The organism is Fortiea sp. LEGE XX443, from assembly GCF_015206815.1.
In the GTDB taxonomy this organism is placed as follows: domain Bacteria; phylum Cyanobacteriota; class Cyanobacteriia; order Cyanobacteriales; family Nostocaceae; genus Nostoc_B.
Genome location: NZ_JADEXZ010000031.1, coordinates 1 through 57,671, shown reverse-complemented (window position 1 = coordinate 57,671; position 57,671 = coordinate 1). Strand labels below are relative to the sequence as shown.

Genomic DNA, 57,671 nt, shown 5'->3' with positions numbered 1-57,671 from the left:
CACAGCAATCAGTACCTACAGGAATTGCGATCGCTCCTGATGGCAGTTTAACAGTTAGCGAATACACATACTTCCCTTATCCAGAAGGCGAAGCCCGAATTTTTTCAGTTAATCCCGACGATTTGGGTATCCAAATTATTGCTGATGGTTTTACCCAGTTAACTGGCGTAACCTACGATCCCGAAGGGAACTTATATGCCCTGCAACACATCAACACTTCCGAATGGAAAGAAATTCAACAGGGCGGGATGATCACTGGTGATATTAGTGGCTCTGTAATCAAAATAGGTACTGATGGCACTCGCTCAACCATCTGGAGTGGTGACGGACTAGAAGCTGCTTCTGGGATAACCTACGGCCCTGACGGTAATTTATATATTTCCAACCGTGCTAGACTTGCAGGCGCAGGACAAGTCATCAAGATTAATCCTACAGCAGAACAAGTTCCCGAACCCGCAACGATCGCTGGGACACTCATAGCTGCTGCCTTTGGTAAAGTTGCAATGGCGAAGAAGCGTAAACGCGAAGCTTTAGCTAAAGCAGAGATGGTCTAATTCTTTCACTTACAGAATGAACTGCTGCCTCACTACAAAAGTTGTCGGGAGGCAGCAACCGGAATTTTAAGTTTCCCAAACGTGGACTGGGAACGAGCATAAATCATCAACCAGAACTTTAAAACTTATGGGATTAGTAAAACATGTAGCGATCGGCGTTGTCAGTGCCGGATTTATGGTATTGGCAACATCCGCTCAAGCTTTGTCTTTAAGTTTAAAATACGAACGTAGCATTGGTAGCCCTGGCTTTGCTCCTGGGGAATTGTTTGTTCCCCAAGGCATCACAGTGGATAGCGCCGGAAATACTCTGATTAGTAACGGTCGCGGTCTTAACCCAGATGGCAGCTTTAATCCAGATATCGGTAATCGGGTCGAAGTCTACAACCCTCAAGGTGATTATATTGGAGCCATTGGCAGAGGCGGTACAGGCCCAGGAGAATTTGACGAGCCATCAGCCCTGGAAATCGATCCAGATACCGGAAATTTGTATGTGGGTGATGTTTTTAACAACCGTGTTAATGTCTACAACCCTCAAGGCAAGTTTATTAACTCCTTTGGTTCTTTTGGTGGTCTCATTCCAGGTAGAGCTTTCTTTGGCCCATCAGGTATAACATTTGATAATTCTGGTAATGTATACGTAGGTGATTTTAGCGGCGACAAAATCAACAAATACACCAAAGACGGTCAGCTAATTGGTACTATTGGCAGTTCTGGTACTGAACCTGGACAATTCCAAGGGCCAGCCGGGATCAGAATTTCCCCTGTCAGCGGCAATTTCTTTGTAAGTGACCAGTTTAACAACCGAGTTCAGGTACTCACTCCAGAAGGCGATCCGATTCTGACATTTGGCCAACAAGGCACAGGTAATGGAGAGTTTAATCAACCAATTGGCATCGAAGTAGACGAGTTTGAGAATATCTATGTGGCTGATTCTATCAACAGCCGCGTCCAAGTATTTGATAGAAGTGGTAATTTTCTCACGGCATTTGGGAAAGCGGCTGATGCACCACCACCTGCATTGGGTGAGCCACCTTTTGGCGACCCTCTCGACTTAACACCAGGCACATTTAACTGGACAGCTGGCACAAGCTATAAAGATGGCAAACTCTATGTCGGCGATTTCTTCCAAGGTCGTGTGCAAGTATTGAGCGTTGAAGGTAGAAACGAAGTACCTGAGCCTGCTTCAATGTTAGGTATGGGATTATTTGGGCTAGGGGCTGCTGTGGCTAAATGGCGAAAAAATAAACAGCAGAAATTAGCCATCGATTTAGAACCGGAAAAAATTTCTATTTGAAAATAGAGTATATGAAGGATGAAATTGATACTTCATCCTTCGTATTTTTCCCGTTATCTAGGTGTATATATGTCTGCTGTAATTGACTGCAAAATAACTAATATTAGTGAGTTATTACATCACTGGGTAGCGCGACAAGTTACTCAGGATGCTGTTATTTGGCTGAATGAAACAAGAGAGCAAATAAATAGCGGTGCTAATGCAAGAGTATTTTTTAGTACTTTTAGTAGAGTGCCTCGTCATACAGGAAAAAATCAACTGGAGTTAACTACTCAAGACCTGAAAGCTGCTTCAGAAATGCGGCTTGGTTGGTGTTTTAAACATTGGAGTGTAGATCAAGCTGCGCGTACATTGCTAGTATTAACTCTGGCACAAGCAAATTCAGAGAAATATTTATCCGCTTTAGAAAAAGTATTTACAGCCGCTGATGTTGGGGAATTAGTTGCACTTTATCAAGCCTTACCTTTATTACCCTATCCTAAAAAATTTCTAAAGCTGGCGACGCAAGGAGTTCGCAGCAATATGACAGCAGTATTTAATGCTGTAGCTTTACTTAATCCCTATCCAGCAGAGTATTTTGATACTTTGGCATGGAACCAGATGGTTTTGAAAGCCTTGTTTGTGGGGAGTCCTCTGCATTTAATTCAAGGTTTGGATTTACGTGCTAACCCCGAACTGGCAAGGATGTTAATTGATTATGCTCACGAACGTCGGAGTGCTAACCGCGTAATTTCTGCTGAAATTTGGCCATTAGTAGAACAATTTGCCGATGCTGCTATTTTAGATGATTTGCAAAGAGCGATCGCTCTTCCACAACCTACATAAAGTAACAAATGTATCTTATGAATGAAAGTATTATTACAAGGGGCATGATGTTTATCGACCCCCATATTCATATGAGTTCGCGCACCACTGATGATTATCAGATGATGCAGCAATCGGGGATTGTAGCAATCATTGAGCCTGCTTTTTGGTTAGGACAACCACGTACTAACGTTGGTTCCTTCCAAGATTATTTCAGTAGTCTAGTTGGTTGGGAAAGATTTCGAGCTTCACAGTTTGGTATTAAACATTACTGCACAATTGGCTTGAACTCTAAAGAAGCCAACAACGAAGCGTTAGCAGAGCAAGTCATGGAACTATTACCGCTATATGCTTGCAAAGAGGGCGTAGTTGCCATTGGTGAAATTGGCTACGACGACATGACCCCCGCCGAAGACAAATATTTCCGCCTCCAGCTAGAACTAGCAAAAGAGTTAGATATGTTGGTGATGATTCATACACCACATCGTGATAAAAAGGCTGGTACAAGCCGCAGTATGGATGTCTGCATTGAACATGGCTTAAAACCATCGCAGGTAATTGTTGATCATAACAATGAAGAGACGGTAGCCGAAGTTTTAGACAGAGGCTTTTGGGCAGCATTCACAATTTACCCCAACACCAAAATGGGCAATGCCCGCATGGTAGAAATTATCCGTCAATATGGTAGTAATCGCATCATTGTTGATAGCAGTGCTGATTGGGGAGTAAGTGACCCTCTGGCTGTACCCAAAACTGCCTTACTCATGCTGGAACGGGGAATTTCTGAAATGGATGTGCAGCAAGTTTGTTATCAAAATGCCCTTGCTGCTTACAGTCAAAGTGGTGAAATGCAAGAGTCTGACTGGTTAAACCTCCCACCCATCGACCAGCGGCAAACATTCAGCAATAATTCCGTCCTTCGGGGACAAGAACCATTGGTAGAGTCGCATCGGGAATACGCACTAATAGAATAAACTTCTTTGCGCGAGTCAAAATATGAATACCGTCATTCTAAACTCCCACCGTTTCTGGGCATATCTGCAATTGCTCCGACCTGCCAATATTATCACCGCCTGGGCAGATATCATGGCTGGCTTTGCGGCATCAGGGTACTTTGTAGAAGCAAATGTAATACCACTGCTATGGTTACTCCTAGCTACCACTGGCTTATATGGTGGCGGTATTGTATTTAATGATGTATTTGATGCCGAATTAGATGCCGAAGAACGTCCAGAAAGACCGATTCCCAGCGGTAGAGCATCTCGTACAGGTGCGAGCTTACTAGGAAGCCTACTGTTGATTATGGGTGTAGTAGCAGCGGTGCAGGTTTCATGGGTGAGTGGGATATTGGCGATCGCGATCGCTACGGCTGCTTTATTGTATGATGCGATCGGCAAGCATCACCCAATTCTCGGCCCGATCAATATGGGACTTTGCCGCGGCGGTAACTTATTACTAGGGGTAAGTGTCGTCCCAGCGGTATTAGGAAATTACTGGTTTTTGGCTTTAATTCCTATAGTGTATATTGCGGCAATCACTACCCTCAGTCGGGGTGAAGTACACGGAGCAAAACTTAGTACTGGCATAATAGCAGTATTATTAATTATGGCAGTTCTTGTCGGCTTGCTTGGACTAGGATTGCTCAAAGATTATCAAGTTATCACCACATTACCATTCTTGATATTGTTAGCTATTCAAGTATTAATTCCTTTTATCAAAGCAGCATATCAACCCACATCAGACAAAATTCGGATTGCGGTTAAAGCAGGTGTTTTGTCACTAATTATTTTAGATACTACCGTGGCGGCTGGCTTTGCAGGTTTAGCATACGGGTTGATAGTTTTGAGTCTGCTGCCGATTTCTATGCTATTAGCAAAAATATTTGCTGTGACTTAACATAAATTATCCATGACATAGCAACTTATCTCCGCGTAACTTTGCGTTAAAAGCATCTACAAACAATCAACTTAGTCTCAAAACATCAATACTAGAAAATGGGAGACTAGCAAATGGTATTACAATCCTCGCTTAATCTCAAATCAAGCTCAAAAAACCACCTTAAATCACGGCAAATTACTATCATTGGTGGGCATGGTAGAATGGGCAAATTATTTCGAGAACAACTTTTGGCAGTAGGTCATAAAGTCAATGTTCTCGAACAAGAAGATTGGGAGTATGCAGACCAACTATTGCATCATGCAGAACTAGTATTAGTATCGGTTCCGATTGAATATACAGTTGATGTTATTCAGCGTGCTGCTAAATATATTTCTTCAAATACAGCATTGTGTGACATCACAAGTATTAAAACTCAGCCAACAGAAGCTATGTTGGCACACCATTCCGGCCCTGTTATGGGATTACACCCGATGTTTGGCCCAAGTATCAAATCTTTTTGGGAACAAAAAGTTGTAGTTTGTCCTGGGCGTAATCATGAATCATTTCAATGGTTATTAGATTTCCTTCAAAGTCAAGGCGCAGAATTAATTACATGCACGCCAGAAGAACACGATCGCATGATGGTATATATTCAAGCAACACAGCATTTTTATAGATTAAACTTGGGTGCTTTTTTAGCGCAAGCCAACATTGATCTAGAGCGTATTTTATCAATTTCATCTCCTAGCTTTCGTCAAGAAATTGAAATTTTGAAACGGTTATTTTGCCAAAATCCTAATTTGTGCGTTGACATTATGTTAGCGACAGAAGAAAGATGTCAAGCGATTAATGCTTTAGCTGATACTTATAGTCGCTTGGCAAAGTTAGTACAAGAGAAAGATAGAGAGGGTTTAATTCAAGAGTTTGAAAATACTCAAGGTTTTTTCAAGGGATAAAGAATTAGGGTTGAAAGTAGAGGTATGTAAGAATCGAACTGCCAAGAAATTAAATATTTCTTACACTTATATAAGAGAAACTATGATAGTTGACATCAAGCAAAAAACTAAATTTTCTGTACAATCTATTCAGCAAAGTATTAGAGTAAATTTTAATTATGAAGTTTACTTTACTAATAATATTTTGAATTTAAAAAATCCGACATTAGCGCAAGCGATCGCAGCTGATGACGAGAAAAAACCAAAGAAAGTGGTAGCCTTAGTAGATGCCGGATTATTGGAATTCTGGCCAGATTTACTCTGGCAATTAACTAACTATACAAAGTTCTATGCAGAGGTACTAACCCTGGCTGTTGAACCAATGCTTGTTCCTGGGGGAGAGGCTGCTAAAAATGAGCCAAAATTATTAGAAAAAATTCACCAACTGATTGAAACAGCAGGGTTATGTCGCCACTCTTATGTGTTGGGAATTGGCGGCGGTGCGGTATTGGATTTGGTAGGATATGCAGCTGCAACAGCGCATCGGGGAGTACGCCTAATTCGGATTCCTACAACAGTATTAGCCCAAAATGATTCTGGTATAGGTGTAAAAAACGGTATCAACGCCTTTGGTAAAAAGAACTTTTTGGGTACATTCGCCCCACCTTATGCAGTAATCAACGATTCAGCCTTCTTGACTACATTATGCGATCGCGATTGGCGTTCTGGAATTGCAGAAGCAGTAAAAGTTGCATTAATTAAAGATACTAACTTCTTTGACTTTATCCATCATCACACCACAGACTTAGCCCAGCGTGATATGGACAGTATGCAACAGATGATTTATCATTGCGCCCAGTTACACCTAGAACATATTGCCACATCTGGTGATCCTTTTGAAATGGGTTCATCCCGCCCTCTAGATTTTGGACATTGGGCTGCTCATAAATTAGAACAATTAACAGATTATAAATTACGACATGGTGAAGCAGTAGCAATTGGTATTGCTTTAGATACTACCTACTCTTATCTTTTAAAAATGCTATCTCATTCGGAGTGGCAACTAATATTAAAAACACTTGTAGAACTAGGTTTCAAGTTGTATGTACCTGAAATAACCAAACAATCATCACCTGAAAATCTCCCTTGTCTATTCCAAGGTTTAAACGAATTCCGAGAACATTTAGGTGGTGAATTAACCCTGACACTGCTGCAAAAAATTGGTAAAGGAATTGAAATACACGAAGTAGATTTGTCTTTGTACAAACAAGCAATATCCTTATTGCGTGAATCTGAAAAACAACAGCAGATGCTGGTTACAATAAACCGAGGTGAAAGATGAAAATAGAAACCAACAAAAATTTTCACTTAACCTACTGCACTAACATTCACCCTGGCGAAGAATGGCAAAAAGTCTTTGCTAATCTCCAACAATATATTCCACCACTAAAAGTAAAATTATCGCCAGATAAGCCCTTCGGAATAGGCTTGCGTTTAGCAGCCATAGCAGCTAAAGAATTACTTCAAGGAAATGCCCTAACTCAATTTCAGGCATGGTTAAATGAACAAGATTTATATGTATTTACCTTAAATGGCTTTCCCTATGGACAATTTCATTGGCAAGTTGTAAAAGACCGAGTTTATGCACCAGATTGGTCAAAACAAGAACGTTTAGACTATACCTTACAACTCACACGAATTCTCGCAGAACTATTACCACTCGATATAGAAGGTAGCATTTCCACATTACCGTTATCTTACAAACCCTGGTTTAAAGAAAATCAATTTGCTCAGACATCAGTAAAGTATGCAGCGACTCTCAACATCGCACAAGTAATAGAACAAATGATTCGCATCAGGGCTGAACAAGGAAAATGCTTACACTTAAACTTAGAACCAGAACCAGACGGCTTAATTGAAAATGCAGCCGAAGTAATTGATTACTTCCAAACACATTTACTACCAATAGCTGGAGATTATTTAACCAAACAATTAGGAATTTCTCAAGAAATTGCCGAACAATACATATTAGAACATGTGCGAATTTGTTACGACACCTGTCATTTTGCTGTAGAGTACGAAAACCCAATCTCAGTTTTACAAAAATTTCAAACTGCGGGAATTCAAATCGGTAAAATACAGATTAGTGCTGCATTGCAAGTAAATATACCTCAAGATATACAACAACGCCGCTTAATATTAGAAAGATTACAACCCTTTGCCGAATCTACATATTTACATCAAGTAATAGCACGCACAAATAATCAGCAGCTAATTCACTATTCAGATTTAGAAAATGCCTTACCAAACTTAGAAAACACCACCGATGTAGAATGGCGAATACACTTCCATGTTCCTATATTTATCCGTGACTATCAACTATTACAATCCACCCAAGACGACATTATAAATGTTTTAAATCTTTTACAAAATCATCACTTCTGTAACCATCTAGAAATTGAAACCTACACCTGGGAAGTCCTACCCGACAAAATGAAACTAGACTTACCAGCCTCCATTCAACGTGAATACGAATGGATTCTGACAAACTTATTAACAAAACAATTAGTTGCTAGTTAAGGTCGTCTGTTTCGTAACTCAACTCTTCCCCCTTCCTCCGCGCCCTCTGTGTCTCTGTGGTTCGTATGCAAAAAACAACCATTCTCAACGTAGTCGGATTAACACCAAACCTCATAGGTCAACAGACACCCTTCCTTTGCCATTGGAAATCAACAGGAAAAACCGTCACTATCGAACCAGTTTTACCTGCTGTAACTTGTACAGCACAAGCAACCTATCTCACAGGTAAATTACCCGATGAGCATGGAATTGTTGCTAACGGCTGGTACTTTCGAGATGAGTGTGAAATCAAATTTTGGCGACAGTCTAACAAACTAATTCAAACTCCCAAAATCTGGGATATAGCCAAACAAATAGACCCCAACTTTACCTGCGCCAACTTATTTTGGTGGTACAACATGTACTCCTCAGTAGAATATGCAGTTACCCCCCGACCGATGTATCCTGCTGATGGGAGAAAAATACCAGATATTTATACTCAACCAAAAAACTTGCGATCGCAACTTCAGTCTACACTAGGTCAGTTCCCTTTATTTAACTTCTGGGGGCCTAACACATCAATTCGTTCCACCCAATGGATTGCAGACTCAGCAAAATTTGTCGAAGAACACCACAACCCAACACTAACACTCGTTTACTTACCCCATCTAGACTACTGTTTACAAAAATATGGCGCTGATACCAACAAAGTAGCCAAAGATTTACAAGAAATTGACGCAGTTTGCAGCGACTTGATTCAATACTATGAAAATCGTGGCGCTCAAGTCATCGTCTTATCAGAATACGGAATTACATCGGTATCAAAACCTATACATCTCAATCGCATATTGCGAGAAAATGGCTTGTTAACAGTACGGGAAGAAACCGGACGAGAACTACTAGATGCTGGTGCTAGTAAAGCATTTGCGGTTGCAGACCATCAACTTGCCCATATATATGTTAATAATCCATTGTATATACCAAAAGTGCGATCGCTCCTCGAAGAAATTGATGGAGTTGCTTATATTTTAGACGATAGCGAAAAGCCAGCTTATCATCTAAACCATTCTCGCTCAGGTGAATTAATCGCAGTATCTCAACCAGATGCTTGGTTTACTTATTATTACTGGCTTGATGAGCATCGCGCCCCTGATTTTGCCAAAACTGTTGATATTCATCGTAAACCTGGTTACGACCCCGTAGAACTTTTTATTGACCCAGAAATTAAATTACCTCAAGTCAAAATTGCTCTAAAGCTTTTACAAAAAAAACTGGGCTTTCGCTACTTAATGGATGTTATTCCTTTAGATACTTCTTTAGTTAAAGGTTCACACGGTTGTTTTCCACCTTCGACCACTGAAGGGCCTTTATTGATTAGCCAACAAACTCATTTACTTGATTCCTCATCCATACAAGCCAGTAGTGTGTGTCAGATAATTCTTGAGCATTTAACTAAAAAATAAAAACTGATCTTTTGGTATCAACAACCAACAAAAATAAGTAGGTCGGTGTTAAAAATTGTCGTTATGACAAGGCAGGAGGCAGAAGGCAGAAGGGAAGAGGTTTTCAAGCTACTTTACTTTCCGTTACATAGTTCGGTTTATTTGCACCTTTCTACTTATATTCCTAAAGGTTATTGGCTAAAATCAAAAAAACATCTTTTTATATTTTTAAAAAAATAATATTAATTTCAAATAAAAAGTTAACTTCTGCAAAATAATATTCATTCATTAGCGGCTATATGTTGAGTAGGCTAAATAAAGAATATTAGTTTTTTCTAATTGCATACACTCCGACAAACACATCAAAAAATATTCAAATTTTTTCATTTTCCAAGCTTGCCACTCAAATTCTCAACAATTTATTTATGATTACTGACTCCCATTCCTACACAACGCTGAGTAATTTACGTGTTTCTCGCTCAATTACAGAAATTAAGATGGAGACTGCCATTGAAGAAGTTCTCTTTTACCTCAATTCTCAGCGTGGAGGCTTGTTAACTAGCAGTTACGAATATCCAGGAAGATATAAAAGATGGGCAATAGGATTTATTAATCCGCCTTTGGAATTAACTACAAAAGCAAATACTTTCACTCTGACAGCACTAAACGATCGCGGTAAAATACTTTTAGCATTGCTGTTTGAGCATCTATTCGATTTAAAGCAACTTCAAAACCTAACTAAAACTCAAAACTGTGTCACTGGATTAGTTAAATCTACAGAACAATGTTTTACTGAAGAAGAACGCAGTAAACAACCTTCAACGTTTACAGTTATTCGAGAAATTCTTGATACATTTTCTAGCCAAGAAGATGAACATTTAGGATTGTATGGAGCATTTGGTTACGACTTAGTATTTCAGTTTGAACCAATTTCTCAATCTTTAAAACGTCCTACAGACCAGCGCGATTTAGTTTTATATTTACCTGACGAATTGATAGTTGTAGACTACTATCAGCAACAAGCTTTTCGGCTAGAGTATGACTTTATCACAGCCTATGGCAGTACTTATAATTTGCCGCGTACAGGTGAATCTATTGATTATCGAGGTCAACGCCTGACTCCGACACAAAATGTTGACCACAACATAGGCGAATATTCCAAACTAGTAGAATTTACTCTCGATTACTTCCGTCGAGGCGATTTATTTGAAGTTGTTCCCAGTCAAAACTTTTTCACAGCTTGCGAAGAACAACCAAGCAATCTATTTGAAACTCTTAAACAAATTAACCCTAGCCCTTACGGATTTATTTTTAATTTAGGTGGTGAATACATTATTGGTGCATCGCCAGAAATGTTTGTCCGGGTTGAAGGTCGGCGTGTAGAAACTTGTCCAATCAGTGGCACAATTAGCCGCGGACAAGATGCTTTAGATGATGCTGTGCAGATTCGTTCCTTACTAAACTCTTCCAAAGATGAAGCAGAGTTGACAATGTGTACTGATGTAGACCGCAATGATAAGTCTCGCATCTGTGAACCTGGTTCAGTACAAGTTATTGGTCGTCGTCAAATTGAATTGTACAGTCACTTAATCCATACCGTAGATCATGTAGAAGGTATATTGCGCCCAGAATTTGACGCGTTAGATGCTTTTTTGAGTCATACTTGGGCTGTCACAGTCACAGGCGCACCCAAACGAGCCGCAATTCAATTTATCGAACAGCACGAACGCAGCGCCCGACGTTGGTATGGTGGTGCAGTTGGGTATTTAAATTTCAACGGTAATTTAAACACAGGCTTAATTCTGCGAACTATCCGCTTACAAGATTCAATAGCAGAAGTGCGAGTTGGGGCAACTCTCTTATATGATTCTGTACCGCAAGCAGAAGAACAAGAAACCATCACCAAAGGTGCAGCGTTATTTGAAACGATTCGTTGTGCTAAACAAAAAGGCGAAGAATTTGATGAATGCAGTACTACAAACTTGAGTAAATGCGTTGCTGATGTTGAACCGGGTAAACGCATTCTACTCATTGACTACGAAGATTCATTTGTTCACACCCTCGCTAACTACATTCGTTCCACAGGCGCGAGTGTCACCACCCTCCGTCATGGTTTCCCTGAATCTCTGTTCGATACAGAACGCCCAGATTTAGTTGTATTATCTCCGGGCCCTGGTAGACCGCATGATTTCAAAGTTACAGAGACTGTTGCGGCTTGTATTCGTCGTCAAATACCTCTTTTTGGCGTGTGTCTGGGATTGCAAGGAATTGTCGAAGCTTTTGGCGGTGAATTGGGAGTGCTTAACTATCCTCAGCATGGTAAATCTTCACGAGTTTTCGTCACTGCGCCCGATTCTGTGATGTTTCAAGGTTTGCCAGAATCTTTCAGTGTCGGTAGATACCATTCATTGTTTGCCATACCGCAACGTTTACCAAAAGAATTCAGTGTAACGGCGATTTCTGAGGACGATGTAATCATGGGTATTGAACATCAAACACTTCCCATTGCGGCTGTACAGTTTCATCCAGAGTCAATTATGACATTAGCCTCAGAGGTTGGTCTGGCGATTATTAAAAATGTCGTCCGGACATACACGCGAACAAAAGAGTCAATAGTCAATAGTTAATAGTTATTCTGCTCCCCATTTTCACATCCCTCCTCCACTTTCGCTTATGATTAATCAAGTTGTCTCGCCTCAACACATCCTGAAAGAAATTATTTGGCATAAACGGCAAGAAGTTGCACAAATGCAGCAAGAATTACCTTTAACTGTTTTGGAAAATCAGTTGAGTGCTGCGCCGTTTGTGCGAAATTTTTTGAAAGCTTTGCAGGAAAATTCTTATCAGCCTAGTTTAATTGCTGAGGTAAAAAAGGCATCGCCCAGCCGTGGAATTATTAGAGCAGATTTTGACCCAGTTGCGATCGCTCAGTCATATCAACATGGTGGTGCTGCTTGTCTTTCGGTTCTCACTGATGAAAGGTTTTTTCAAGGTAGCTTTAATAACTTGCGTTTAGTGCGATCGCATGTTTCTTTGCCTCTATTATGTAAAGAGTTCATTATTGATGCTTATCAAATTTATCTAGCACGAACAACAGGTGCAGATGCAGTTTTATTAATTGCAGCAATTTTATCAGACCAAGAACTGCAAAACTTTTTACAAATAATTCATAATTTGGGCATGAATGCTTTAGTAGAAGTTCATACATTGGCTGAACTGGATAGAGTTTTAAAGTTAAATAATCTACGTTTAGTTGGAATTAATAACCGTAACCTCGAAGATTTTACTGTTGATTTAAACATCACAAAGCACCTTTTATCACAGCGACAACAACAATTACAAAGTTTAGGCATTACTGTTGTCAGCGAGTCGGGAATTTATACACCTGCTGATTTAGCTTTTGTGGCTGAATTTGGTGCGAGGGCTGTTTTAGTGGGAGAGTCTTTAGTTAAGCAAGATGATGTAGAGGAAGCTGTGCGTAATTTATTAGAAAACAAATCCCAATTTTAAAGCAACTCTTTGCAGAAGCAAGGTAAAGGGGAAAGATAAAAGAAATAATTATTTACTTTCTCCCTTCACCTTTCCTTATGAAAATTACGAATTACGAACTACGAATTACGAATTACTATGACCACCATTTCTAATTACTTTCAATTGCTACGTCAGCGCCAACAGTGTGCGTTAATTCCTTTTATTACAGCAGGTGATCCAGATTTAGAAACTACCGCCGATGCTTTACGGATTTTAGATTGCAATGGTGCTGATTTTATCGAAGTGGGTGTTCCTTATTCTGACCCCTTAGCCGATGGGCCTGTAATTCAAGCTGCTGCAACTCGCGCTTTACAAAGAGGGACTAAATTAGAACAAGTATTAGAAGTATTAGCAGATGTAATTCCTAATATTAAAGCACCAATCATCTTATTTACTTACTACAATCCCATTTTGCATCGTGGAATTAAATCGTTTTTAGCCATTATTGCCGATGTTGGTGTAAAAGGTTTAGTAGTACCAGATTTACCCTTAGAAGAAGCAGCAGAATTAATTCAAACTGCCGCATCTTTTGGCATTGAGGTGATTTTACTTGTAGCTCCTACTAGTTCTCAGGATAGGATTGATGCGATCGCTCGTCAATCTCAAGGCTTTATTTATCTCGTCAGTGTAACAGGTGTGACGGGGATGCGTTCTCAAATCCAAAACCGTGTACAACACTTAATCACAGATTTACGCAGCGTCACCGACAAACCTATTGGCGTTGGTTTCGGCATCTCTGCACCAGAACAAGCACATCAAGTGAAAGAATGGGGCGCAGATGCAGTGATTGTTGGTAGCGCCTTTGTCAAACGCCTCGCCGAAGGTAGCCCAACTCAAGGACTACAAGCAATAGAACAATTATGTCGAGAACTCAAAGCAGCAATTTCATTACAACCAGTTGGTTTAGCTAAGTAAATCTCTGCGTCACGCCAGTTGCTACAAGTCGGCAAAGCCGCCCAACGCAATGGCTCCTCTGTGTCTCTGCGGTTCGATAAAGAAAAACGAACCACAGAGGCGCAGAGAACACAGAGGAGGAAAACTTTAAGGTAAGAGGTTTAGACTGTGGTAAGCATTCCAGATATTAAGAATACATTTACGCAACCTGACTCGTTGGGCAGATTTGGACAGTTTGGCGGTAAGTATGTACCGGAAACTTTGATGCCGGCTTTAAGTGAGTTGGAAAGGGCTATTGAACAGTATCGTGATGATGCTGGCTTTCAAAGTGAGTTGCAAAGTTTACTGCGCGATTATGTGGGCAGACCTAGCCCGTTATATTTTGCTGAACGCTTGACGGCTCACTACGCCAGACCTGATGGCACAGGGGCGCAAATTTATTTAAAGCGGGAAGATTTAAATCATACAGGCGCTCACAAAATTAATAATGCTTTGGCTCAGGTGTTGTTAGCCAAGCGGATGGGGAAACAGCGAATTATTGCGGAAACTGGTGCAGGTCAGCATGGAGTAGCGACGGCTACTGTATGTGCGCGGTTTGGTTTGGAATGTGTGATTTACATGGGCATCCATGATATGGAACGGCAAGCCCTGAATGTGTTCCGCATGAAGTTGATGGGGGCGGAAGTCCGGCCTGTGGAGGCGGGAACTGGCACTCTCAAAGATGCTACTTCGGAGGCGATTCGAGATTGGGTAACGAATGTCGAAACAACACACTACATTTTAGGTTCTGTGGCTGGCCCTCATCCTTATCCAATGTTAGTGCGTGATTTCCACACTGTTATCGGTAAAGAAACTCGCGTCCAGGCTCAAGAGAAATGGGGCGGTTTACCAGATATTCTTTTGGCTTGTGTGGGTGGCGGTTCCAATGCGATCGGATTGTTTCATGAATTTGTGAATGAACCTGCGGTGCGTTTGATTGGTGTGGAAGCAGCCGGAGAAGGTGTGAATACAGATAAACACGCCGCAACTCTGACATTAGGTAGAGTTGGAGTGCTACATGGTGCAATGAGCTACATCTTACAAGATGATGATGGTCAAGTTATCGAAGCCCACTCAATTAGCGCTGGTTTAGATTATCCAGGTGTCGGCCCTGAACATAGTTATTTAAAAGATATCCGTCGTGCTGAATATTACAGCGTGACAGACGAGCAAGCACTACAAGCATTTCAAAAACTCTCGCAACTAGAAGGCATTATCCCAGCATTAGAAACATCTCATGCGATCGCCTATTTAGAAATTCTCTGTCCACAGTTAGATGGTAGCCCGCGCATTGTCATCAACTGCTCTGGTAGAGGTGATAAGGATGTCCAAACTGTTGCTAAAGTCCTGAATCATTAATGCAATATGGTAGCCTTAACTCAAAATCCACTTGACAAAATCTCTGTTACTGCTTCATCCGACTGGTCAGCTATATTACAACAACTGCTCAAACGGCAATCACTCACAGTTGACCAAGCCACAAATTTAATGCACGGTTGGCTTACAGATACCATTCCTCCAGTCCTCTCAGGAGCCATCTTAGTCGCAATTCAAGCCAAAGGTGTTTCCGCCGAAGAACTAGTAGGTATGGCCACTGTCCTGCAATCCCAATCATCTTATGGAGACGCGACATATCACGTCTCTACAAATCCTCTCATCGATACTTGCGGTACTGGTGGCGATGGTGCTTCCACCTTTAACATTTCCACGGCTGTCGCCTTTGTCTCCGCCGCCGCTGGGGTAAAAGTGGCCAAGCACGGCAATCGTTCAGCCTCTAGTAAAGCTGGTTCTGCTGATGTATTGGAAGCTTTAGGGATAAATCTCAATGCCAGCCCAGACAAAGTACAAGCCGCAGTTAACGAAATTGGCATTACCTTTTTATTTGCCCCTGGCTGGCATCCAGCACTCAAAGCAGTCGCAGATTTACGCAAAACTCTGAAAGTGCGGACTATTTTTAACCTGCTTGGCCCTTTGGTAAATCCCATGCGACCAACAGGACAAATTATTGGTGTTAACGACCCGTTACTCATTGAAGAAATCGCCCAAGCCTTATCCCAACTAGGATGTAAACAAGCGATCGCCCTCCACGGCAGAGAAAGATTAGATGAAGCCGGTTTAGCAGATGTCACAGACTTAGCTGTACTGCAAGCAGGAAAAGTGCGCTGTCTCACCATCAACCCCCAAGAACTCGGTTTGAGTTCTGCACCAACAGGCGCATTACGCGGCGGCGATGTTCAAGAAAACGCCGAAATCTTAAAAGCCGTACTCCAAGGAAAAGGCACTCAAGCCCAACAAGATGTAGTCGCCCTAAACACAGCCCTAGCACTGCAAGTCGGAGAAGCCATCCCAGACACAACAGACATCTTACAAGGTTGCACCAAAGGCATCACTTTAGCCAAAGAAATTCTCCAAAGTGGCGCAGCTTGGACAAAACTAGAACAACTTGCCGAATTTCTCCACTAACTCTCAGAACTTACGCACTAAGGTTGCTTGTTCAGACTGGGTGTAAGGGGGCAAGGGTGTAGGGTGTAAGACTTTGAAACACATACACCCACCCTTGTTCAAACCCTTGATTTTCTCTTTAAATGCGTAAGTCCTAACTCTCTTACTTTGCGTCCTCTGCGTCCTTTGCGGTTCGTAAACAAAAAAATACTTGCAACACAAAAAAGGAAAACAAAAATGATAGTAGTCCTGAAAAACGGCACACCCATTGATGAAATCACTCGCATCAGCGAAGGATTAAGTGAAGTTTGGGGAGTCAAAATCGAAAAAAGCGTCGGCAAACATAAAGTTATTTTGGGCGTAATTGGCGACACTGCTACTATCGATCCATTGCAGATACAAGAATTCAGTCCTTGGATTCAACAAGTTATGCGAGTCCAAAAACCTTTCAAGCGCGTAAGTCGAGAATTCCGCTACGGAGAAGCCAGTGAGGTTGTTGTACCCACACCCAATGGCCGTGTATATTTTGGAGAGCATCATCCTGTAGTGGTGGTAGCTGGGCCTTGTTCTGTTGAGAATGAGGAAATGATTGTTGAGACAGCAAAACGTGTCAAGGCTGCTGGAGCAAAGTTTTTGCGTGGGGGAGCTTATAAACCTCGTACCTCGCCTTATGCTTTTCAAGGATATGGAGAAAGCGCCTTAGAATTGTTGGCAGCAGCGCGTAACGCTACAGGTTTGGGTATCATCACCGAAGTTATGGATACTGCCGACTTAACAGCAGTAACAAGAGTTGCCGACATCATCCAAGTTGGTGCTAGGAATATGCACAACTTTTCGTTATTGAAGAAAGTAGGCGCACAAGATAAGCCTGTATTACTCAAACGCGGGATGTCGGCCACAATTGACGAGTGGCTGATGGCAGCAGAATATATTCTTGCAGGTGGAAATCCGAACGTGATTCTTTGTGAGCGTGGTATTAGAACTTTTGATAGTAAATATGCTCGCAATACCTTAGATTTATCTGTAATTCCAGTATTGCGATCGCTCACTCATTTACCAATCATGATTGATCCAAGTCATGGTACAGGTAAATCTGAATATGTACCACCTATGGCTTTAGGCGCGATCGCAGCAGGTACTGATGCTTTAATGATTGAAGTTCATCCTAATCCAGCTAGAGCTTTATCTGACGGGCCGCAATCTTTAACCCCAGAAAGATTTGACTGTTTAGCACAAGAAATGTCAGTGATTGGTACAGTTGTTGGGCGTTGGACTCTACCATCTTTACTGACTACTGTTTAAGATTTTTGATTGCGTAAAACAGTAACAGTTAAATAGCTATTTTTTCTAAATTTTGCTATTATCTGCTCTATTTTATTATTTGGATCAATTTCATTTTAATCAAGAATTGGTGCATGATATCAAAGCCATAATCATGTGCCAATTTATTTTAGGACTTACGCACGAGTCACGGAATAACGTAGACGCGGCAGCGGCTTGCCGCAGGCTACCACAGAGGCGCAGAGGTAACGGAGAAATGAGAGTTTCAGAGATATTTTGCGTAAGTCCTATATTTTTTATATTTTGTAATTAAATTATTATCTTGCCAAGAATATTATATTTTTTCCAAAAATCATAAATATTTATCATTGTGCTAATTGTAATGAATACATAACATATATGTGGAATCAGACTTCATTACAGTTTGATAAATAACGGGAATATTTGTTGATTACAAAGCCACGAAACATACCAATAAATATTCTCTTCCCAACTTAATGAATGCTAACTATATTTAGCAAAAAACAAGAGGCAAAACATCATCTTTTTTAAGTGTTTTATTGTTTCTTGATTTTTTCAAAACTAACAAAATTGATATCCAAAATCTAGGAGGATATTTTCTCATGGCAGACGTAGATAATAGCGGTAACAATAACTCTTCTGGTGGTGATTTGACTGAGCTACTTCGGCAATCACCATTCGGTGTATTGCTAGACATTCCCGGTGCCGACTCAAACGACATAATCCAGGGTTTTAGTAGATCAGCTAGTGGTGCTGGTAGTTCGTTAGGTAATGGTGGCAACTCAAATAACGGTGATGCGCCTTATAGTGGTAATCCCTTTGCTAACTTTGGCAATCCAACTGCTCCTGGTAGCGCTTTAACTGGTGGTGTCAATCCCTGGGCAACTGACAATCAGGGTGGTAGCGCTCCTTCTACTGGTGGTGGTAGCAATCCTTTTGCTGGTGGCGGCGCTCCTTCTACTGGTAGTGGTAGCAATCCTTTCGCAGGCGGTGGCGCTCCTTCTAGCGGTGGCGGTAGCGATCCTTTAACTGGTGGCGGTAGTAATCCTTTCGCAGGCGGTGGCGCTCCTTCTACTGGTGGCGGCAGTAATCCTTTCGCAGGCGGTGGCGCTCCTTCTACTGGTGGCGGTAGTAATCCTTTCGCAGGCGGTGGCGCTCCTTCTACTGGTGGCGGTAGTAATCCTTTCGCAGGCGGTGGCGCTCCTTCTACTGGTGGCGGCAGTAATCCTTTTGCCGGTGGTAGCAACCCAATGGCAGGTGGCAGCAATCCTTTTGCCGGTGGTAGCGCTTCTTCTACTGGTGGCGGTAGTAATCCTTTTGCCGGTGGTAGCAACCCAATGGCAGGTGGCAGCAATCCTTTTGCCGGTGGTGACAATCCAATGGCAGGTGGCAGCAATCCTTTTGCCGGTGGTGACAATCCAATGGCAGGTGGCAGCAATCCTTTTGCCGGCGGTAGCAATCCTTTTGCTTAATAGCAACAGTTATTAGTTCTTAGAATTTTTGCAAAAAACCGCAGTGAAACAGAAATCATCAATCCTAAAATAGCTATATTTATCTATCTGCGGTTTTTGTATTTTTCTCTGTTTTAGCAAATTATTAACGCAAAAATAGGAGATTAGTGCTGATGGAAGTATCTGCTGTCAATACCTCTGTTGCTGATAATTCTTTTGATGATAGTAGTGGCAGTCTGTCTCAGCGATCGCCTTTTGAAGGACTATATTCATCTCTAGGCGAAAATACATCTGTAGAAAGCAGTAACCCTTTTACAAATAATCGTAATCTTCCTGGCGGTGATAGCAATCCTTTTGCAGGAGGTGGTGACAGTCAGCTTCAGCAATTAATTTTTAATCGCTTAAAGTTAGTTTTGGGTGAGAACTTTTTCGATGGTAGTAATAACCCATTTACAGGTAGCAGTAATCCTAACAACTTTGGTAGCTTACCTTTAAATCAAAACAACGCACCTGTCAGTAATAGTAATAATAACTTTGGCACTAACAACGCAATTGTTGGTAATTTCAATTCAAATTATGGTAGTGACAGTGCGACAATTGGTAATGGTAACTGGAACTTTAGTAATAATAACGCCACAATTGGTAATGGTAACTGGAGTTTTGGTGGTAATAATACAACAATTGGTAATGGTAATTGGCATTGGGATGAAGGAACCAATAACTCTACATTAGGTAATGGTAATTGGTACTTTGGCAGTGACAATCAAACCATTGGCAATGGTAACTGGGATTTTGGCAGTAACAACACTATTATTGGTAATGGCAACTGGGTTTTTACCAGTGGGAATACAGTTATTGGTAATGGTAACTGGCTAGTAGATAACAGCAATGAGACAATTGGACTTAGTAACGATGTTAGAAACCTAGATTCTTTTTTGCAAGAAAATAGTAGTGGTGTTGAGACCCTGATTAACTCGCTAGTCGGAAGTATAGGTCAAGATTTTATTGGTTTAACAGGTAATCTTGAAATGTCTGAGAGCCAGATATTTAACAAGCTGATTCTTTCTAGAGGTAATGGTATTAATAACGGTGATATATCTCCTCAAATTGATCAATTTTTAAGTTTATTTGGCGAAATTCCTAAAAATCAATTGCCTTACCCGCCTAGACAAGGTTTGGAGCCTGTTCCAGAACCTACATCTTCAATACCGCTGATATTAGGTGGTTTATTATATTTATGTTTATTTAAGTTCAAACAAAAGACATTTTTACGCAAAAAGAATGCTTTGGCTACTAATGCCAATTCTGTTTGAATAAAACTGATGAGATTTCGCTTTTATCCCTATAGCCTGTCTAAACATGCTTAACTCATACCCATGAGATGAAATATCTCTGACTAACAACAAGTTATCAAACTCAGGGATGATGAGTATTTAGTAAGTAGATTGACAAAATCACACTATCAAGGGTGATATTTCAGCAATAGACAGCAATTATAAGGGATAAAAGGCATGATCAAATCTTGGATGGTAATTGGGGGGGTAGCAATATTAGTTGCTTTAGCAGCTAGTTTAATTCAGTCTAGCGATCGCCAATGGTTCAGGCGTTTACAAAGACCGAGATGGTTAACTTTTGAGGCGGCAATTCCCATCATCTGGACTGTTATCTTTATTTGTGGTGCTTGGTCGGCTTATATTGTCTGGGAACGTAACCCAGGAACCATATCCACTTGGTTATTGATGAGTTTATACTTAATCTTAGAAATTGTAATCATCGCCTATACACCCGTCATGTGTCGGTTGCGGAGTCTTCAGGCAGGAACAATCATTGGTGGTACAGGTTTTATTATCGGACTTATATTAACCCTTGCTGTCTTACCGATTTCTGGTTGGGCTGCACTATTATTAGTACCATTTTTACTTTGGAGTCCCATTGGTACTTATACCACTTGGCAGATGATCAGACTCAATCCTCAAGATGCTTGAGTATCAAACCTGTGGTTGATTTCACCCATACCTTATATTGTCAAACTGGCAATGTATAACTTGACAAAAGGTATTGGTATGGTGTCATCTGGTGTAATCATTGGGGCGATAACTTTCTTGATTGCAATTGGCAGTTTTTTTATTACGCCCCGTGACGTAAAATGGTTTGCAAATTTAAGCCGTCCACAATGGCTAGTGTTTGAGCCGTTTATCCCTCTCATTTGGACTGTAATTTTTGTTTGTGGCGCAATTTCTGCTAACATTATTTGGCAACACAGCCCTGGAAGTTTGGTTACTTGGTTGCTGATGGGTTTGTACCTGTTCGTAGAAATCATTACTGTTGCCTACATACCGCTAATGCTGAGGTTGCGGAGTCTTAAAGCTGGCGAAACTATTGGGTTAATTGGGATGATTTCAGCCATAGTTTTGGCTTTGTGTGTTCTGCCAATTTCAGGATTAGCAACAATATTACTCATTCCGTATTTGCTTTGGAGTCCTATTGGCACTTTCACCACTGACGAATTAAAACATCTGAATCCAGAAGATGCTTAACTATACATCTATAAAATTCGACCATAACGGGCTGTCAAAGAATTAGCAGGATTAACTTGATTATTCAGCCACGCCCACATTTGATCGCCGAAACAAAAATGCCACCATTCTCTGGGATTGCGTTGAAATCCCGCTTTTAGCATGACATCATTTAATAGCTGACGATCGCTATGATACTGTTGTGCTTCTTTTTGGGGATGATTGATATAGTAATTGGGATGCGATCGCTCTGACAATTCATCAATGGGCGAACCCATATTTATCACTTGTCCTGTGTTATCCACTAGCGTTACATCCACCGCTGCACCCGTACTGTGGGGAGGAGGCGTTTTTTCATCCATACTCGGTACAGCCCAAATTTGGTAAACCGCCTCCCAAATTTCTTGGCGCTGATTTGGCGTTAACTCAGTCTCAGTTAATCCTCTCTCTTGTACTTCTGTAGCAAAGCTGTAATCTACCATAAACTGCTGCACTGCGATCGGGCGATAGCCGTCAAAAATTTGAATACGCCAATGAGGATGTAAAGAGTGCAAGTAATTTTGAGCTTGGATTAAATTTTCAACAACACTCCGGCGCAGATAATAAGGAGAGTATTCACCATAAGTAGCACCCAATTTTGCATAAGGATGGGGAGATTCCACTGCAAACAGTTCTAAAGGAATCTCTACCAAAGCTTCACCGCATTCAATAATGGGGATATGGTGATAAGGTCGCATACCAATTTTGGATTTTAGATTTTAGCTTATACATTTCCAGAATCTTATACCAATTTGTAATTACATCTGGAAACGCACCACTGCTGCGTCTCTACTTATTCCAATTTGCCAAGACTATTAATAGCCATAACCATTTGCGGGAACACCACCTGTAGACTGTCCAGGAATTTGGGGAGTAGTTGAGAAATTAGACTGCGGTATTTGAATGGGTAGACCTCTGAAATACCGATTATTTTGGTAACTTGCTGGAGTAGAAGGTGTGACAAGATTTGAATAGGGATTCTGGCCAGCGTTGGGTGTAGTGTTCGTTGGTGCAGTTGAAGTTATAGGTTGTGTTGTAGTTGTTGATGGTATTTGGGTAGGCAATAGCGGGACAGTATTTATACGGTTATAAGAATTTGTTGGTAAATTTGGTACAGTTGGCTGAATATAGCCTGTACCACCATTTAAACTTGTGCTAGGTGTAAAAGGTTGGTTATTAGTAGGTAAACTTTGTGGGATTTGATTATATAAATTTGTCCCTAGATTATTATTGGTGTTAGATAAATTCTGGGGAACTTCGTTGTATAAGGTTTGCCCAAAAGTATTGCTGGGAGCAGAAGTTACACCATTGATGCTAGATGGTGTTTGGTTAGTTGATGGTGGAAGTATCGTTGGTGAAGAGCTAATTGAGTTGTAGGGATTATTTGGGGTCTTGTTGACTCCGATGCCTACTGCGTAAGAGTTTTCGACTATATTTTTGGGTTGAGACGACGAAGTAAATAACTGACTGCTACTATTTTGTGTGCCGAACTGTAACAAATTTTCAGTTTGGGTGACAAAAGGATTTTTCTCTACAGATGTGCCACTACTGATGCCGAAACTAGGATTTAATTTGGTGTCTTTAGCAGATTTTTGTTTGTTAATTAAATCCTGTAAAAAATCTTTACCCTTGTTGGGCTTGGAGTTGTTTGTGGGGGAACTGACAATTATAGGGCTAGTTGCTTGTTCAACTTCATTATACAGAACTGGCAAGTTATCAATATCTGCGGCGATCGCTTTATCTTCTTGTGTTAGCGATGAGTCATTAGTTTTTTGAGTAGTAATTTCATTGTTTTGTTTTTGCGTAAAAGCATTTGGATTAGACCAATATTCTCGAATTACCAGCCCTAATACCGATAAAAAAATTGCTGTTCCCCAAAAAGCAGGTTTGCCTAAATTCCATAACCTGGCTTTGAAATAACGTAAGTAGGCGGGAGGATAATGACGATTTGACATAGGTAAATATAAATATTTATTGGCAGATGGTATACCTGGGTGGAAATTTACAGTCAGCAGAGATTGTCTAGTGCTTTGCCTTGACTGCTAAAAAGATATGTCAGCTAAATTTGGGTGGTTATTTGTTCATCCTAGCCTGATAAAGGATAAAGAATGAAGGCTAAACGATAAAATTTCATACTTCAACAGCATGATTATGCTGAGATTTTAGACTTCGGTCACTTTCGATAACATCATGAATTAAAAGCTGCACTAATTTAGTGTTGTGGCTAATTACTCAACTGTGCAGCTGCAATGCTAAGATTCGCCTTTTTTCTTCGCTTAAATAAAGATTGGAAAAACTGTATGAGGGCGTTGAACTTCAAGCGATGTCTGATGACAAGCCTCTTCTCTAAGAGACGCTCCGTGTAGCTTGAGCAGCCGCATCGCACCGCACGGTAATATTTACCAGGAGACTACAGCAATGATGAAAGCTGAAGATATCATGACCAAGGATGTTGTTACTATTCGCGGTTCGGCCACTGTTGCTGAAGCAGTGGGGCTGATGAAGGAAAAAAAATTGCGTGCCTTGGTTGTGGATCGTCGCTATGATAATGATGCCTATGGCATGGTTAGCGAAACAGATATTGTCTATAAGGTGATAGCCTACGGTAAAGACCCCAAGCAAGTACGGGTTTACGAAATTATGAGCAAACCCTGCATTGTCGTAAATCCTGAGTTGAGTGTGGAGTATGTAGCGCGATTATTTGCCAATACTGGTATTCGTAGAGCGCCAGTAATTCAAGGTAAGCTGCTAGGCATCATCTCGATTACTGACATTTTAACTAAAAGTAATTTTGTCGAAACTCCAAAAACACTAATGCTGGAGGAGAAAATTGAAAAAGCTATTGAAGTAGCTCGTGCCACTTGTACTCAGCATGGAGCTTATTCTAAATCTTGTGCTGCTGCTTGGGATGAAGTAGAAGAACTCCAAGCTGAAGCCGCTCATCAAAAAGCTGAACCCATACCTTCCGCTAAAATTTCCTTTGAAGAATACTGTCGGGAAAATCCCGCTGCGCCTGAATGCCGTAATTACCAACCTTAGAAATGAAAAGTAAAAAGTAAAAAGGCAAAATATTTTTTTCTTTTTACTTTTACCTTTTACCTTTTGACTTTGTAGTTCCTACTCTTCGCTGTTGAGAATTTTTGGTACTTTGAAAAATTCACCTTCTTGTTCAGGCGCACTATCGAGAATAGCATCTCGGTTAGGATAAGGTTGTAGCTTATCCTCTCGCGTTACATTGCTTACATCAATAGCCCGTGTGGTTGGTAGCACATCGCTAACATCTAATTCACTCAGCTGTTGAACATAATCCAAAATATTTCCTAGCTGAGTGGTAAATTGCTCTTCTTCTTCTGGTGTCAATTCTAACCGAGAGAGAAGGGCTACTTTATGAACTTGTTCACGATCAATCATGGTTTAGTTATAAGTCAAAAGTCCATAGTCAAAAGTCCATAGTTATAGTCATCAAACCAGTTAATTAACTCATAACCATTGACTATTGATCATTAACTAAAAGAATACGTCAATTTGCATCCGCCCAGTGGTTTTCAGCCAGTTTTGGGCTTCGATGTAGTTATTGGGAGCCATGCGAATAGCTCTAATCCAATAATCTGCTGCTTGATCAAACAGTGCTTCGCCACCGTCATGATCTCCAGCTTCTTTAGCTTTTTCGCCTTGGTAATGATAAATCACGGCGATATTATTCAAGGCTTGGGGTATACGTGGGTTGAGTTCAATTGCCTGGTGATACAGTTCTAAAGCTTTGCTGTGATCCCCGTTACTAGCGTAAATTAGACCCATGTTATAGAAAATATAACTGCGATCGTTGGTGTCTTCTTCTAGTGTTAAGGCTTCTTGGTAATAGTCTAATGCTTCGGCATACTCCCCTTCTGCTTGTGCCGACATTCCATCTCGGTAATAAACGAATGCTTCTTTAGCTTTTCTGTTGGTTGGCAGAATCTTCAGAATGATATCTGCCATGACTGTAAAAGATTTGTCAATAAAGTTATCGTTTTTCTGTGTTCTTGGCATAACTGCCTCTATGGTTGTACAGCTACTAGCTCAAAAGATACTCTTGGGAATTGAATAACCCCAGACAAATACTTCTGATATTAATTTTCTTCTGGATGCAATTAGCACTCAATAAAGTAGGGTCAGTTTCTTGTGAACTTTTTCTCTCTCTGCCCACTCCACAGACTCGGTTTTGAGATTGAACGTGTTTTAGTAAGCTATGTTGCTCAACATTCACTTTATCAATTTATCAGGTAAGTTATTTTTACGCGAGTCCCAATAAATAATTTTTGTGCATAGATACGCCCTATATTTACGCTATTAGTAGTCGTCGCGTTTAAATAAACCAAACAAAGGCGCAAGAATTACTCCAAAAACAAAACCACCGATGTGCGCCCAGTAAGCAACTCCCCCTGTTTGGACACTCATATTAGCAGCTGCTTGGAGGCTGGCAACACCAGATATCACATTCTGTACAAAGAAAATGCCAATGACTACTAGTGCAGGAACGCTGATTGTAGTCACAAAAAAACCTAAGAACACTAAGGTTGTAATTCTAGCTTGAGGGAAACGGATCAGATATGCACCCAAAACCCCAGAAATTGCCCCACTAGCGCCCAAGGAAGGAATCGCAGAATTCATCCCTATAAACCACTGGCACAAAGCTGCTAGAGCGCCGCATGTCAAATAAAAAATTAGATATTTGAAATGACCCAAACGGTCTTCGACATTATTGCCAAAGACCCAAAGAAACACCATATTGGATATTAAGTGCCACCAACCACCGTGGAGAAACTGTGATGTAATTAACGTTGTCCATTCTCCACTAAAGTTGTAGGTTAATTCTTGAGGTACTACAGCATACTCATTAAAAAATTGATTCAATTGGACATTAGATAGACTCACTTGATGAAGAAAAACTAAAACGTTCATGCCAATCAAACCGTAAGTGAAATATGGTGTGATTCGCGTCGGATTTTCGTCATAGAGTGGAAACACAGGTGTTTTTCCTAATTATCTATTAATTGCAATATAGCTTGTCTGGCTGGCAGTTGAAAAATTTAGGTAATTACACCTGTGAAATCAATCAGGCTAGAAAGCTCTTATCCATACCATGATTCTTCTGGAGATTTGTCGCTAAACAAACCTAACAGTGGGCCAAGAATAGCTCCAAAGATGAAACCTCCTGCGTGTGCCCAGTAGGCAATACCGCCGCTTTCCATACCAATATTGGTAGGTGTTTCTAAACTAACGAGTCCGTAGAAAGATTGCTGGAGAAACCAAAATCCTAAAAAGAAATAGGCTGGAACTCTGAAAGTAGGGAAGAAAAATCCTAAAGGTACTACACCGAGAATTTCAGCTTTGGGAAAGCGGAGAATATATGCACCCATCACACCAGCGATCGCACCACTGGCCCCCAAAGATGGAATGTTAGAATTAGGGGAGAAATACCACTGGGTCAAAGACGCTAAAACACCGCAAGCTAAATAAAATAATAAATATTTGGCATGACCCAACTTATCTTCAACGTTGTTACCAAATATCCACAGAAATAACATATTGCCAGCTAGGTGCAACAAACCGCCATGCAAAAATTGGGAGGTAATTAAAGTTGCCCACTCTGGTACTGGTTGGTGGACAGAGACACCAGCAAAACTTAAGCTGAGTTCTTTTGGAACTACAGCTGCTAGGTGCAGAAAGCCATCTAATGCTTGGGGAGGAAGGCTGGCTTCATAAATAAAAGCGAGGACGTTGGCTGCTATTAGCCCATATGTTACATAAGGCGTAATTTCTATGGGATTATTATCTCTAATGGGAACCACGGGCGTTTTTCCTGATGCTTTGAGACGTTAACATCAAGATACTTAATTTTCTATGTATTTTCTTCTACCTCGTGGATAGGTTTTGTCAAGCTATAAATTTTCTGCGTTTCCAGATTATCTCTGATGGATGAAGACAAGGTATCTAAAGATAAAATCTGCCTATCCAGTTGAACTTGTAAATTACTAAGGGGATCGCATCCCGAAGAAATCAGAAATTCTAGTTTCTGAATGTAAGACAAGGTTGCTAGATTATCCAGAATTTGGCAGACTGCTTGCAAGTAAGGATGATTGGTTTGCTGATACCAATCACAACTTGCTACTTTTGCTTGGTCAAAACCTAGGTGTACTGTCAAGGATGGCTCATCAAATAAAGCGATCGCTAAAGGACGGGCTTCTTCCTGCAACAATAAATCATTGCTTCTAGCTAAATGCCGCAATTTTTCCAACCTTTCATAACGTTTTGTGATTGATTGCGGGTCATCTTGCCAATGAATTGCGATCGTGACTAGATAGGTCTGTAGTAGCATGTGGCCTAGTTTTTTGGCCTTGGTTGCTAGGTAATAAGAATTGTAGTCGTTTGCCTCAATTAATAACGGCACGCGATCGACAACTTCCAAGCCATAGCCTTTAACACCAGCAATTTTACGGGGATTATTGGTTATTAGGCGAATATTTTTTACACCTAAATCCATGAGCATTTGCGCTCCCATCCCGTAGTCGCGCAGGTCAGCGGGAAAACCTAAGCGTTCGTTTGCTTCTACCGTATCCAATCCCATGTCCTGTAAGGAGTAGGCTTTGAGCTTATTAATCAGACCGATTCCCCGACCTTCTTGACGCAGGTAGACAACGACACCTTGACCAGCCGTTTCAATCATTTTCAAAGCAGCTTGCAACTGCATCCGACAGTCACAACGCAAAGACCCCAAAGCGTCACCAGTTAAGCATTCTGAGTGCATCCTTACCATCACTGGCTCATCTTGGAAAGTTGCTGGATCGCCTTTAACAATGGCGACGTGTTCAGAATTATCGAGGGTGTGGCGATAAGCGTATATTTTAAAATGACCGAACTGAGTAGGTAAATCGGCAATACTTTCGCGGACGACGAGGCGATCGTGTTGGAGGCGATAACTGATTAAGTCCGCAATACTGATAATTTTTAAATTATGCTGTTTGGCATACTCAATCAACTGAGGTAGCCGCGCCATTGAACCATCGGAGTTTTGAATTTCGCAAATCACCCCAGCCGGGTAAAGTCCTGCCAATCGAGATAAATCCACTGCTGCTTCTGTGTGTCCGGCGCGTTTGAGGACACCGCCAGCTTTGGCACGAATTGGGAAAATATGCCCAGGACGACGTAAATCTGAAGGTTTTGTTGCTGGGTTGAGAGCAACTTGAATAGTCCGGGCGCGGTCTTCTGCGGAAATGCCTGTGCTGACACCTAATTGAGGGCCAGCGTCGATACTAACAGTGAAAGCCGTTTGGTTAGGATCGGTAATGTTCGTCACCATCAAAGGCAAGTCTAGTTCATCCAAGCGATCGCCTGTCATCGCTAAACAAATCAGCCCTCTTGCTTCCACCGCCATAAAATTGATCATGTCGGGTGTAGCAAATTGGGCAGCACAAATCAAATCACCTTCATTTTCCCGATTTTCGTCATCTACCACGACAATGACGCGACCTGCTTTCAGGTCTGCCAAAGCAGCATTAATCGCATCAAATTTAAAAGTTTTGTTAGAAGCAGCAGTATTATTAATAGTTTCTCCTGCTTGAGGAGCTACACTCATTTGAGAGTTTTCTCTCTCAACAGGAGTGTCAGAAGACTGCCGTGTAGGTTTAGGCGTTGACACAAAGGACTTCCAGTTAGGTATAGTAAATTTTTTTTAACAATTTCTATATTTTGATTGTAACTCCTTTATGCAGTACAGAAATACACTAGCAATGATTCGATAACATGGCCTAGTCTCTAGCATTAAAATTGGGGTTTAGTACAAAATGCTGCAATTACAGTTACAGAAGGCGTGAGGACAAAAGGCAGGGGGGAAATAAATCATATTGACCCTTGACCATTGACTGATAAATTAATCAAAAGCGGATAAGGATTTCAGAATCATGGGCAATTTTAGACGCGTACCCGTTGGGATTGTTGGCGCGTCAGGCTATGGCGGAGTGCAGCTAGTCCGATTACTCATGGAGCATCCAGAGGTCGAACTAGTTTATTTAGGCGGTGAGAGCAGTGCAGGGAAATCCTTTGGGGATCTTTACCCGCATCTGGCTCATCTAGTTAATTTGCCGATAGAAGCGGTAGAGCCAGAAATAATTGCTCATCGCTGTGAAGTTGTGTTTTTGTCTCTACCAAATGGTCTAGCTTGCCAAATTGCACCACAATTATTAGAAAAAGGGTGCAAGGTACTAGATTTGAGTGCAGATTATCGGTTTAGTGATCTGGCAACTTATACCAGTTGGTATGGACAGGATAGAAGCGATCGCACTGCGGCGGCCACAGCAGTTTATGGCTTACCGGAACTGTACCGCGATCGCATTGCCGAAGCGCAATTAGTTGGTTGTCCTGGGTGCTATCCGACTGCCAGCCTACTAGCGTTGTCGCCACTTCTAAAGCAAGGCTTAATCGTCCCAGAAACAGCCATTATCGATGCCAAGTCTGGTACATCTGGTGGTGGACGGCAAGCTAAAGTCAACTTGTTACTGGCTGAGGCCGATAACTCATTAGCTGCTTATGGTGTTGTGCGTCATCGTCATACCCCAGAAATTGAGCAAATTTGCAGCGACTTAGCAGGCCATGAGGTGACTGTGCAATTTACACCCCACCTCATCCCGATGGTGCGCGGAATTCTGGCGACTGTATACGCCACACTGCGCGATCCCGGTTTGGCTAGAGATGATTTAATTACAATTTACAATGCTTTCTACCGTAACTCTCCTTGGGTGAAAGTTTGCGCGAGTGGCGTTTACCCGCAAACTAAGTGGGCAAGTGGTAGCAATATTTGCTTTATCGGTGTAGAAGTTGACCCGCGTACAGGTCGTGTAATTGTCATGTCAGTAATTGACAACCTGATTAAAGGGCAAGCGGGTCAAGCAATTCAGTGTCTGAACTTGATGATGGGCTGGGATGAAACCTTGGGGTTGCCCAAATTGGGATTTTATCCTTGAAGTATGAAGTCAGAAGTATGAAGTATAAAATTTATGACTTCATACTTCACACTTCAGACTTTATTTCAAAGTACCAGCATAAACGGCGCGATCGCCTAATTCATCCTCAATCCTTAGTAAGCGGTTGTATTTAGCAACCCGTTCGCTGCGACACAGAGAACCTGTCTTGATTTGACCGGCGCGGGTAGCTACGGCTAAGTCAGCAATTGTAGTATCTTCGGTTTCACCAGAACGATGGCTAATTACTGAGCGGAAACTGTTGCGAGTTGCCAAGTCGATTGTTTCTAGGGTTTCTGTTAGTGAACCGATTTGGTTGAGTTTAATCAAAATGGCATTGCCAGCTTTTTCCTCGATGCCTTTTTGTAAGCGGGTAGCATTTGTCACAAATAAGTCATCCCCTACCAGTTGCACCCGTGAGCCTAATTTCTGGGTGAGTAATTGCCAGTTAGACCAATCTTCTTCGTGTAAACCATCTTCAATGGACACAATCGGGTACTGGTCAACCAATTGACCTAAATAATCAATGAATTCGGCGGGAGAGTGAGGTTTACCATCGTAAACATACTGTCCATTTTTGTAAAACTCACTAGCTGCAACATCCAACGCCAAAGCTACTTGTTCCCCTGGCTTGTAACCTGCTTTTTTAATCGCCGCCACCAGCAATTCTAAAGCCACTTGATTTGATTCCAAATTAGGAGCAAAACCGCCTTCATCGCCGACACCAGTCAGCAAACCCTTTTCATCCAAGACTTGGCTGAGAGTTGCGAATACTTCCGCACCCCAACGCAATGCTTCCCGGAAGGAAGATGCACCAACGGGGACAATCATAAACTCTTGAAAATCTACATTATTGGCTGCATGTGCGCCACCGTTAATCACGTTCATCAACGGGACTGGTAACAAATTCGCCAAAGGACTACCCAAATAGCGATAAAGGGGAATCCCCAAAGATTCAGCACCAGCTTTCGCCGCTGCTAGAGAAACCGCCAAAATCGCATTTGCCCCTAAATTTGATTTGTTCGCCGAACCATCAGCAGCAATCATTGTCCGGTCAAGCAATTCTTGGTTGAGGGCATCCAAGTTTAACAATTTTGGGGTCAGAACTTCTTTGACGTTCTGCACCGCCTTCAGAACCCCTTTACCTCCGTAGCGACTTTTATCCTGATCTCGGAGTTCGTGCGCCTCAAAAGTACCTGTAGAGGCTCCACTGGGAACCTGCGCTAGTCCCACAGCACCATTTAGCAAATGCACCTCGGCTTCAACTGTCGGTCTACCTCGTGAATCGAGAATTTCTCGTGCAACGATCGCCTCTATGGCAGTATCTACAATAATGTTACTCATCTGTGCTTTGTCCTTTCTGCGAGTGCGTTCTTACCGTTGAGCGCATAAAATCCAGTGGATTAACCTAATCGTTAGCATAGGCTTATAAGCGACTTTATCGGCTGAGATTAAAGAAGATTTCCAGAAATCGTTTTAAGATACGCGGACTTTGGATTTTGGATTATTTTTCAGTCAAAAGTCAACAGTAAGCAAAATCGTGCCGAGGAGAAAGAACATATTAGAACTTACGTATTCTGACAGGAGGGAGAAAGAGTTTTGTTGTGAAAGCGATCGCTGTGGTTGCCAACAATGATAATTTTAATGATTGGGAACCCTTAAAAATCGAAATTTATGAACGCAGCCGACGATAAAACGATTGTTCGTGAGTATTTCAATTCCACAGGGTTTGACCGCTGGAAGCGGATTTACGGTGATGGCGAAGTCAATAAAGTCCAGCTAGATATTCGCTATGGACATCAGCAAACCGTGGATAAAGTTATCGGCTGGCTGAAAAATGATGGCAATTTATCTGAGCTATCAATCTGTGATGCTGGCTGTGGTGTAGGTAGTCTCAGCATTCCCTTAGCAACTGAAGGGGCTAAGGTATATGCCAGCGATATTTCCGAAAAAATGGTGGAAGAAGGCAAACAAAGAGCTTTACAAGCTTTGGGAAATTCCGCCAACCCTAGTTTTGCCGTACAGGATTTAGAATCTTTAACTGGCAGTTACCATACCGTGATTTGCTTGGATGTTCTCATTCACTACCCCCAAGACAAAGCCGATGAGATGATTTCTCACCTATGTTCTTTAGCACAGTCACGGATAATGATCAGTTTTGCACCCAAAACCTGCGCCCTCAGTCTACTTAAAAAAATTGGCAGTTTCTTTCCCGGTGCCAGCAAGACAACTCGTGCTTATCTACACCGTGAAGCTGACGTGGTGAAGATTATCGAAAAAAATGGTTTCGCCGTCCAGCGTCAAGAAATGACAAAAACTCGCTTCTATTTCTCTCGCCTACTAGAAGCGACACGCCAGTAAATTGAAACGGATAGAAAATTAGGTTGGGTGGGATGGCTTAGGGTGAAAAACCGAAGGCATTATCGGCACCGAGTTTGAGCATGGTGCTGTTGTGTTCTTTGATAAAGAAGGTAGGCTGAAGTTAACGCTCTTTCCGCGATGGCGCAAGAAGTTGCTGAGTTGCTGAAAACTTGCTTATCCGGGACAAAAGGAGGACGAACATGGCAAACGAAGTCACCACCTACAATCACCTTTACTGGAATAATCTCAAAGCAAGTACGCTAACTCCATAAGAATCTGACAAACTGCCTTAAGAATCTGAAAGAAACCGAACACTAGAACTAGCTATACTCCAGATAGTTAGGGAAAAAGGACTTAGAGACAATGAGAAAGCAACTGATCAACCCGCCACAACGCTATGATGGAAGACCACACGGACTGTCCCATGCTGTTGTCGATACCGCAACGGCTACCGTTTACATTTCTGGTCAGGTTGACTGGGACATGAACCACCAAGTTTCATCTCATACCGTTGCGGGGCAATTCTTGAAGGCGCTAACGAACCTAACCACTGTCCTAGAAGCATCGGGAAGCTCAATAGAGAATTTGCTTAACCTTCGCATCTACATTCGGGGTGAATTTGGAGAATTTCTTGAGGATATCGCACCGATTCTGACGCAATATCTGGGAGAGTCGCGCCCAGCCCTGACTGGCATCGGTGTTGCCTCACTTGCCACTCCAGAAACATTAGTTGAGATCGAGGCAACAGCAGCCCTTGTTACTAATTGATTGCCGAGATTCGTAGCCATAAGCGTCATCTGAAAGAATGACGACCTCTACCGCATTCACAGATTGTGAAAAATCCTGTAATCTGCCTGTTGAATCACGCTAAAACGCTAATCTAGGCAAGGAGTTGAGACCCATCAATCTGTTGAGGTTTAAGAACCAGGTTTATGACAAGCAACCTTCTAAACTCGCTCGAACTTAGCCAACAGTTGAATAAAACGCTGATGTTTTCCAGTCGGCAGAAGAACTGGAATGGCGTTTTGGTTGAGCAGTGTCAAAGTCCTGCTTCAGCTTTTGAATGGGAACTTCCTGCCCTCTCAGATCACTGGCTCTACTTCCACACAGGAGATCCTGCCCCTTTAATTCAAAAACGGGATGATCGCTTGCATGAATCTATCCTGCACAAAGGGGACAGCTTCTTGGTTCCGGCTGGACAACCGAGCTATTGGTGTCAAACTCCAGATATGAGTGATTTCATTTGCGCCCCACTGCACATTCACTTAAAACCGGAATTGATTCAACAAGTTGCTGAAGCCTCCGAGATTGATTTAAAACGGTTTGACTTCGTGCATTGTTTCGGTCAGCTAGATTTGCAACTTCATCAGATTGGGATGCTGATGTTTGCTGAGTTGCGATCAGGTGGCATGATGGGGCAATTGTATGCTGAATCATTGACCCAAGTGTTAGTGATTCATTTGTTGCGGCACTATTCGACTTTGACGCAAACCATTACATCTCAGAATCGAAGCTTAACTCATATTCAGTTGCAGGAGGCGATCGATTATATTCACGCTCATCTGAATCGAGACCTGTCACTGGCTGAACTGGCAAGTGTTGTTAACATCAGCCCGACTTACTTTGCGAGTTTGTTCAAACAAGCAATGGGAGTTTCACCGCATCAGTATGTGATTCAACAGCGAGTGGAACAAGCAAAATTGATGCTGTCGAAAACAGATTTAGCGATCGCACAAATCGCTCTACAAGTTGGCTTCTCTAGCCAAAGCCATTTAACCCAACAGTTCAAGCGCATTACTGGAATGACACCAAAGCAGGTTCGCTAACACCATAAGAATCTGACAAATCGTTGTAAGAATTTGGAAGAAGTCAAGCATTGGAACTCAGTACACTTCAGATCAACACAACGAGGTTAATGCTGAGGAAAGCACAATGATACTTAAAACACTTCTGAAGAATGGAGATTTAACGTCACTGGCGCAGAACAGGTGCGAAAGAACTGGACTGGCATCTTTGCTCAAGTTCCCGACCTCCAAGCAAAATTGGTTGCCCATACGATCGCTGGTGACATGGGTTGGTCGGAGTGGCATTAGCAAGGAAAACATATAAACAGCACAGAATTCAATATGCAAGGCACAAGTGATGGTGTTTACGGAGTGACGGTCAGTAATGGTTTCTATCCAGTTATGGTCAGTCAAGGTCTTATACCGTTTCACTTTAAGTTTGATACAAGTAGGTCGCAGGGGGGCAGGGGGTAGGGAGCAGAGGGAAAGAATTAAAAACCATTAATTTGTATCAAGATTTTCGTGAATTGGTATTACAATCAATTGCTTTCAATGTGTGCGTGTATGATACAGAGAATAAGCTTTATCGGAAATACTGGAACGTTGATCAAAGTAAAGTTAAAATCGCAAGCAAAGTCTAAATTTCAAATTGAGTTATGAAGACTGCTGAAAAATTGGCGGCGGGTTGGCTAGTGACACTCGGATTCATGTTTTTGACACTATCAGTCTCTGCGGTGACTGAAAAAAATACTATGCTCAAGCCAATCCCATCGGGGGATGGTGAATATTCGGGCTGGGATTTTGTGAATAAAGAAGCTCTTTATGTGCTGGATACTACTGCAAGACAAAGTTTTATTTTTGGTGTACCAACAATGGTGTTGGGGGGATGGTTAAGCTTATCTTTATATCGTCGCGGTAAGAGTGAACAAAAAGCCCTTCAGCAACAAGTGAGCGATCGCTTGCAATCGATTTTCTATCAAATGTTACAAGAAAATCATGGCAGAGTCACTGTCTTAGGGTTTGCGATGCAGTCACAGCTACCAGCATCTATTGCTCGTGAATATTTAGATGTGAAAGCTAAAGAATTCAATGCCAATTTTAAGGTGAATGAAGAAGGCGCTGTATCATACCATTTTGATGTCTAAAATTGACAAATAATTCTAATGGCGCAGATTTTTTTGAGTATAGCTGCCGTTTTAGGTGGTTTGTCAGTTGCGGCTGGGGCTTTTGCTTCTCATGCTTTGCGAGATCAGATTAGCGAGCGATCGCTTTCTATTTTTGAAACTGGCGCTCGCTACCAAATGTACCACGCCCTTGCACTTTTCTTAGTTGCTCTCCTCATCAGTCGCCTCGAATCACCTCCACCCACTTTAATTGCTAGTGGCTGGCTATTTATTATTGGTATTGCTATTTTCTCAGGTAGTTTATACGCCTTGAGCTTAACTGGTGTGAAATATTTAGGTGCAATCACACCATTAGGCGGTGTAGCCTTTATTGCTGGCTGGGGTGCTTTGGCTATTGCTGCTTGGAATTTGAAATTTTAAAGTTTTTCAATGCAGAGGGGCGCAAAGTTTAACGCAGAGAATCGCAGAGTGTTTTTAGCGGAAATTTTAGGCTACGCTCTAAAATATCGGTAATTTTGCGAGTCTCTGGGAATGAAAAAGCGCTTGTCACAAGTTTGGGGAAGGTTGCGTCAATCTTTCACTTTTGAGGAAAGTTTTAATACAACACTTGACACTAGCAAAGCATTTTTAGATGCAGCAAAAACTCTCCAAGAAGATGGTGGAAAGTTAGAAGCTTTAAAACCTTTGCTGCAAAATTCATCTTCTTTATTAGATGTGTTGTGTTCACCATTGGCGCAGGTGATAAGTGCAGGTTTGCCATTTGTACCGATAGGAATTGCCTTGCTGAAATTGTATCGCCAAAACAGCAAGGAACAACCGACGCTAGAAGACTGTGTATTTATAGTTAGTCAAGTTGCTTATTTAGAAAGCGTTAAAGAAATTTTATCTTTAGATATCAAGGTGAATTGGGATACTAATCTTCAAAGTAATGAAGCAGTCCGAAAACAACTACAAGAACTCAACGGTATTGAATTAGATTATGAAACCTCCAGTAAAACAATCAACTGTTTTCATCAATCAGAATTAGCAAGGGCATTTAATCAAGTATTATTGGCAAGGTTAGCAGATGCAAATATATCTCATGCGGCAATTTTGACAAAACGAGTCGCTTGGAATGCTCACCGCTATCTCATGAAAGCATTGATAGAATCAGGTGACATTACTATAAATTTGCCTCAACCTTCTTTGGGTGACTGGCAGAAAGCACAGCAGAAATTTCAAAGTATTGATGAGTATTTAAAAGGTCAGATTGCGACTAAACCAGAAGAGAAAGTTTTTAACGAAGACTTTTCTTTTAAAGATATTTATGTATCACTCAAAGCCAGAAATGTAGATAAAAATGGCAAATTAGATACTGATAATACAGAATTTTTTGATTTAGAAACCTGGGCTAAAACTCTTCTCTTGAATACAAACTCTAATACACAACGCCAATTGATGTTTATTCAAGGCGGTCCGGGTAGAGGTAAGAGTGTTTTTTGTCGGATGTTTGCTGATTGGGTGCGGCAGCATTTACACCCTGTATGGACACCAATTTTAATTCGTCTGCGCGATATTGAAGAATTTCAAGCAAGTCTAGAAGAAACTTTGCGCTCCAGAATTAAAGAAGATTTTGCTCAAAGTGATGATGGGTGGCTAACAGATACTAATACTAGATTTATATTTATTTTAGATGGCTTTGATGAATTACGAATTGAGCGCGGCAATAACCAAAGTGTGGAAAGATTTTTGCGGCAAGTTGGAACATTTCAAAATGACTGTCACGAAAGTAAAGCAATGGGTCATCGAGTCATAATTACAGGTAGACAGATGGCTTTGCATAGCATTGACCGCCTACCATCGAACTTAGAACGGGTGGAAATTGCGGAAATGGATGTTGAATTACAAAAACAATGGTTTGATAAATGGTACAGAAAATTCCCTAACAATAAAACATTAGATTTTATGGATTTTCTGGTGAAACCAGAAAATAAAAAATCCTGTCCTCAGCAAATTCAGGAGTTAGCAAAAGAACCATTGTTGTTGTATATGCTGACAGCAATGCACCGAGATGACACTTTAGATATTAATAAATTTGAACAAGCCACAGAGACAGAAGCAAAAATATTAGTTTACGAACAAGCATTAAATTGGGTATTAAATAGACAACGTGCTGATGATCGTCACCCGGATTTAAATTATGAACTGACTCGACAACACCCAGAAGCATTACGCCGCATTTTAGCCGAAGCAGCAGTGTGTGTAGTGCAGTCAGGGGGAGAAAGTGCTTCGATGCAGATGGTCAAAACCCGCTTGCAGCAGGATGATGAAGCTAAAGAACTAATTGCTAAAGCTGAGAAAGAACTAGGAGAAGAAGCATTAAAAACTGCATTAGGTGCTTTTTATCTCAAGTCTAATGATCATGGTGGTGTTGAGTTTTTCCATAAGAGTATTCGTGAATTTCTCTGTGCGGAACGCATCAAGCAAAGTTTGGAGGAATGGACAGAACCTGGTAAACGTGGGAAAACTTTTAATGTTGATGAGCAGACAATGGACTGGGAAATTTATGATTTACTCGGTTATGGCGGACTCACACCAGAAATTGTCGAATATCTCATAGGTTTGTTGATTACCAGTGATGAATTTCGCCCGTTAGAGTTATTCAAGCGGTTAGAAAATTTTTATGGGCGTTGGTGCGATGGCGAATTTATTGACGCGCCACCAGAAAACTTTCCCCAGAGAAAGATGCGGTTACTGAAAGAGCAAGGAATTAAGCAAGGTCAGCGTCAGGTAGATATTTATGCTGGGTTGAATGTGATGATTTTGCTTTTGGAGTTACACCGCTATGCTCAGGGGCGGGATGAGCTAAAAGAGGAGATCATTTTCTATCCATCTGGTAAACCAAAAGAAAATACTTGGACAACCCAGCTACTTCGCATCATTAATTACAGTGAAGCCATTCAGCTTGGCAATTTTACTAATATAGTAGGACAATTCCTCAGCTACGCAGACCTCAGCTACGCAAACCTCAACGGCGCAGACCTCAGCTACGCAGACCTCAGCGGCGCAAACCTCAACGGCGCAAACCTCAACGGCGCATACCTCAGCGGCGCAAACCTCAGCGGCGCATACCTCAGCGGCGCATACCTCAGCCGCGCAAACCTCAGCGGCGCAAATCTCAGCGGCGCAAACCTCAACGGTGCATACCTCAGCCGCGCAAACCTCAGCGGTGCAAACCTCAGCGGCGCAAACCTCAGCGGCGCAAACCTCAGCGGTGCAAACTTCAGCGGCGCAAACCTCAGCCGCGCATACCTTAGCGGCGCAAACCTCAGCGGCGCAAACCTCAGCCGCGCAAACCTCAGCGGCGCAAACCTCAGCGGTGCAAACCTCAGCGGTGCAAACCTCAGCCGCGCAGACCTCAGCCGCGCAAACCTCAGCGGCGCAAATCTCAGCGGTGCAAACCTCAGCGATGAGATTTGGAGAGATGTCCGCTGGGATGAAAATACAAACTGGGAGAATGTGCAAGGGTTGGATACAGCAAGGAATGTGCCAGAAGCGTTAAAGCAACAGTTGGGGCTGAGTTGAGAGACACCATTGATGGTAACGCGGGAATGCGAGATTATTAATGAAGCTCAAAGACTCGTGAGCGAGTATTCAACACTCTCGCGTGAGTATCAAAGATTCGTTCGCAAAGCTCAGAGGTTCATCGCTGAAGTTCTGATATTCGTTCACAAAGCTCAAAGGTTCATTGCTGAAGTTCTGATATTCGTTCGCAAAGCTCAAAGGTTCATCGCTAAAGTTCTGATATTCACTCGCAAAGCTCAAAGGTTCATCGCTAAAGTTCTGATATTCACTCGCAAAGCTCAAAAGTTCAGCGCTGAAGTTCCGAGCTTCATTAACGTGAATTCGATGAACCTCTCCCCAACTCCTCTCCCAATACAGTTCAGTTTTCATCTGGTAGGGTGCGTTATACCAATTCGTAATTCGTAATACTTCTCTACGAGACGCTCCGCGAACGGCTGCGCTCAGTACAAGTTCGTAATTCGTAATTAAGAAACTTTGATTTGGTCTGGGTTGTGGGGTTTGAATGTGTTGCCTAATTTTAGAGAAAAGGCATAACACACCCTACAAAAAACGATTTTGGGGTAATTATACCAATTTAAAAAAAGAATGCGACAGATGCGTAGGTTGGGTAGTAGCTTGCTTCCCGTTCGCGTAGCGTCTCCGTCAGGAGAAGGGTACGAAGTGAAACCCAACATCTACAAGGTTTTAAGGCGTTGGGTTTCGTCCCTCAACCCAACCTACATCTGTAGCGATCATTCTTCAAATTAGTATTAGATAATTTGTGTGTACACTGTTTTTTAAGGGGAGTTGGGGGGATCTGAAGAAGATGGAGATATTAACCGAAATGTATTGAATAGGGATTAAGTGAAATTTCAACTCTCTATAGCTTCAATGACCTGCCAGAGTTCCTCTTACCTAAAAAATGGTAAGTAGGTCGGTGTTAAAAATTGTCGTTATGACAAGGCAGGAGGCAGAGGGCAGAAGGCAGAAGGGAAGAGGTTTTCAAGCTACTTTACTTTCCGTTACATAGTTCGGTTTATTTGCACCTTTCTACTTAGTAGAGACTAAAAATTTAAAATATCCAGCGACTCCTCTATTTGTAAATCTAAAACTCGTTCTCGCGCATCTTTGAGCGCCTCTAATTTACCTTCTTTACGATAAATCTCTACAGCTTTCTGAAAATCTGCGATCGCCTCTTGCTGATCTCCTATTTCCGATTGAACATTTCCCCGGTTATAATAAGCATCGGCGTAATTAGGGTTAATTTGTATAGCCTGAGTATAATCTTCAAAAGCTCCGGCATTATCCCCTAAATCATAACGAGCATTGCCGCGATTATAATAAGCGTCAGCATAATGAGGATTAATTGCGATTACTTGTGTATAGTCTTCGATTGCACCTTCATAATCGCCTATATCAGCACGAGCATTGCCACGGTTTTTATATGCGATCGCATCATGAGAATTCATTTTAATCGCTTTAGTGAAGCTTTGTTGATATCCTAAAAAATAACGTGCCATACCACGGTTTTTATAAGTCATGGCATAGTTGGGATTAATTTTGAGTGCTTGAGTATAATCTTCAATTGCGCCTTGATTATCTCCTAAATGGGAACGAGCATCAGCGCGGTTTTTATAGGCAACTGCGACGTTAGGATTTAGTCTGATAGCCTGAGTATAATCATCAATTGCTGCTGCATAATTTCCTAATTGATAACAGGCTAAACCCCGTTTGATATATACTTTGGCATCATTGAGATTAATTTGAATGGCTTGAGAATAATCTGCGATCGCTTCTTCATAATCTCCTAATTGATAATAACTTAAACCTCGCTTATAATGAATATCAACATCATTAGGATGTATTTTTAAAGCTTGGCTATAATTTTTGATCGCATCTATATATCTCCCATTTTTTAAGCTCTCATTTCCGAGTTTTATATAATCAATATCTGGTTTATAGATAAATGTTTTAGATTCTTCATCAACTGATGAATTTGGTTTGAATAACTGATGATTATGAGGCGATAATAAAATTTGTGATTTGTTGTTGTCTTCTTGTTGAGATAAGTTATTACAAATAGAGGATTGATACTGTTCTAAATAGCAACGCAAACCACCACCATATAATAGTTGATCTATCCCAAAGGCAATTCTGCCAGTTTTTAGTTTAATCATCCGGGTTGGAAGAAACCCTGCGAAGAAAAGGTGATATTCAGATTGAGCTTCATGCACTTCTTCTTGAATTAAAATACAGGCTATAATTGCATTTTTTTCGACTTCTTCCGAACTTACAGACCATTTAACTCTATCAAGATTGCCATGCCGAGATTTTACCTCAATACCAACTGATGGGTCGGCGGTGAGGGTAAAATCAATCTTGCCATCCCCACCAAAGCGTTTTTCATAATCAACTTCTGTAATAAAATCAGCCAAGCGTTCTTTAACAACTTCCTCGCCCAATTTACCTTTGAGATAGCTGATAAACACGTCACGAACTGGCGAAACGCGCTTGTATTTTTCAGCCATTTGCCAACAAAATTCTCGGAGTGTCTTTAATCTCTCTCCAGAGATTATGGTTAATTCACTATATTGACCTTCTGTTTCGCAATGAAGCAGAGAACCGGATGTTAGCCTTTTAACGAAATCAGACTGTAGCGATCGCAGTAGTGTAATCCAGTCCATTGATATATCTGCGAATCTTTTAATTACATTATTTTATTAAAATATCCCAGCGGCGTAAACATTTAAATTTATTTTGAGAATTAATGTCTTGTCTGGATGCTACTGTTGACATTAACAACTAGACAGAGCGAGTTTTTACTAGTTATCCAAAGCATATCTTGTGGATATCATTAGTTTAGCAGGTACTCGTTAACGGCTAACTGCAATAATTCCTTTGAAACTAAAACAAAAATATGTTATGAAAAAACAGTAAAAATACATACAACGAATTATTAACCAGGCAATCCGCCAGTTTATCAACTTCTGCCATTGTTAAATTTTATGGAATCTATGTGGACAATGGAATTGCTACAGGTTCTCAAAGGAATTTGTCAAATATAAAATTAAATCTGCAAATTTTTTAATAACTCTGCTGTTTGCGATCGCTCTACTAAACTATTTGCACATAAAATACCAGAAGCGGCGACAGCTGGCACACCAATTCCTGGCATAGTGCTATCACCTACACGATACAAACCTGCAATTGGCGTGTGTGTACTCGGAAACATCCCCTTCCCCGCAGCAATAGCAGCGCCATAGGTTCCCTGATAACGGCGTAAATAATGAGCATGAGTTAGCGGTGTCCCGATAAGTTCTAAGACTACACGTTCTCTAATATCGGGGATAATTCGCTCTAAGGCACGATATAAAGTTTGGGCTTTCTCTTTTTTCTTCTGTTCATAACTATCATTTCGTTCCCAACCAGCAAAAGGCTCAAGGGTGTAAGCATGAACTGCATGATGTCCTTCTGGTGCAAGAGTTGCATCCCACACACTAGGAATCGAAATCATGCAAGTATTACCGGGTGTGGTGATATCTTGCTGAGAGTCGTGAACTACTACATGATGTCCCGTTAAGTTTTCTAAGCCTTCTGCTCGAATGCCTAAATGTAAATGGATAAAGCTATCAATGGCGGGTGTATGCAGCGCAGTTTGACGGTAAGTTGCAGGTAAATCTTCAGGACGCAGTAGTTGATTGTAAGTATCCCAAATGGTGGCGTTAGAAATCACAATCGGTGCTTTCAGGATTTCCCCATTTTTTAACCTTACACCCACAGCCTTACCAGATTCCACAAGAATTTGTTCAACGTGACAGCCTAAGCGTAACTCGCCACCCCAACGTTCTAAACCACGCACCAAAGCATTGACAATTGCGGCGCTACCCCCTATGGGATACTCAACCCCGCGCCCACGTTCACCTAACATAAAAGCTACTTCTGGGGCAATTGTGCCGTGTGCCTTTAAGCCAGAAAGCAGAAAACATTCTAAATCTATAATTCGTCGTACCCAAGGGTCTTTTACTGTAGCATCCATGACATTCCCTACAGAAGACTGAAGCAAAGGCAAGTATAGTAACATTTTACCGAGCGATGGGCTGCGCCCCGCCGTAGGCGATCGCAAATAATTCAGTAACACTAAAATTACCTGCCAATCAGCCCGTAAAGCTAATGTGGGTATGCCTTTCATTACCGCATACAACCCTAACAAACGTTCTGCAAAATCCTGGAGTTCTTTGGCTCCTTGGGGTGTAATTTTTTGTATTTCATGATGGTATCTTTGAAAATTGCTGTAGATTGCAAAACTGGCTTCAGGAAAATGGTAGTGTCCTAAGGGATCATAAGGTATAACTTTAAGGGATTCCCCTAGAACATCTAGAACTTGTTTTACAGGATTCAGACTATGGGTTCCCGTCAGTCCACAATAAAAAGAGGGGCCAGAATCAAATTCAAATCCTCGTCGTTTAAAGCTATGAGCTGCGCCTCCGGCAATTGTATGGCTTTCACACACAATTACCCGCTTGCCATAACGAGCAAGTAACGCCGCAGCGCATAACCCGCCAATACCGCTACCGATAACTATGACATCATTTTGAGAGTGCTGAGGAGCCAGCCGCGTGGGCGGGTTTCCCGGTTCGAGAGGACTGGCGTTGCTGAGTGCTGAGTTCATAATTCTATTGACTATTCACTAATGACTGAACCACTAATTGAACTGAAAGGCGTTTCTAAGTCCTTTGGTAGCAATAAGGTTTTAGATAATGTAGATTTGACAATTTACCGAGGAGAAGCACTAGGAATTATCGGCCCTTCCGGTACTGGTAAATCGACAATTTTAAGAGTGATGGCAGGGTTAACGAACCCTGACGAAGGAGAAATATATGTCCAAGGAGTACGACGACATGGGTTGATAGAAGATGGTGCTGACCCAGTTGGTATTGGTATGGTATTTCAGCAAGCGGCGTTGTTTGATTCTTTGAGTGTAGAAGAGAACGTAGGATTTTTACTGTACCAAAATTCCAAGTTACCGCGATCGCACATTCGAGAACTAGTCAAAGAAAAATTAGAAATGGTTGGTTTGGCTGGAATTAGTCAACTTTACCCCTCCGAACTTTCTGGAGGGATGCGTAAACGGGTGAGTTTTGCCCGTGCGATTATGTCTAACCCAGAAAATCCTAAAGAAGGGCCAGAAGTTCTACTATACGATGAACCAACAGCCGGACTAGACCCAATTGCTTCGACAGTAATTGAAGACTTGATTCGCGATTTACAAAATATGCACGGAGTTTGTAGCACTTATGCCATTGTTACCCATCAAGATAGTACGATTCGTCGGACAGCTGATAGACTAGTGTTCCTCTATCAAGGTAGAGTGCAGTGGCAAGGTACAGTTAGTGACATGGATAGCACAGACCACCCATTAATTAGACAATTTATGAGTGGGAATGTGCAAGGGCCAATTCAGGTTGTTGGTTAGGTGGGTGGAGAAAACAAATGCGAGAATTGATCACAAACCGCTTCACATCTAGACGAACCCTCAGAGAAGGTTCAGTGGGGTTGTTAATCTTGCTAGGAATATTTTCATTTGCGGCGATCGTTCTGTGGTTGAATGGGGTTAGTGCTGGAAGTAGATCCTATAAGTTTATTGTCGAATTTGCTAACGCCGGTGGGATGCAAAAAGGTGCATCAGTCCGTTATCGTGGCGTAAAAGTAGGCAAAATCTCTAATATTCAGCCAAAGTCAAATGCTATAGATGTAGAAATTGAAATCACTCCAGCCGACCTAATAATTCCTCATGATGTCAGAGTTGACGCTAACCAAAGTGGATTAATTAGCGAAAGTATTATAGACATTACACCACAAACATCACTTGTCACTGGAGTAAAGGCTAAACCTTTAGATAAAGGCTGCAATCCCAGCCTGATTGTTTGTAACGGTTCTCGCTTGAAAGGTCAAATTGGTATTAGTGTTGATGATCTGATTCGTAGTAGCACTGAATTGGCTACTTTATATAACGACCCAAAATTCTATCAAAGAGTTAACAGACTGCTGGAAAGTTCCGCCGCCGCAGCTACTAGCGTTGCAGCACTCAGTCAAGATGCCAGGGGTTTAACTAAAGGCTTCCAAGGACAAATAGGCACGTTTGCTGCAACAGCCAATTCTGTACAACGAGCCACTACTGAACTGACTGCATCTACTAGTAAAACAGCCAATCAGTTAGGCGTAACTGCTAGTCAATTTGGTGAGACAGCTAAGGAATTTGGATTAACAGCTAATAAAGCAAATCGTTTGCTGACAAACTTAGATGATTTGGTAACTACTAATCGTTCGTCGTTAGTTGGCGCTCTGAATAATATTACCGAAACCAGCAATCAATTACGTGTGACAGTCAGCAGTCTATCGCCGTCGCTTAATCGCCTAACCCAAGGAGAAGCAATCAAAAATTTAGAAACACTTTCAGCTAATGCAGCCCAAGCTTCTGCTAATTTACGCGATGCAACGCAAACTTTAAATGACCCCAAAAATGTCTTACTGCTACAACAAACCTTAGACTCAGCCAGAGTCACTTTTGAAAATACCCAAAAAATTACATCTGATTTAGATGAGTTGACAGGTGATCCAACTTTTAGAAAAAATCTTCTGCAATTGGTCAACGGTTTGAGTGGCTTAGTCTCTTCTACACAACAAATGCAGCAGCAAGTGCAGTTTGCCACTACTTTAGATGCCATGAAACTAGCAGCTAATAAACCAGGTGTGCTATTTCCAGCACCAGCTTCAATCGAACAGACAACTACTATTAATCCCTCAAATACTGTTGTCAAAGGTATAGAAAAAGAGACTCAACCTACTAATTCATTGACTCTTAATTCGTCCCAAGAAAAGTTATTGCAGCAGTTACGAGAGCATAATCTGCAACGAGAGTCAGAGCCGAAGCCGTAAAAAATCCATATAGCTGAGACACCATTGATTTTTTCTTTTAATTCCAGTCTCAGCTTTTTTTGCACCTTTTTCAATCCGTCAAACTCGCGCAGATTTAACACAGTTAATAGATTTACATTAAGCTTTTATGAACTTGATTATTGCTTGAGCAAAAATAGACTCAGCTTAAATATAAAATTAACTTATTGATTATCAGCACAAATTAGTATCACAAAATTATTTACGTTACAAGCAAAAATTTCTTCTTGGTTAATAAAAAACGAAATGTAATAAAATGTTGTGTTTTTTATAAGCAAACAAAATACATCTCCGCAAAGATTAAACTCAAGGTTATAAATATCTTTCAATGTATGAGATTTTATATGAGGTTATATTTTCAAGATTAGGTAAAGAAGTTTGCCTGACTTTGTTTAAGTGATACTCAAAGAGGGAAAAAGGAAGAGCCAACACTAGTATCATCTTTCAGTTCCCTCCCTGATATAAAAAATGAATCAAAATCCGGTAGCTGCTTCTAATAGCTTAGAGATGAATGCCTCACGGCAGTTTACCCCCTGGCTATTCGAGCAGAATCTCAGTCTGGCATTCACAACTTATCAAGCAGGTAAACTATTTTTCATCGGCTTGCAAGCAAACGGGCGATTATCAGTATTTGAGCGCACATTTGAACGCTGCATGGGTTTGTATGCCCAAGGTAGGAGCTTGTATATGAGTTCCCTATATCAACTGTGGCGCTTTGAAAACACCCTCGAACCGGGACAAGTTCACGACAACTATGATGCTGTCTATTTACCCCAAGTAGGTTATGTGACAGGAGATTTAGACATCCATGATATCGTCCTGAGTCATTCCCCATTCCAGGGCGACAAAATTCACAGTCGTGGTATTTCAGAGAATTTGATATTTGTCAATACCCTATTTAGCTGTTTAGCTACTGTCAGTCAAACTCACAGTTTCATTCCCCTGTGGCAACCACCGTTTATTAGTAAACTGGCAGCAGAAGACAGGTGTCACATGAACGGGTTGGCACTGCGCGATGGTCAACCTAGATATGTCACTGCTGTTAGTCAGTCGGATGCAGCGGAGGGATGGCGGGACAAACGGGCTGATGGTGGTTGCGTCATTGATGTCGAGAGTAATGAAATCATCCTGAAGGGGCTGTCAATGCCTCATTCGCCTCGGTGGTATAAAGACAAACTGTGGTTACTTAACTCTGGCACAGGAGAATTTGGCTTTGCTGATTTAGAACGAGGTGTGTTTGAAGCAGTGGCATTTTGTCCGGGATATCTGCGCGGTTGTACATTTCATGGTGACTTTGCGATCGTAGGAATTTCCCAACCCAGACACAACAAGACTTTTAGTGGGTTGCCTTTAGACGAAAAATTGCAACAAAAAAACGTCGAACCGCGGTGTGGGTTGCTGGTGATTGACCTGCGGAGTGGAGATATTGTGCATTCGCTGCGAATGGAGGGGGTGGTACTGGAATTATACGACGTGGTGGCACTAGCGGGGGTGCGTCGTCCAATGGCGATCGGCTTTAAGAGTGATGAAATTCGGCGGATGGTAACTGTCGGATGAGTACAAATGTGAAATTTTACATCTTTTGACTAGACAAAAACACAAGCAAAAACAACTTGGAGAATCGACAACAATGGTAAATTCAGTTTTTAACTTGTCGTCCCTGGATGGTATCAACGGCTTTGTAATTAACGGCATTGATGAGTTTGACCGCTTAGGCAGATCCGTCAGCAGCGCGGGGGACATCAATGGCGACGGCTTTGACGACCTGATTATAAGGGCAAGGAATACTGATCAATTTTATGCAGGGCCAAGCTATGTGGTGTTTGGCAGTGGTAGTGCGTTTGGAGCCAGTCTCAACCTCTCATCTCTGGATGGTAGTAACGGCTTTGTGATTAACGGTTATGATGCTTATGGCTCTGGGAACTCCTCTGTCAGCAGTGCAGGCGACATCAACGGCGATGGCATTGACGACCTGATTATCGGAGCATTTGGTGCCGACCCCAACAGTCAGTCTTTTGCAGGGGCAAGCTACGTAGTGTTTGGCAGTACCAGTGGCTTCAGTTCTAGTCTCAACGTCTCATCCTTAAATGGCAGCAACGGCTTTGTGATTAACGGCATTGATGAGGGTGACTCCTCAGGCATCTCCGTCAGCAATGCAGGGGATATTAACGGTGATGGCATTGATGACCTGATTATCGGGGCATTTGGTGCCGATCCCAACGGTCAGGATCGTGCAGGGGAGAGCTACGTAGTGTTTGGCAGTACCAGTGGCTTCAGTTCTAGTCTCAACCTCTCTGACTTGGATGGCAGCAACGGATTTGTGATTAACGGCATTGATGCGGGTGACAGATCAGGCGGCTCCGTCAGCAGTGCAGGGGACATCAACGGCGACGGCATTGACGACCTGATTATCGGAGCATTTGGTGCCGACCTCAACAGTCAGTCTTTTGCAGGGGCAAGCTACGTAGTGTTTGGCAGTAGCAGTGGGTTTGGAACTAGTCTCAACCTCTCTGACTTGGATGGCAGCAACGGCTTTGTGATTAACGGCATTAATCCAGATGACTACTCAGGCAGATCTGTCAGCAGTGCGGGGGATATTAACGGTGATGGCATTGATGACCTGATTATCGGAGCATTTCTTGCCGACCCCAACGGTCAGTATGATGCAGGGGAGAGCTACGTAGTGTTTGGCAGTAGCAGTGGGTTTGGAACTAGTCTCAACCTCTCTGACTTGGATGGCAGCAACGGATTTGTGATTAACGGCGTTGATGCGGGTGACAGATCAGGCATCTCCGTCAGCAGTGCAGGGGACATCAACGGCGACGGCATTGACGACCTGATTATCGGAGCATTTGCCGCCGACCCCAACGGTCAGTATGATGTAGGGGCAGATGCAGGGGCAAGCTACGTGGTGTTTGGCAGTAGCAGTGGGTTTGGAACTAGTCTCAACCTCTCTGACTTGGATGGCAGTAACGGCTTTGTGATTAACGGCATTAATTTAGAAGACTTCTCTGGCTACTCCGTCAGCAGTGCAGGGGACATCAACGGTGACGGCATTGACGACCTGATTATCGGGGCATACAGTGCCTCCCCTAACGGTCAGATTTTTGCAGGGCAGAGCTATGTGGTGTTTGGCTTTGCTACACTCAGTCAACCTCCAGTTGCAGTTAATGATGCGGCTACTACGAATGAAGATACTGCTGTTAATATTTCGGTTTTAGCTAACGACAGCGACCCTGAGAGTGACCCCTTAAGGGTGACCCTTGTCAACGGTACAGGAATCACTGTTGGCACTCCCATTATTCTGAGTTCCGGTGCCTTACTCACCCTCAATGCTGATGGCACTTTCACCTACGATCCCAATGCTCAATTTGAAAATTTGGCTGTCGGTGAAACAGCCACTGACAGCTTTACCTACAATGTCAGTGATGGTAGGCTGAATAGCATAGCCACCGTTACAGTGACTATTAATGGTGTGAATGATGCACCCAAGCCTGCTTCAGTTTTTAACCTATCTGAACTCAACGGCAGCAACGGCTTTGTGATTAACGGCATTGATGAGTTTGACTCCTCTGGCTACTCCGTCAGCAGTGCGGGGGACATCAACGGTGACGGCATCGATGACCTGATTATCGGCGCAAGAGGTGCCGACCCCAACGGTCAGTATGATGCAGGGGAGAGCTACGTGGTATTTGGTAGTAGCAGTGGGTTTGAAGTCAGTTTTAACCTGTCTTCCCTGAATGGCAGCAACGGCTTTGTGATTAACGGCATTGATGAGTTTGACTCCTCTGGCTACTCTGTCAGCAGTGCGGGGGACATCAACGGTGATGGCATTGATGACCTGATTATCGGAGCATTTCTTGCCGACCCCAACGGTCAGTATGATGCAGGGGAGAGCTACGTAGTGTTTGGCAGTAGCAGTGGGTTTGGAACTAGTCTCAACCTCTCTGACTTGGATGGCAGCAACGGCTTTGTGATTAACGGCGTTGATGCGGGTGACAGATCAGGCATCTCCGTCAGCAGTGCAGGGGACATTAACGGCGACGGCATTGACGACTTGATTATCGGGGCAAAAGGTGCCGACCCCAATGGTCGAAGTAGTGCAGGGGAGAGCTACGTGGTATTTGGCAGTAGCAGTGGGTTTGAAGCCAGTCTCAACTTGTCGTCCCTGGATGGCAGTAACGGCTTTGTAATTAACGGCATTAATGCGGGTGACAGATCAGGTACTTCTGTCAGCAGTGCGGGGGACATCAACGGCGACGGCATTGATGACCTGATTATCGGAGCATTTTTTGCCGACCCCAACGGTCAGTATGATGCAGGGGAGAGCTACGTAGTGTTTGGCAGTAGCAGTGGGTTTGGAACTAGTCTCAACCTCTCATCCTTAGATGGCAGTAACGGCTTTGTGATTAACGGCGTTGATCAATATGACAGTTCAGGCATCTCCGTCAGCAGTGCAGGGGACATCAACGGCGACGGCATTGATGACCTGATTATTGGGGCAAGATATGCCGACCCTAATGGTCGAAGTAGTGCAGGGGAGAGCTACGTGGTATTTGGCAGTAGCAGTGGGTTTGAAGCCAGTCTCAACTTGTCGTCCCTGGATGGCAGTAACGGCTTTGTAATTAACGGCATTAATGCGGATGACTACTCAGGCATCTCCGTCAGCAGTGCAGGGGACATCAACGGCGACGGCATTGACGACTTGATTATCGGGGCAAAAGGTGCCGACCCCAACGGTCAGTCTTTTGCAGGGGAGAGCTATGTGGTGTTTGGCAGTAGCAGTGGATTTGGAGCTAGTCTCAACTTGTCGTTCCTGAATGGCAGTAACGGCTTTGTGATTAACGGCGTTGATCAATATGACAGTTCAGGCATCTCCGTCAGCAGTGCAGGGGACATCAACGGCGACGGCATTGATGACCTGATTATTGGGGCAGATAGATCTGACCCCAACGGTCAGTCTTTTGCAGGGGAAAGCTACGTGGTATTTGGTTTTGCAAATGCGGTTACCACTACCACTAACGAAGATAGTGCCGTTAATATCCTTGCCAGCAATATCTTGCGTAGATATCAAGACATTGATGGCGATACTTTAAGCATTAGTAGCTTCACTAACCCAACTAACGGCACACTGACTTTCAACGATAACGGGACTCCAGACAACCCCAGCGACGATTATTTCATCTACACCCCCAATCCTGATTTTAATGGCGCTGACGACTTCGCCTTTATTGTTAGCGATCGCAATGGCGGCAGCGTTACGGTTACTTTTAACCTGAATGTTCAGCCAGTTAATGATGCACCCGTTGCAGTTAATGATAATCTGACTACTGCCTTTAATACTGCTGTAACTATCCCAGTCAGTACGTTGCTGGCTAATGATAGCGACATCGACAGCAGCAGTTTCAGCATTACTGGGGTGAGTGATGCAACCAATGGTACTGTGGTGCTGAATGATAATGGCACTCAGGATAACTCGGCGGATGATTTTATTGTCTTTACCCCAACTACCGACTTCACTGGCAATGCTAACTTTAACTACACTATCAGCGATCGCAGTCTAACTAGTACTACTACTGTGGCGATCGCAGTTGGTGCTAACATCACTGGCACTAACCAAAACAATACCCTCTCTGGCACCGCAGGGGATGACACTATCTCAGGCGGTAATGGCAAAGACACTATCACAGGCGGTGCGGGTAACGACACTATCTCCGGTGGCAATGGTAACGATACTATTTTTGGCGATGAAGGTGACGATACCATTTCCGGTGGTAATAACAACGACACCATCACGGGCGGTGCGGGTAACGACACTATCTCCGGTGGTAATGGTAACGATACCCTGTTCGGTGGTGATGGTGACGACATCCTTATAGGTGGTACGGGTGATGACCTGTTGTTTGGTGGTGATGCTAACGATACCCTCACTGGTGGTCTTGGTAAAGATACATTTGTCTTTGCTTCCCAACAAGGCACTGATATTATTACCGATTTCCGCAAGGGTACTGACTTAATCGGACTGTCTGATGGTCTGAGTTTTGGTCAACTGAGTTTTTCTGGTGACAACATTCTGGTAACTTCTACTAGTGAAATCTTGGCAACGCTGACGGGGGTTAATACCACGACGTTGACTGTCGCTGATTTCACTATCATCTAACTGAGTACGAGTAGACCTCAGTTCTGTAAGCAGATTTGTTTTTCTGGTAAGCGATCGCCAAAGACTATGCAAATATGGTGTTTGCTGACAGAATTCACTTTAATTGCTTAAAAATCATTTGTATTGGTAGAGACGCAACGTGTTGCGTCTCTACTGCTTTGTATGGAGTTTCAGTCAATTTACTGAGATAACTACACCCAAACTCTCATTCGCTAACCTATCAACTGCACATACAGCATAGGTTCCAGCTTGAACAGTGGTGAAGGTTGTACCAGCCGACAAGACACGCTGAAGTGTCCAATTATCGCCAGTTTGCCGATAAAGTGTCCAAGACCGTACAGGCTGATTATCTCCTGGTTGCCAGTTGAGTTTACCATCTTTGAATTGTAGGGCTTTGGGTGGGGATGCTGAGGCTGCATTCTGCCACGGTATAGTAGGTACTAATGCAGGTCTGGAATAAAGGGAATTTTTAAACTGGTCAGCAATACCTCGCCGATTTTGATTGATAGCACTCATACTAAAGAAAATATTCCCTAGTGATAAGTTTCCGGCTAGGTTGCGGGAAATTTTCACTTGTTTATCAATCTCATCGTCTTTCCAAGCCTTACCATCCAGTTGTCCCAGATTATTACCGGTGTAGATGTGCCGCTGCTGAGAATTAACGTCTGTCCACCATTTCAGCAGTGCAGGATAACTTTGTTTGGTTTGCTCGATGCGCCAATAGAGTTGTGGGGCTAAATAATCAATCCAGCCTTGCTCTAACCATTTCCGAGAGTCAGCATACAACACACTGTAGGCATCTAAACCAGTAATTCCGGCTGGTTGTCCGGGGCGGTAAATACCAAAGGGACTAATACCAAATTTTACATGAGGTTTTGCAGCCTTAATGCCGTTCCAGAGGCGCAACACCATTTGATTGACATTTTCGCGTCGCCAATCATCTAAAGTCAACAAACCACCTGTGGCTCTGTAAGCTGCGTAGGTTTTGCTATCGGGGAAAACTTGACCTTGGATGGGATAGGGATAAAAATAATCATCTAAGTGAATACCGTCTAAGTCATAGCGCCGCACAACATCAAGAATAACGTTGTATGCTCTATCTTGAACAATTTTTGATCCTGGGTCCATCCATAGCTGATTACCCCATTGATAAACGACTTCTGGATGAGTGATTGCTATGTGGGGGCGAACATTTGGTGAACCCTTGGTGCTAGTTTTGGCGCGATAGGGGTTAAACCAAGCATGAATTTCTATATTACGCTTGTGACATTCAGCGATCGCAAACTCTAAAGGGTCATAAAATGGTTCTGGCGCTCTCCCTTGAGTTCCTGTAATCCAAGCACTCCAAGGTTCTAATTCCGAAGCATATAAAGCATCGCCTTCTGGACGTACTTGCAAAATTAAGGCGTTAAAATTCAATGCTTGCAATTGGTTGACAATTTCTACCAATTCTGATTGTTGTTGAGCAACTGGTAGCCCTGCTTTGGAAGGCCAATCACTATTCCATACTGAAACTACCCAAGCCCCCCGAAACTCTCGTGTATGGCTAACTTTCACAGTACTAGGTACTGGGGTTGTGGGTATGGGTGTTGTTGTTGGTGGTGTTACAAGGTAAACAGAAGCAATCTTTTGGGCGTTACCCAGATACACCAACGCTTGATAAACCATAACTGCTACATCCGCGCGAGTAGCCGCCGTAGTGTAGTTAAGTAACTTAATATTAGGGAAACTAGTTACAAATCCGGCACTAGTCGCCAGCGCCAATTGATTTCTGGCATAACCAGGAATGTTGGCCGCGTCTTGATAGATTTGTGGTAGTTGATTTAATAAGTCAGGTTGGTTTTTCGCTGCAATATCCAAACCATTGACTAAAGAAACTAAAACATCACCCCTAGCAATGCGATTATTCGGGCGGAAGTATTTATCAGGGTAGCCAATTAAAAATCCTGTTTCGTAAGCCTTTTGAATGCCATTTGCTGCCCAATGATTTACCGGAACATCAACAAAAGGGGTGTATTGGCGCTTCCCTGGTATGGTAAAAACAGCTGCAACTATAGCTGCAAACTCAGCACGCGTAACTGAGTTATCTGGGCGAAAAGTCCCGTTGGGATAGCCATTTAAAATACGCCGCCCTGCTAAGGCTTCAATAAATGGACGCGCCCAATGGTTTTGAGTATCTGAGAAGCGTGCAGTAGTAGAGACCATTGTGGATTGCCACTAGTTTGCTTGGCTGGATTGTAGCAACACGATCGCGATCGCTACCAAACTTTCGTATAAATTTTTATATTTGGTAATCTATCTCTAGACTGCGGCGATCGTCAATTCTGTGAAAAAAAACTTCCGTATTGAGCAATCTAAAAGAATTTTGGTACATCTGCAATGGCTTTTGCTATACAAGAATACTGATCACGAGTGTGTGAATTACGGTAAGAAGAACGCATTTAAACCTAATGAGTAAGCAATATGCCTTTTTGCTTGCGTGATCTACTGAAATGAGAAAGCAATTTGGCAAAATGAGTAAGCAATATGCCTTTTTGCTTGCGTGATCTACTGAAATGAGAAAGCGATCAGGCATTTTGAGTAAGCAATATGCCTTTTTACCTGCGTGATCTACTGAAATGAGAAAGCGATCAGGCATTTTGAGTAAGCAATATGCCTTTTTGCTGACTAAATCTACCAAAATGAGAAAGCAATTTGGCAAAATGAGTAAAGAAACAGATATTTTTATATTTGATTATCAACTGAAAACTCTAAGGTTGCATATACTGCAATAACAATATATGATGACTATAAGTACAGAATTTTTAAAAGTATGACTATCTCTTTAGATTCTATTACCAGCAATCTTCCTTTATTTGTGGGGTTAGATAAAAAGCTAATAATAGATATGAAGGATATTGATGAAGTTGATTTTAACCAAGCTAATTTTATCTTAAATGGAGAAGCTTTAGAAGTTCTCAAAAAATTACCAGACTCAATCATTCAAGCAGTAGTTACCAGTCCTCCATATTATGGACAACGCGATTATTTTGCAGATAATCAAGTTGGAACAGAGCCAACAATAGAAGAGTACTTAAACCGTCTTATTGATATTTTTGATGAAGTCAAGAGAGTTTTAAAAGATGATGGTACGCTTTGGCTGAATATAGGTGATAAGTATATAGAGGGAAATCTTGCTGGGCTGCCTTGGAGATTAGCACTTTCCCTGAAAGAAAGAGGATGGATGTTACGGTCTGATATTATTTGGTACAAGCCAAATGCTATGCCATCTTCTGTAAAAAATCGTCCAACTACCGATCATGAATATATATTTCTATTTGCTAAAAGCTCAAAGTACTATTACGACGCAGATTCTATCCGTGAGCCACATGTAACTTTTTCCGAAAAAAGTAAAATGAAAGGGGGAAGGAACCATCTGGGAAAGCAGGGAGGAACACCAGAACAGGGGAAAAATTCTGGTAATGGAAACTTACATAGTGGTCGCTGGGATCAAGCATTTCATCCTAAAGGAAGAAATAAGAGAACTGTTTGGGAAATACCTCTTTCTAAATTTAGAGAATCACATTTCGCGGTCTTTCCAGAAAAGTTGATAGAACCGTGTATTTTAGCTGGTTGTCCCGAAGGTTCACTAGTTCTCGACCCTTTCTTTGGTTCTGGAACTACAGGAGTAGTATCTCTTGCCAAAGGACGCAAGTTTATTGGTATTGAGTTGAATAAGGATTACTGTGAAATGGCTATGAAAAGAATTTTTCCGACTTAGTAGGTTTAGATGAGAGAGCGAAAAACTTCTATCAAATTTTTTAATTCTTGAACTAGTAAAGGTTCAACCTCATTAATTTGATTTGGATTTTTATTAATATAGATAAATTCTTGACAGTCTAATGCAGTTAAATCAGCTGTCCAAGATTCAGCAATAATAACTGGTATACATTTATAGCCAGACTTATTCGCTACTGTTATGGCTTTGTGGATATCTCTTGTGAATAAAAGAGCATGACCACCGCCTATCGTTTCACGAGTTTTAACTGGGATAAGAATATTACCTTTACAGCCACTGACTTTAATGTCATAAGTTTCACCATCAACTTTAATTTGGGTTTTTTCAATCGAAAGTTGAATGTTATTTATTTCAAATATTTCCTTGAGGTTGCGCCGAACAATTTCCTCAAACAGGTTTCCTTTTATTGAACGGCGACTTCCTTCTAAACGATCAATCATCACTTCAGAAATTGGTAGCCAATCCCATCTTTCACGCTCATGCAAAATTGTGGCAACATATTGTCTAACTTGATTGAGTAAATCAGCTTTACGTTCATTTTGTTTTCCACTGAAATTATTTAAAAATCCTTTTAATCTCTGTTCAGGAGCATCTCTAAAAATCCATCCTAATAAAAGCCATTTAGCTTTGTCTTCAGGGTATGGACGAGCTATCCCATCATATAACTTCAGGTTATTAGGAACCTTGCGCTCTAAATATTTCTGGATAGTTTTTTTTGCCTTGGATGCGTTTTGCTCAATAACAAATTCATAAAGTTCAGCATACCCTTCTATTTGCAAGAAGCTGGTAAAATCATCAAAAAAAGGTTTATTTAAGTTAGTAACTATTACTAATTCCTTGAGGCGTATGTTCTCTGGAATACTACTCATCAAAAAACTCTCTAGGTGAAATGCACAAAGCATCTGCAATTTTCTTGATATTTAGAAGACTCACATTTCTCTCTCCACGTTCGACACCTCCTATGTAGCTTCTATCCAAATCGCATAAATGCGCTAAATCTTCCTGAGAAAGTTCACGAGTATTTCGGAGGTAACGTAAACGTTCGCCAAATTTTTTTCTAATATCTTTTTCGTTAGATGCTGCCATATAAATAAGTAAAAATGATAAGAGGCTTTTAAGTCCACGGACTTTAAGTACCAATTAGGTAATATCACAACCTCTTAGCCCTCTTCTGTCACTTTCCGGAATAAGCAAGTAGTTCAGGAGCTAAATCATCCAGAAGCATAAAAGGGTTTAAATTGATTCATGGCTGCAATTAAATGATTGAATCCCAGTAACAAATGTGAATTAG

Annotated in this window: 46 protein-coding genes (1 of these 46 running past the window's edge); 32 read left to right on the top strand and 14 right to left on the bottom strand. The window is 42.0% G+C overall.

The annotated features are described in order from the left end of the window. The 19 genes from IQ259_RS13785 to IQ259_RS13695 form a co-directional block, all read left to right on the top strand. Positions 1-554 carry the end of a ScyD/ScyE family protein gene (locus IQ259_RS13785; RefSeq protein WP_193885598.1) on the top strand. The gene continues 745 nt to the left of window position 1, outside the view, so the window shows 554 of its 1,299 coding nt (coding positions 746-1,299); the start codon falls outside the window, past its left edge; its stop codon occupies positions 552-554. Positions 555-681: 127 nt separating this feature from the next. Then, positions 682-1,848, top strand: coding sequence for a scytonemin biosynthesis PEP-CTERM protein ScyF (gene scyF / locus IQ259_RS13780; RefSeq protein WP_193885596.1), 1,167 nt, complete (start codon positions 682-684; stop codon positions 1,846-1,848). Between the two features lie 69 nt (positions 1,849-1,917). Next, positions 1,918-2,673, top strand: coding sequence for an EboA family metabolite traffic protein (locus IQ259_RS13775; RefSeq protein WP_193885594.1), 756 nt, complete (start codon positions 1,918-1,920; stop codon positions 2,671-2,673). 17 nt (positions 2,674-2,690) lie between these two features. Beyond that, positions 2,691-3,626 (top strand): TatD family hydrolase, encoded by a 936-nt coding sequence (locus IQ259_RS13770; protein ID WP_228014527.1) that lies wholly within the window; start codon positions 2,691-2,693, stop codon positions 3,624-3,626. Between the two features lie 22 nt (positions 3,627-3,648). After that, on the top strand, positions 3,649-4,548 hold the full coding sequence (eboC, locus tag IQ259_RS13765) for a UbiA-like protein EboC (protein WP_193885592.1): 900 nt from the start codon (positions 3,649-3,651) through the stop codon (positions 4,546-4,548). A gap of 113 nt (positions 4,549-4,661) precedes the next feature. Then, entirely contained in the window at positions 4,662-5,486 is an 825-nt protein-coding gene (gene tyrA / locus IQ259_RS13760) for a bifunctional chorismate mutase/prephenate dehydrogenase (protein ID WP_193885585.1), read from the top strand. 82 nt (positions 5,487-5,568) lie between these two features. Further along, positions 5,569-6,807 (top strand): 3-dehydroquinate synthase, encoded by a 1,239-nt coding sequence (locus IQ259_RS13755; RefSeq protein ID WP_193885580.1) that lies wholly within the window; start codon positions 5,569-5,571, stop codon positions 6,805-6,807. Then, positions 6,804-8,045 carry a metabolite traffic protein EboE gene (eboE, locus tag IQ259_RS13750; RefSeq protein ID WP_193885579.1) on the top strand — a complete coding sequence of 414 codons (1,242 nt, stop codon included), beginning with the start codon at positions 6,804-6,806 and terminating at the stop codon, positions 8,043-8,045. Before IQ259_RS13755 ends, eboE begins: the two co-directional genes overlap by 4 nt. A gap of 65 nt (positions 8,046-8,110) precedes the next feature. Beyond that, positions 8,111-9,487, top strand: coding sequence for an alkaline phosphatase family protein (locus IQ259_RS13745; protein ID WP_193885578.1), 1,377 nt, complete (start codon positions 8,111-8,113; stop codon positions 9,485-9,487). Between the two features lie 404 nt (positions 9,488-9,891). Further along, on the top strand, positions 9,892-12,093 hold the full coding sequence (locus IQ259_RS13740) for an anthranilate synthase (protein ID WP_193885577.1): 2,202 nt from the start codon (positions 9,892-9,894) through the stop codon (positions 12,091-12,093). A 46-nt stretch (positions 12,094-12,139) separates the two neighbouring features. Next, entirely contained in the window at positions 12,140-12,976 is an 837-nt protein-coding gene (trpC, locus tag IQ259_RS13735) for an indole-3-glycerol phosphate synthase TrpC (RefSeq protein ID WP_193885576.1), read from the top strand. Positions 12,977-13,093: 117 nt separating this feature from the next. Next, on the top strand, positions 13,094-13,912 hold the full coding sequence (trpA, locus tag IQ259_RS13730) for a tryptophan synthase subunit alpha (protein ID WP_193885575.1): 819 nt from the start codon (positions 13,094-13,096) through the stop codon (positions 13,910-13,912). Positions 13,913-14,059: 147 nt separating this feature from the next. Beyond that, positions 14,060-15,289, top strand: coding sequence for a tryptophan synthase subunit beta (trpB, locus tag IQ259_RS13725; protein ID WP_193885573.1), 1,230 nt, complete (start codon positions 14,060-14,062; stop codon positions 15,287-15,289). A gap of 6 nt (positions 15,290-15,295) precedes the next feature. After that, a complete protein-coding gene (gene trpD / locus IQ259_RS13720) occupies positions 15,296-16,393 on the top strand; it encodes an anthranilate phosphoribosyltransferase (protein ID WP_193885572.1) in 1,098 nt (365 codons plus the stop codon). Between the two features lie 216 nt (positions 16,394-16,609). Continuing rightward, positions 16,610-17,674, top strand: coding sequence for a 3-deoxy-7-phosphoheptulonate synthase (gene aroF / locus IQ259_RS13715; RefSeq protein WP_193885570.1), 1,065 nt, complete (start codon positions 16,610-16,612; stop codon positions 17,672-17,674). 602 nt (positions 17,675-18,276) lie between these two features. Then, entirely contained in the window at positions 18,277-19,146 is an 870-nt protein-coding gene (locus IQ259_RS13710) for a hypothetical protein (RefSeq protein ID WP_193885568.1), read from the top strand. Between the two features lie 152 nt (positions 19,147-19,298). Next, positions 19,299-20,438 carry a hypothetical protein gene (locus tag IQ259_RS13705; RefSeq protein WP_193885566.1) on the top strand — a complete coding sequence of 380 codons (1,140 nt, stop codon included), beginning with the start codon at positions 19,299-19,301 and terminating at the stop codon, positions 20,436-20,438. Between the two features lie 198 nt (positions 20,439-20,636). Next, entirely contained in the window at positions 20,637-21,110 is a 474-nt protein-coding gene (locus tag IQ259_RS13700; protein ID WP_193885564.1) for a TspO/MBR family protein, read from the top strand. Between the two features lie 78 nt (positions 21,111-21,188). Then, positions 21,189-21,662, top strand: coding sequence for a TspO/MBR family protein (locus IQ259_RS13695; RefSeq protein ID WP_193885608.1), 474 nt, complete (start codon positions 21,189-21,191; stop codon positions 21,660-21,662). 8 nt (positions 21,663-21,670) lie between these two features. On the opposite strand, the gene IQ259_RS13690 is transcribed toward IQ259_RS13695, so the two are convergent. Beyond that, positions 21,671-22,378 (bottom strand): M15 family metallopeptidase, encoded by a 708-nt coding sequence (locus IQ259_RS13690; protein WP_193885562.1) that lies wholly within the window; start codon positions 22,376-22,378, stop codon positions 21,671-21,673. A 117-nt stretch (positions 22,379-22,495) separates the two neighbouring features. Further along, a complete protein-coding gene (locus IQ259_RS13685) occupies positions 22,496-23,635 on the bottom strand; it encodes a hypothetical protein (protein ID WP_193885560.1) in 1,140 nt (379 codons plus the stop codon). Between the two features lie 463 nt (positions 23,636-24,098). On the opposite strand from IQ259_RS13685, the gene IQ259_RS13680 reads away from it, so the two are divergent. Continuing rightward, positions 24,099-24,719 carry a CBS domain-containing protein gene (locus tag IQ259_RS13680; RefSeq protein ID WP_193885559.1) on the top strand — a complete coding sequence of 207 codons (621 nt, stop codon included), beginning with the start codon at positions 24,099-24,101 and terminating at the stop codon, positions 24,717-24,719. A 78-nt stretch (positions 24,720-24,797) separates the two neighbouring features. Here IQ259_RS13680 and gatC read toward each other — a convergent pair whose 3' ends face one another. From gatC to ribBA, 5 genes are all read right to left on the bottom strand, one after another. Then, positions 24,798-25,091, bottom strand: a complete 294-nt coding sequence (gatC, locus tag IQ259_RS13675; protein WP_193885550.1) for an Asp-tRNA(Asn)/Glu-tRNA(Gln) amidotransferase subunit GatC — start codon at positions 25,089-25,091, stop codon at positions 24,798-24,800. A 96-nt stretch (positions 25,092-25,187) separates the two neighbouring features. Beyond that, positions 25,188-25,709 carry a photosystem I assembly protein Ycf3 gene (locus tag IQ259_RS13670; protein WP_193885548.1) on the bottom strand — a complete coding sequence of 174 codons (522 nt, stop codon included), beginning with the start codon at positions 25,707-25,709 and terminating at the stop codon, positions 25,188-25,190. Positions 25,710-26,009: 300 nt separating this feature from the next. Then, positions 26,010-26,687: a rhomboid family intramembrane serine protease gene (locus IQ259_RS13665; protein WP_193885546.1), complete on the bottom strand. Its 678-nt coding sequence runs from the start codon at positions 26,685-26,687 to the stop codon at positions 26,010-26,012. 104 nt (positions 26,688-26,791) lie between these two features. Further along, complete coding sequence (locus IQ259_RS13660; protein ID WP_193885544.1) at positions 26,792-27,511, bottom strand: rhomboid family intramembrane serine protease; 720 nt, start codon at positions 27,509-27,511, stop codon at positions 26,792-26,794. 50 nt (positions 27,512-27,561) lie between these two features. Further along, positions 27,562-29,295 (bottom strand): bifunctional 3,4-dihydroxy-2-butanone-4-phosphate synthase/GTP cyclohydrolase II, encoded by a 1,734-nt coding sequence (gene ribBA, locus IQ259_RS13655; RefSeq protein WP_228014528.1) that lies wholly within the window; start codon positions 29,293-29,295, stop codon positions 27,562-27,564. Between the two features lie 325 nt (positions 29,296-29,620). On the opposite strand from ribBA, the gene argC reads away from it, so the two are divergent. Continuing rightward, complete coding sequence (gene argC / locus IQ259_RS13650; RefSeq protein ID WP_193885542.1) at positions 29,621-30,679, top strand: N-acetyl-gamma-glutamyl-phosphate reductase; 1,059 nt, start codon at positions 29,621-29,623, stop codon at positions 30,677-30,679. 60 nt (positions 30,680-30,739) lie between these two features. Here the strand turns inward: argC and eno are convergent, their stop codons facing one another. Beyond that, the gene (gene eno / locus IQ259_RS13645) at positions 30,740-32,020 is read right to left on the bottom strand and encodes a phosphopyruvate hydratase (RefSeq protein ID WP_193885541.1); all 1,281 of its coding nucleotides are present in this window, start codon (positions 32,018-32,020) and stop codon (positions 30,740-30,742) included. A gap of 330 nt (positions 32,021-32,350) precedes the next feature. Between eno and bchM the strand changes: the two genes are divergently transcribed. From bchM to IQ259_RS13615, 6 genes are all read left to right on the top strand, one after another. Next, positions 32,351-33,037: a magnesium protoporphyrin IX methyltransferase gene (gene bchM / locus IQ259_RS13640; RefSeq protein ID WP_193885539.1), complete on the top strand. Its 687-nt coding sequence runs from the start codon at positions 32,351-32,353 to the stop codon at positions 33,035-33,037. Positions 33,038-33,400: 363 nt separating this feature from the next. Continuing rightward, positions 33,401-33,805: a RidA family protein gene (locus IQ259_RS13635; protein WP_193885538.1), complete on the top strand. Its 405-nt coding sequence runs from the start codon at positions 33,401-33,403 to the stop codon at positions 33,803-33,805. Positions 33,806-33,969: 164 nt separating this feature from the next. Then, on the top strand, positions 33,970-34,863 hold the full coding sequence (locus tag IQ259_RS13630; RefSeq protein ID WP_193885537.1) for an AraC family transcriptional regulator: 894 nt from the start codon (positions 33,970-33,972) through the stop codon (positions 34,861-34,863). Positions 34,864-35,477: 614 nt separating this feature from the next. Further along, positions 35,478-35,966 (top strand): hypothetical protein, encoded by a 489-nt coding sequence (locus tag IQ259_RS13625; protein ID WP_193885536.1) that lies wholly within the window; start codon positions 35,478-35,480, stop codon positions 35,964-35,966. Positions 35,967-35,984: 18 nt separating this feature from the next. Continuing rightward, positions 35,985-36,365, top strand: coding sequence for a DUF423 domain-containing protein (locus tag IQ259_RS13620; protein ID WP_193885535.1), 381 nt, complete (start codon positions 35,985-35,987; stop codon positions 36,363-36,365). A gap of 111 nt (positions 36,366-36,476) precedes the next feature. Beyond that, positions 36,477-39,509 (top strand): pentapeptide repeat-containing protein, encoded by a 3,033-nt coding sequence (locus IQ259_RS13615; protein WP_193885534.1) that lies wholly within the window; start codon positions 36,477-36,479, stop codon positions 39,507-39,509. 69 nt (positions 39,510-39,578) lie between these two features. Here IQ259_RS13615 and IQ259_RS13610 read toward each other — a convergent pair whose 3' ends face one another. The 3 genes from IQ259_RS13610 to IQ259_RS13600 form a co-directional block, all read right to left on the bottom strand. Beyond that, positions 39,579-39,878, bottom strand: a complete 300-nt coding sequence (locus IQ259_RS13610) for a hypothetical protein (protein ID WP_193885533.1) — start codon at positions 39,876-39,878, stop codon at positions 39,579-39,581. A gap of 674 nt (positions 39,879-40,552) precedes the next feature. Next, on the bottom strand, positions 40,553-42,172 hold the full coding sequence (locus IQ259_RS13605; RefSeq protein WP_193885531.1) for a tetratricopeptide repeat protein: 1,620 nt from the start codon (positions 42,170-42,172) through the stop codon (positions 40,553-40,555). 383 nt (positions 42,173-42,555) lie between these two features. Beyond that, positions 42,556-44,157, bottom strand: a complete 1,602-nt coding sequence (locus IQ259_RS13600; protein WP_228014526.1) for an NAD(P)/FAD-dependent oxidoreductase — start codon at positions 44,155-44,157, stop codon at positions 42,556-42,558. A 21-nt stretch (positions 44,158-44,178) separates the two neighbouring features. Here IQ259_RS13600 and IQ259_RS13595 point away from each other — a divergent pair, with 21 nt between their 5' ends. The 4 genes from IQ259_RS13595 (at position 44,179) to IQ259_RS13580 (ending at position 52,602) form a co-directional block, all read left to right on the top strand. Next, complete coding sequence (locus tag IQ259_RS13595) at positions 44,179-44,961, top strand: ABC transporter ATP-binding protein (protein ID WP_193885529.1); 783 nt, start codon at positions 44,179-44,181, stop codon at positions 44,959-44,961. Positions 44,962-44,978: 17 nt separating this feature from the next. Beyond that, positions 44,979-46,424 (top strand): MlaD family protein, encoded by a 1,446-nt coding sequence (locus IQ259_RS13590; RefSeq protein WP_193885527.1) that lies wholly within the window; start codon positions 44,979-44,981, stop codon positions 46,422-46,424. Between the two features lie 486 nt (positions 46,425-46,910). Further along, positions 46,911-47,999 (top strand): TIGR03032 family protein, encoded by a 1,089-nt coding sequence (locus tag IQ259_RS13585; protein WP_193885525.1) that lies wholly within the window; start codon positions 46,911-46,913, stop codon positions 47,997-47,999. Positions 48,000-48,072: 73 nt separating this feature from the next. Then, on the top strand, positions 48,073-52,602 hold the full coding sequence (locus tag IQ259_RS13580; RefSeq protein WP_193885523.1) for an S-layer family protein: 4,530 nt from the start codon (positions 48,073-48,075) through the stop codon (positions 52,600-52,602). A 174-nt stretch (positions 52,603-52,776) separates the two neighbouring features. Here the strand turns inward: IQ259_RS13580 and IQ259_RS13575 are convergent, their stop codons facing one another. After that, a complete protein-coding gene (locus tag IQ259_RS13575; RefSeq protein WP_193885521.1) occupies positions 52,777-54,807 on the bottom strand; it encodes a family 10 glycosylhydrolase in 2,031 nt (676 codons plus the stop codon). A 682-nt stretch (positions 54,808-55,489) separates the two neighbouring features. On the opposite strand from IQ259_RS13575, the gene IQ259_RS13570 reads away from it, so the two are divergent. Then, on the top strand, positions 55,490-56,362 hold the full coding sequence (locus IQ259_RS13570) for a site-specific DNA-methyltransferase (RefSeq protein WP_193885602.1): 873 nt from the start codon (positions 55,490-55,492) through the stop codon (positions 56,360-56,362). A 5-nt stretch (positions 56,363-56,367) separates the two neighbouring features. Here the strand turns inward: IQ259_RS13570 and IQ259_RS13565 are convergent, their stop codons facing one another. Together IQ259_RS13565 and IQ259_RS13560 are read right to left on the bottom strand one after the other, a co-directional pair. Next, positions 56,368-57,249: a hypothetical protein gene (locus IQ259_RS13565; protein ID WP_193885519.1), complete on the bottom strand. Its 882-nt coding sequence runs from the start codon at positions 57,247-57,249 to the stop codon at positions 56,368-56,370. Continuing rightward, positions 57,242-57,466, bottom strand: coding sequence for a helix-turn-helix domain-containing protein (locus tag IQ259_RS13560; RefSeq protein WP_193885517.1), 225 nt, complete (start codon positions 57,464-57,466; stop codon positions 57,242-57,244). Before IQ259_RS13560 ends, IQ259_RS13565 begins: the two co-directional genes overlap by 8 nt. Between the last annotated feature and the right edge of the window lie 205 nt (positions 57,467-57,671).

Coding starts and splice junctions, on each gene's coding strand:
- scyF (WP_193885596.1), top strand. CDS start 682: ATGGGATTAGTAAAACATGTAGCGATCGGCGTTGTCAGTGCCGGATTT.
- IQ259_RS13775 (WP_193885594.1), top strand. CDS start 1,918: ATGTCTGCTGTAATTGACTGCAAAATAACTAATATTAGTGAGTTATTA.
- IQ259_RS13770 (WP_228014527.1), top strand. CDS start 2,691: ATGAATGAAAGTATTATTACAAGGGGCATGATGTTTATCGACCCCCAT.
- eboC (WP_193885592.1), top strand. CDS start 3,649: ATGAATACCGTCATTCTAAACTCCCACCGTTTCTGGGCATATCTGCAA.
- tyrA (WP_193885585.1), top strand. CDS start 4,662: ATGGTATTACAATCCTCGCTTAATCTCAAATCAAGCTCAAAAAACCAC.
- IQ259_RS13755 (WP_193885580.1), top strand. CDS start 5,569: ATGATAGTTGACATCAAGCAAAAAACTAAATTTTCTGTACAATCTATT.
- eboE (WP_193885579.1), top strand. CDS start 6,804: ATGAAAATAGAAACCAACAAAAATTTTCACTTAACCTACTGCACTAAC.
- IQ259_RS13745 (WP_193885578.1), top strand. CDS start 8,111: ATGCAAAAAACAACCATTCTCAACGTAGTCGGATTAACACCAAACCTC.
- IQ259_RS13740 (WP_193885577.1), top strand. CDS start 9,892: ATGATTACTGACTCCCATTCCTACACAACGCTGAGTAATTTACGTGTT.
- trpC (WP_193885576.1), top strand. CDS start 12,140: ATGATTAATCAAGTTGTCTCGCCTCAACACATCCTGAAAGAAATTATT.
- trpA (WP_193885575.1), top strand. CDS start 13,094: ATGACCACCATTTCTAATTACTTTCAATTGCTACGTCAGCGCCAACAG.
- trpD (WP_193885572.1), top strand. CDS start 15,296: ATGGTAGCCTTAACTCAAAATCCACTTGACAAAATCTCTGTTACTGCT.
- aroF (WP_193885570.1), top strand. CDS start 16,610: ATGATAGTAGTCCTGAAAAACGGCACACCCATTGATGAAATCACTCGC.
- IQ259_RS13710 (WP_193885568.1), top strand. CDS start 18,277: ATGGCAGACGTAGATAATAGCGGTAACAATAACTCTTCTGGTGGTGAT.
- IQ259_RS13705 (WP_193885566.1), top strand. CDS start 19,299: ATGGAAGTATCTGCTGTCAATACCTCTGTTGCTGATAATTCTTTTGAT.
- IQ259_RS13700 (WP_193885564.1), top strand. CDS start 20,637: ATGATCAAATCTTGGATGGTAATTGGGGGGGTAGCAATATTAGTTGCT.
- IQ259_RS13695 (WP_193885608.1), top strand. CDS start 21,189: ATGGTGTCATCTGGTGTAATCATTGGGGCGATAACTTTCTTGATTGCA.
- IQ259_RS13690 (WP_193885562.1), bottom strand. CDS start 22,378: ATGCGACCTTATCACCATATCCCCATTATTGAATGCGGTGAAGCTTTG.
- IQ259_RS13685 (WP_193885560.1), bottom strand. CDS start 23,635: ATGTCAAATCGTCATTATCCTCCCGCCTACTTACGTTATTTCAAAGCC.
- IQ259_RS13680 (WP_193885559.1), top strand. CDS start 24,099: ATGATGAAAGCTGAAGATATCATGACCAAGGATGTTGTTACTATTCGC.
- gatC (WP_193885550.1), bottom strand. CDS start 25,091: ATGATTGATCGTGAACAAGTTCATAAAGTAGCCCTTCTCTCTCGGTTA.
- IQ259_RS13670 (WP_193885548.1), bottom strand. CDS start 25,709: ATGCCAAGAACACAGAAAAACGATAACTTTATTGACAAATCTTTTACA.
- ribBA (WP_228014528.1), bottom strand. CDS start 29,295: ATGAGTGTAGCTCCTCAAGCAGGAGAAACTATTAATAATACTGCTGCT.
- argC (WP_193885542.1), top strand. CDS start 29,621: ATGGGCAATTTTAGACGCGTACCCGTTGGGATTGTTGGCGCGTCAGGC.
- eno (WP_193885541.1), bottom strand. CDS start 32,020: ATGAGTAACATTATTGTAGATACTGCCATAGAGGCGATCGTTGCACGA.
- bchM (WP_193885539.1), top strand. CDS start 32,351: ATGAACGCAGCCGACGATAAAACGATTGTTCGTGAGTATTTCAATTCC.
- IQ259_RS13635 (WP_193885538.1), top strand. CDS start 33,401: ATGAGAAAGCAACTGATCAACCCGCCACAACGCTATGATGGAAGACCA.
- IQ259_RS13630 (WP_193885537.1), top strand. CDS start 33,970: ATGACAAGCAACCTTCTAAACTCGCTCGAACTTAGCCAACAGTTGAAT.
- IQ259_RS13625 (WP_193885536.1), top strand. CDS start 35,478: ATGAAGACTGCTGAAAAATTGGCGGCGGGTTGGCTAGTGACACTCGGA.
- IQ259_RS13620 (WP_193885535.1), top strand. CDS start 35,985: ATGGCGCAGATTTTTTTGAGTATAGCTGCCGTTTTAGGTGGTTTGTCA.
- IQ259_RS13615 (WP_193885534.1), top strand. CDS start 36,477: ATGAAAAAGCGCTTGTCACAAGTTTGGGGAAGGTTGCGTCAATCTTTC.
- IQ259_RS13610 (WP_193885533.1), bottom strand. CDS start 39,878: ATGAAAACTGAACTGTATTGGGAGAGGAGTTGGGGAGAGGTTCATCGA.
- IQ259_RS13605 (WP_193885531.1), bottom strand. CDS start 42,172: ATGGACTGGATTACACTACTGCGATCGCTACAGTCTGATTTCGTTAAA.
- IQ259_RS13600 (WP_228014526.1), bottom strand. CDS start 44,157: ATGAACTCAGCACTCAGCAACGCCAGTCCTCTCGAACCGGGAAACCCG.
- IQ259_RS13595 (WP_193885529.1), top strand. CDS start 44,179: ATGACTGAACCACTAATTGAACTGAAAGGCGTTTCTAAGTCCTTTGGT.
- IQ259_RS13590 (WP_193885527.1), top strand. CDS start 44,979: ATGCGAGAATTGATCACAAACCGCTTCACATCTAGACGAACCCTCAGA.
- IQ259_RS13585 (WP_193885525.1), top strand. CDS start 46,911: ATGAATCAAAATCCGGTAGCTGCTTCTAATAGCTTAGAGATGAATGCC.
- IQ259_RS13580 (WP_193885523.1), top strand. CDS start 48,073: ATGGTAAATTCAGTTTTTAACTTGTCGTCCCTGGATGGTATCAACGGC.
- IQ259_RS13575 (WP_193885521.1), bottom strand. CDS start 54,807: ATGGTCTCTACTACTGCACGCTTCTCAGATACTCAAAACCATTGGGCG.
- IQ259_RS13570 (WP_193885602.1), top strand. CDS start 55,490: ATGAAGGATATTGATGAAGTTGATTTTAACCAAGCTAATTTTATCTTA.
- IQ259_RS13565 (WP_193885519.1), bottom strand. CDS start 57,249: ATGAGTAGTATTCCAGAGAACATACGCCTCAAGGAATTAGTAATAGTT.
- IQ259_RS13560 (WP_193885517.1), bottom strand. CDS start 57,466: ATGGCAGCATCTAACGAAAAAGATATTAGAAAAAAATTTGGCGAACGT.